Genomic DNA, 42,379 nt, shown 5'->3' with positions numbered 1-42,379 from the left:
CCGCCAACCGTGGTGGTTTCCAGCGCCGGGACGATTCCGCGGGCGCTCGAGGCGATGCTCGCCGTGGTGAGCAGGGCGAGCGTGGCGGGTACAAGCGTCGCGGCGATTTCGACGCGCGCGGTGACGCGGCGGGGCGCGGTGCGTCCGGCTTCCAGCGCCGTGAGGACGATCGTCATCGTGCCGGACCGGATCGCGATGAACGACGCGGCGACGCGGACCGCGAAGACCGGAGGCCGCACAGCGACGCGTCGCAGGACCGTCGCCGAGGCGGTGAAGGCGCCCGTGGCGCCGGTGGGCGTGGCCTCGATCGCCGCCCGCCGCGGCCGGAAGAACCCGATCTGCCGGACGAGGTGCAGGCCACCGATCTCGACTCGGCCGTGCGGCGGGATCTGCTCAGCCTGGACAAGGGCAATGCGGAGACGGTCGCCCGGCATCTGGTGATGGCGGTGCGGCTGCTCGACGACGATCCGGGGCTCGCTCTCGCCCATGCCAGGGCGGCGCGGCAGAGGGCCGGGCGCATCGCGGTCGTTCGTGAGACCGCGGGAGTGGTGGCCTACCACGCAGGCGAATGGGCGGAGGCTCTGTCGGAGCTGCGCACCGCGCGCCGGATGTCCGGTGGTTCCGGGCTCTTGGCGGTCATGGCCGATTGCGAACGCGGTCTGGGGCGTCCCGAACGCGCGATCGAACTCGGTCGCAGCGAGGAAGCGCGTGCTCTGCGCGGTGACGACGCCGCCGAACTGCGAATCGTGGTCGCCGGCGCACGGATGGACCTCGGTCAGTACGACCAAGCGGTCGTGACCTTGCAGACCTCGGATCTCGATCCGTCCCGCACCGGTTCCGCCGCGGCCCGCCTCTTCTACGCCTACGCCGACGCCCTCGTCGCCGCGGGCCGCACCGACGAGGGCCTCACCTGGTTCCTCAACGCCGCCTCGGCCGACCTGGACGGGGAGACCGACGCCGAAGAACGCGCCGCCGAACTCACGGGCGAGGTCTGAGACCTGGCTGTCGAGGTCGCGCCACCAGTCCTCCAGTTGCTGTGCAGAAGGTACGTCGTAAAGCGGAGGCAGCACCTAACGCTGCACGCAGGCGAGGCCTCGAGAGCTGCCGTCGAGACGCCTGGTACCCGTCCGTCTTACCGTGTCGGCGCTGAACAGCGCGGGCCACACATCCCGGGTTGGGTCCTCGCGCTGCGAAACCTGCCTGCCGCACTGGTGATCCGGTGTAGCCGGAGTGGTTGACGCCACGTCTTTACGGCATGCTCGCTGGCGTAGTGTCGAGTGTCTCGGACTCGCCGAGCGGATGTGCTGCTGGAGGGTCCGGCGGTGATGAGTCGGCACGGCGCCGATCGGTGACACGGAGTGAGAGTGGTGTGAAGCGACTACGAGATCGCTACCGAGCCCTGCTGCTGGATCTGGACGGCACGCTGTACCGCGGTCATGAGGTGATCGAGGGCGCGCCGGAGGCACTGGCCGTGGACGGGCAGGCCGATCAGCGGCTGGTGTACGTCACGAACAATGCCAGCCGGGGGCCGCAAGTGGTCGCCGCGCATCTGTCCGAACTCGGCTTCCCCGCGACCTCCGACGACGTGGTGACCAGCGCCCAGGCCGCGGCGCGGTTGCTGGCCGAGCGGCTCGAGCGCGGCGCGCCGGTTCTGGTCGTCGGCACCGACGATCTGGCCGCCGAGGTGGACGGTGTCGGACTGCGACCGATCCGGCGCTTCGACGGCGCCGCGCCCGCCGCGGTGGTGCAAGGGCACTCACCCCATACCGCGTGGCCGGACCTCGCCGAAGCCGCCTACGCCCTGCGTGCGGACGCGCTGTGGGTCGCGGCGAACACCGACCGGACGCTGCCGAACGAACGCGGCCTCGCGCCGGGCAACGGCGCGATGGTCGCCGCGCTGCGCGCCGCCTCCGATCGGCAGCCGATCGTGGCGGGCAAGCCGTACGCGCCGCTGCTGGAGGACGCGCTCGTCCGGGCCGGTTCCCGCTCCGCCTTGGTGGTGGGCGACCGTCTGGACACCGATATCGAGGGCGCCAACCGGGTCGGTCTCGACTCGTTGCTGGTGTTCACCGGTGTCAGTACGCTGGACGAACTGCGCACGGCCCCTGAATGTCAGGTACCGACCTACGTCGCCGACTCGCTCGAGGCCCTCAATCACGCGGTTGTCGCCGCCGAGCCGGATGCCGACCTGGGTGACCTGCTGCAGCGCAACCCCGGGCGAGCTGTGACGGTCCGCGCGTCCGATTCGGAAATCCGATAGCGTTGACGCCACGATGACTACACCCACGCCTCGTCCGAACGGTCCCGGCACGGCCGCCGGTGCGGCAGGTCCCCGCCCCGGGGCGCCGCTGCCCGGTCAGCACCTGCCGGGTGCGCAAGGCCGTCCGGAGCCTGCCGACCCGGATCGTATCCGCGGCGAGGTCGACAGCCTGCTCACCGAACTCGACCGCCCCGGCTGGAGCGGGCCCGCACCCGCGACCGACAGCGCCGAGGCCGGAGTCGACATCACCCGTCGCGCTCGCATCCTGGAGCAGGCACATGACGTGCTGGTACAGGCCTTGGCCACGGTGGACAAGATCTGAGGTGGCCAGACGCGCACGGGTGGACGCGGAACTGGTTCGCCGCGGATTGGCGAGATCGCGAGAACACGCGGTCGAGCTGATCGGCGCGGGCCGCGTCCTGATAGCTGGAACGGTCGCGGTGAAGGCGGCGACCGCTGTCGAGGCGGGCACGCCGCTGGTGGTCCGGGAGGAACCCGACGAGGTGTCGTGGGCCTCGCGCGGCGCGCACAAACTACTCGGCGCGCTGGAGCGGTTCGAGCCCGACGGGCTGTCCGTGGCGGGCAAACGCTGCCTGGACGCGGGCGCCTCGACCGGCGGGTTCACCGATGTGCTGCTGGCGCGGGAAGCTCGGGAGGTCGTCGCGGTCGACGTCGGGTACGGCCAGCTGGTCTGGCGCCTGCGCAACGACGAGCGGGTCCGGGTGTTCGACCGCACCAACGTGCGCAACCTGACGCCCGAAACCATCGGTGGCACGGTCGAAGTGGTGGTGGGCGACCTGTCCTTCATTTCGCTGAGCCTGGTCCTGCCCGCGCTGGCCGCCTGCGCGGCGCCGGGCGCCGACCTGTTGCCCATGGTGAAACCGCAGTTCGAGGTCGGTAAGGAGCGGGTCGGCTCCGGCGGTGTGGTGCGCGATCCCGCGCTGCGCGCCGACGCGGTGCGCGCGGTGGCGGCCGCGGCCGCGGAGCTGGGGATGCGCACCGTCGGTGTGGTGGCGAGTCCGCTGCCGGGTCCGTCGGGCAATGTCGAATACTTCTTGTGGCTGCGCAACGACGGGTCGTTCGCGGACGATGGTGAGCGGGTCGCTGCGCTGGTCGAGCGTGCGGTTGAGGAGGGTCCACAGTGAACGCGCTGGCCCAGCCCTGCGGCCGGGAGATTCTGCTGGTGTCACATCCCGGCCGGGCGGAGATCATCGAGACCGCCCACCGGGTGGCGAAAATCTTCGCGGACGCGGGTATCTGCCTGCGCGTGCTCGCGGACGAGGCGGACAGCACGCGGTTCGAGGCCGAGCCGGGCGGCTATCCGGTGCGCGTGGTCGAGCACAGTGCGGAGGCAGCGGTCGGCTGCGAGATGGTGCTCGTGCTCGGCGGTGACGGAACATTCCTGCGCGCTGCCGAACTGGCGCGCCCGGCCGGGGTGCCGGTGCTCGGGATCAACCTCGGCCGCATCGGTTTTCTCACCGAGGCCGAGGCGGAGCATCTGGACGAGGCGCTCGCCCAGGTGGTCCGGGGCGATTACACGATCGAGCATCGGATGACCATCGACGTCACGGTGCGGATCGAGGACGAGGTCGTGGAGAGCGGTTGGGCGCTGAACGAGGCGAGCATCGAAAACGCCTCGCGCATGGGGGTACTGGAAGTGGTGCTGGAGGTCGACGGGCGACCGGTGTCGTCGTTCGGCTGCGATGGCATCCTCATCTCCACGCCGACCGGTTCGACCGCCTACGCCTTCTCCGCGGGCGGTCCGGTGGTGTGGCCGGAACTCGAAGCGTTGCTGGTGATTCCGAGCAATGCCCATGCCCTGTTCGCGCGGCCGCTGGTGACCAGCCCCGAGTCGCGGATCGCGGTCGAGTCCGTGGCGACCGGACACGATGCGATAGTTTTCCTGGACGGCAGGCGCACGCTCGCACTGCCCAGCGGGGGCCGGGTGGAGGCGGTTCGCGGCGCTCGACCGGTGCGCTGGGTGCGGCTGGACTCCGCACCCTTCGCCGACCGGATGGTGCGCAAGTTCCAATTGCCCGTGACAGGCTGGCGTGGCCGACGGCGAACGGAGAGCACAAGTGCTGACAGAGATCAGGATTGACGGGCTTGGCGTCATTTCCAGGGCGACCGCGCAGTTCCACGCGGGGCTGACCTGCCTGACCGGCGAGACCGGCGCGGGCAAGACCATGGTGGTGACCAGCCTGCATCTGCTCAGCGGTGCCCGCGCGGACGCGGGCCGGGTCCGGCTCGGCGCGTCGCGTGCGGTCGTGGAGGGCCGGTTCACCATCGAGGACGTCAACGACGCCGCCCGCGCCGAGGTCGCGCAGGTGCTGGAGGCGGCCGCGGCCGAGCAGGACGACGACGGCAGCGTCATCGCGATCCGCACGGTCGGCAGCGATGGGCGCTCCCGCGCGCATCTCGGTGGCCGCGGGGTCCCCGCCTCGGTGCTGGGCGATTTCACCGCGCCTTTGCTGACCGTGCACGGGCAGAACGACCAGCTGCGGTTGCAGCGCCCCGATCAGCAGTTGTCGGCGCTGGACCGGTTCGCGGGCGACGCGGTGGCCGCTCTGCTGCGGAAGTACCAGGTGCTGCGCCGATCCTGGCTCGACGCCCGCACCGAACTGCTCGAACGGACCGCGCGCAGCAGGGAATTGGCCCTCGAGGCCGAGCGACTCGAACACTCGTTGAACGAGATCGACGCCATCGCTCCCGAACCCGGCGAGGACGTGCGCATCGTCGACGAGGTGCGCAGGCTGAGCGATCTGGATTCGCTGCGGGAGGCGGCGGCTACCGCGCACGACGCGCTGGCCGGGTCTGCGGACGCCCCGGGGGACGGTTCCGGCGCCATGGAAGCGCTGGGCGCGGCGCGCGCCCGCATCGAAGCCGCCGACGATCCGGCGCTGGTCGCCCTCGCGCCGCGCTTGGCCGACGCCATCGCCGTGGTGGTCGACGTCACCACCGAGTTGAGCGGGTATCTCTCGGATCTGCCGTCGGATCCGGGGGCGCTGGATTCGCTGCTCACCCGGCAGGCCGAATTGAAGACGCTGACCCGCAAGTACGCGGCTGACATCGATGGCGTGCTGGCCTGGGCGCAGGAGGCTCGCACCCGGCTCGGCTCGCTGGACGTCTCGGAGGAGGCGCTGGCGAAGCTGGCCGCCGAGGTCGACACCGCCGCCGAACGGTTGCGGGAGGCGGCGAAGAAGCTGAGCGCCGCGCGGCGCAAATCGGCGGGCAAGCTGGCAGCCGCGGTGAGCGCCGAGCTGGGTGGTCTCGCGATGGGCAAGGCGCGTCTGGAGGTCGAGGTGCGGCCGGTGCTCGCGGGCGCGCAGGACTCGGCGCCGCTCACCGTCGACGGTCAGGAGTTGCATGCAGGCGCCACGGGTATCGATGAGGCCGAGTTCCGGTTGGCGGCGCATTCCGGCGCACAGTCGTTGCCCTTGAGCAAGAGCGCGTCGGGCGGTGAGCTGTCACGCGTGATGCTGGCGCTGGAAGTGGTGCTGGCCGGCTCCGAGCACGGAGCGACCATGGTGTTCGACGAGGTCGACGCGGGTGTCGGCGGACGCGCCGCGGTGGAGATCGGCCGCAGACTGGCACGGCTGGCGCGTACCCATCAGGTGATCGTGGTGACCCACCTGCCGCAGGTCGCGGCGTTCGCCGACACCCATTTGGTGGTCGACAAATCCGACGACGGCAAGGGCACGGTCAACAGCGGTGTCCGTGCGCTCACCAACGACGAGCGCGTGGTCGAGCTGGCGCGCATGCTGGCCGGTCTCGACGACACCGAGACCGGCCGGGCACACGCGGAGGAACTGCTGGCGACGGCGCGCGCCGAGAAAGCGGGCGCCGAAGTGGCGGCGCGCTGAGCGCGCCGGTCAGCGCACCGCCTTCTGCGCACCCTTGATGAACTGGCCGATCAGGTTCTTCAGACCGAATTCCAGCACCTTGGCCGGTACCGGCAGCGACGGGTCCGATTCCATCGTGTAGGAGACCAGAGTGCCGTTGTCGGCGTCGGCGAAGGTCACGATGCCGACGTGCCGCTTCACCGGCGCGCCCTTCACGATCTTGTATTCCATCCGCTCGCCGGGCACGAGCTTGGTGATCTCCTCGGTGACCCCGACCGGGCCGAGGCCGATCAGGTGCTGCGCGCCGACGCCCTCGCGTTCGGTCAGGCCGGGCTTGATCAGCTTGACCTGGACCGGGATGTAGGGGCTGATGCTCTCGCGGTCGGCGAAGAGCCGGTAGACGACCTCGCGCGGAGCTGCGATGACGGCGTCGACGGTGGTGCTGGCCATGAAATCTCCTCTTCCAGTTACGTGTGACCGGCAGCATATAGCTACAGCGGGCGCCGCTCGATGATCGTGTCGTCCGCATCACAATCGACGGCGGGCCGTCCCCCGCGGGAGGTTTTCCGGGCTGGCACCATGGGCGCGATCGAGGCGAGAGGCGGTTGGCGGCGCTCCAATACCGACTCGATCTACTGACTAAATCCGTGCGAGGCCATGGAATGGCTGGAAGCTGGGTCTCGGCTCGGGGAAAGGCAGAGGCGTACGCGGCGGGTTTGATGCGCAAAGCGTGTTTCGATCAAGAGTTTTCGCTAACGACGACTGGGTCGTAGGCAACCGACGTCCGCAATGTCCGATTTCCATCTACTATTGAACTCAGTAGGTGAACGGCGGATGAATTCCGCTGGACAGCCGGAAGCGCCGAGGCAAAGGGGCCGACATGTGCAGCGTTCTTTCAGTGATGACCGAGGCGGGCGGGGCGCGCCGTCGCGGCCCGATCGGGCGACGCCGGAAAACGGCGAAAACGGCGACATTCGCGCTGATCGTGGCCGGTCTCGCCGCGGGGATGATCAGCGCGGCCGGTGGTGCTGCCGCGGAGTCGCTGTCGCGCTCCGACCACTCCGGTCGCGCTGGTTCGCATGGCGACTCGACGGGGTGGCATGAGATCGACCCGTTCGGCTACCAGCACTCCGACCCGAACCCCCTGCGGCAGAACGAACATCAGCATGCGCTGCGCGAGTATCACCGGAAGAACAAACCCCGACCCGCCGACAGCGCCCCCGGCGACGGCGCGGGTGAAGCGGCCTGGAGCCGCACGCCGCGTCCGGACGGTAGCGGTTGGACCGTGTGCCGCCCGCATGCGAAGCGGTGCTGACGGCGGGGCCGCTTCGTCTTCGGCCGTGCGTCGGCCCGCGCGGAGGTTTTGTCCACTTGGCCGTCGGGTTCGTGTCAACGCGATAGCGGCTGATTCGCCGGATGGCAGGAGGGGGTGGTGTGCACTGTCCGTTCGTGGGTTGGCGGGCGGTGCGGCGTATCGGCCCGGGCAACCGGCCGGGTCGCCGTCGCTTCGGCCCAGTGGATTGCGACGAGAGCGGAATCCGGCCGATAAGTGCTTTCTGAACAGCGAATATTGTTCACAACTCGGCCGTGGAATACCCCGAGGCGGCGCGCCCGCTGCCGCATGCGTGGCCGCATGGACGCGGTGTGTGGAACGGCGCGCCTCCACCAATGGTTGAGAGTTTGCCGCCATCATCGGCACATGAAGATGCCGGCGCTGTTGTCGAGAAACACCGAAACGCTTCCTGGTCTGATCGGGACTGCCCGGGTGGATCGCAACACCCGGCGGCTGCTCGGACGGATCGGCCCGGGCGACATCGTCGTCCTCGACGAGATGGATCTCGACCGGATGACCGCCGACCGGCTGGTCGAGGCGCGCGTCGGTGCGGTGATCAACACCTCGCCGTCCATTTCCGGCCGTTACCCGAACCTGGGCCCCGAAGCCCTGGTCGCGAACGGGATCCTGCTGCTGGACACGGTGAGCTCGGATGCGTTCAAGAAGATCAAGGACGGCGTCAAGGTTCGCATCGTCGACGGCGTGGTCTACGCCGACAAGCTGATCAAGAAGGAGCCGGAGGTCCTCGTCGAGGGCATCGAGCTCACCGAGTCCGCGATCACGGAGCGGATGATCGAGGCGCGCAACGGTCTGGCCGATCATCTGGAGGCGTTCGCGGGTAACACCATCGAATTCATCCGCACCGAGAGCGCGCTGCTCATCGACGGGTTCGGCGTCCCGGAACTGGATCTGGTGATGAAGCACCGGCATGTGGTGGTGGTCGCCGACGGTCCGGAGCACGCCGAGGACCTGCAGCGGCTCAAGCCGTTCATCAAGGAATACGCCCCGATCCTCATCGGCGTGGGCCGCGGTGCGGACACCCTACGCAGGCGCGGGTACCAGCCCGACGTCATCGTGGGCGACCCCGAGGAGATCACCACCGCCACCATGAAGTGCGGCGCCGAGGTGATCCTGCCCGCCGACACCGACGGCCACGCCAAAGGGCTCGAGCGCATCCAGGACCTCGGTATCGGCGCGACGACCTTCCCCTCGTCGGGCTCGGCCGCCGATCTGGCACTGCTGCTGGCCGACCATCACGGCGCCGCGCTGATCGTCACCGCGGGAGCGCCCGCCTCGCTCGACGATTTCTTCGACCGGGGCCGCCGCGACAGCAATCCGGCCACCTTCCTCACCCGGCTCAAGGTCGGCACGAAGCTGATGGACGCGAAGGCGGTGGCCACCCTGTACCGCAATCGCGTGTCCGGGGTCGCCGTCGCACTGGTCGTGCTCGCCGCGCTGGTCGCGGTGATCGTCGTGCTGCTGGCGTCCAACAGCGGCGGAGACGTCCTGGACTGGGGTGTGGACACGTGGAACCGCTTCGCGCGGTGGGCGCAGGGACAAGCCGGATCGTGGGAATTCTGAGAGGAGAACGATGATTTCGTTGCGCCAGCACGCCATCTCGATCGTCGCGATCTTTCTCGCGCTCGCGATCGGTGTGGTGCTCGGATCCCAGACGCTCGGAGCCGATCTGCTGTCCGGCTTGCGGGCGGACAAGACCGACCTGCGGCAGCAGGTCGACATCCTCACCGAGCAGAACCGGCTGCTCGGGGAGCAGGCCGTGGCCGCCGACCGGTTCATCGCCGGGTCCTCCGGGCGCATCCTCGGCGGCGCGCTCGCCGACCGCAGCGTCGTCGTGTTCACGACACCGGACGCCGATCCGGGCGACGTCGAAGCGGTGACGCGGGCGCTCGCGGGGTCGGGGGCGGCCGTCACGGGCCGGATCGCACTGACCGAAGCGTTCGTCGACGCCACCGAGGGTGACCGGATGCGCACGGCTCTCACGAACGTCATCCCGGCCGGGGCGCAGCTGCGGACCGGCGCGGTGGATCAGGGCAGCATGGCCGGTGATCTGCTGGGCCTGGTGCTGCTGCTCGACCCGGCCACCGGGCAAACCCGGAGCACTCCGGAGGAACTCGGGCTGGTCCTGGAGACCCTGCGCGGCGGCGGGTTCCTCGCCTACGGTGACACACCGGTGCGGCCCGCCCAGCTCGCCGTCGTGATCACCGGCAACGGCGTCGCCGCGGCGGAGAACAGTGCGGGCACGAATGCCGCGCGCTTCGCGGGCGCCCTGCGCGGCCGTGGGGCGGGAGTGGTTCTGGCCGGGCGCGCGGGCGCCGCCGACGGGCAGGGGCCGATCGCCGTGGTCCGCACCGACGCCGCGCTCGCGGGTCAGGTGAGCACCGTCGACAATCTCGACCGGGAACTCGGCCGGGTCACGACCGTGCTGGCGCTCGGTGAACAGCTCAACGGCGGCACCGGACGCTACGGCACCGGAGCCAAAGCCACGTCGCTCACCCTGGCCGCCGTCCCGGGCTGACGGGCCGGAAGATCCGCTGGAACGTGCACTCGGAGCGTTTTGCGCAGGTCACGGGCATGATCGACCGTTCTCGCCGACTTCTGGGCACCGGCGTCCGGTGAACACCGCGGACGGGAACGCGACCGACTTCACAATTCGGCCGCTGCGGCTCTGATCGCCGTCCCGGCGATCGGCGGGCAAACGCGCGTGGCATTCGAACGGACGGGCGGATTCGTGTTACCGTGAAGACCCGTGGGTCAAACACGGATTCAGGCGCGAACGGCCACGAAGCACATCTTCGTCAGCGGTGGTGTCGCCTCCTCATTGGGTAAAGGTCTTACCGCCTCCAGCCTCGGTCAGCTGCTGACGGCGCGTGGGCTGCGCGTCACGATGCAGAAACTCGACCCGTACTTGAACGTCGATCCCGGCACGATGAACCCCTTCCAGCACGGCGAGGTGTTCGTGACGGAGGACGGCGCGGAGACCGATCTGGACGTCGGCCACTACGAGCGCTTCCTCGATCGGGACCTGTCCCGGGACGCGAATGTGACCACGGGGCAAATCTATTCGTCGGTCATCGCCAAGGAGCGCCGCGGCGAGTACCTCGGCGACACGGTGCAGGTGATTCCGCACATCACCGACGAGATCAAGAACCGGATCCTGGCCATGCGCGGCCCGGATCTGCAGGGCCAGACCCCGGACGTGGTGATCACCGAGATCGGCGGCACCGTCGGCGACATCGAGTCGCAGCCGTTCCTGGAGGCCGCCCGCCAGATCCGCCACGACGTCGGGCGGGACAACGTCTTCTTCCTGCATGTGTCGCTGGTGCCCTACCTCGCGCCCTCGGGTGAGCTGAAGACCAAGCCGACCCAGCACTCGGTGGCGGCGCTGCGCAATATCGGCATCCAGCCCGACGCGCTGATCCTGCGCTGCGACCGCGAGGTCCCGCAGGCCCTGAAGAGCAAGATCGCGCTGATGTGCGACGTCGAGGTCGACGCCTGCATCTCCACGCCGGACGCGCCGTCGATCTACGACATCCCGCGTGTGCTGCACCGCGAGGGCCTGGACGCCTACGTGGTGCGCAGGCTGGGGCTGCCGTTCCGCGACGTGGACTGGACCGTGTGGGGCGATCTGCTCGACCGGGTGCACTCGCCGCGCGAGACGGTGGAGGTCGCGCTGGTCGGCAAATACGTCGACCTGCCCGACGCCTACCTCTCGGTCACCGAGGCGCTGCGCGCGGGCGGATTCGCCTCGCGCGCCAAGGTGAACATCCGCTGGGTGCCCTCCGACGAGTGCGAGACCCCGGCCGGCGCCCAGCACGCGCTGCGCGACGTGGACGCCGTGCTGATTCCCGGCGGGTTCGGCATCCGCGGCATCGAGGGCAAGGTCGGCGCGATCCACTACGCGCGCACCCGCGGCATCCCGCTGCTCGGCCTGTGCCTGGGACTGCAGTGCGTGGTGATCGAGGCGGCGCGCCGGGTGGGATTGGCGGAGGCCAACTCGGCCGAATTCGAACCGGACACACCGCATCCCGTCATCTCCACCATGGCCGATCAAGAGCAGGCCGTGGCAGGCGAGGCCGATCTCGGCGGCACCATGCGGCTGGGGGCATACCCGGCCACGCTGGAGAAGGGCTCGGTCGTCGCCCATGCCTACGGCAGCGAGCACGTCTCCGAGCGTCATCGCCACCGCTACGAGGTGAACAACGCCTATCGCGACAAGGTCGCCGAGAGCGGCTTGCGGTTCAGCGGCACCTCGCCGGACGGGCACCTGGTCGAGTTCGTCGAGCTGCCCGCCGACGTGCATCCGTTCTTCGTGGCCACGCAGGCGCACCCGGAGCTGAAGAGCAGGCCGACCCGCCCGCATCCGCTGTTCGCGGCGCTCATCTCGGCGGCGTTGAAATACAAAGCGGCCGAACGGCTTCCGGTGGACATTCCGGGTGAAGAACTGGCGGGTGCGACGGAACAGGCGTAGCGGGATGACCAACGGGGGCGCTGCCGAGCCCGGCAGCCACGATTTCGAGATCGAATCGAGCGAGACCGTCTACAGCGGCGCGATCCTCGCGTTGCGGCTCGACCAGGTGCGGATGCCGGGTGGCCGGGTCGTCGAGCGCGAGGTGATCGAGCATCACGGCGCCGTCGCCGTCGCGGCGATCGACGACGACGGCGATGTGGTGCTGATCAATCAGTACCGTCACCCGATCGGCAGGCGGCTGCTCGAGTTGCCCGCCGGGCTGCTCGACGTGCCCGGAGAGGATCCGCTGCTCGCGGCGCGCCGCGAGCTGGCCGAGGAGACCGGGTTGGCCGCCCGGGAATGGGCGGTCCTGGTGGACGTCGCGCTCTCGCCCGGGTTCACCGACGAAGCGCTGCGGATCTACCTGGCACGCGGGCTGTACGAGACCGATCGGCCCGATCCCGAATTCGAGGAGGCGGACCTGGAAGTGGTCCGCATGCCGGTCGACGCGGCGGTCCGCGCGGCGCTGAGCGGGGAGATCGTCAACGCGACCGCCGTCGCGGGCGTGCTCGCGCTGGCGGCCGCGCGAGCGGGCGGCATCGAACCGCGGCCGCCGGACGCGCCGTGGGACGGGCAGCCCACGACCTTCCTCCGCCGCAAGGCGGCCGAGAAGTCCGAAGACTGACCAGAAGTGCTCGGCCGCGAGCTCGACGCCTATCTCGACCACCTCGCCGTCGAGCGCGGCGTCGCGCCCAACACCCTGGGGGCCTACCGGCGGGACCTGGGCCGCTATCTGGACTTCCTGGCCGGGCGCGGCATCCGCTCGCTCGACCGGGTCGCCGAGTCCGACGTCGCCGAGTTCACCATGGCGCTGCGCTCGGGCGGTCACGGGCACCCGCCGCTGGCGGCAAGTTCGGTGGCCCGCGCGCTGATCGCGGTGCGGGGTTGGCATCGCTTCGCCGCCGCGGAGGGACTGACCGACACCGACGTGGCGCACGCGGTGAAGCCGCCCGCACCGGGACGCAGGCTGCCCAAGGCGCTGCCCTACGACCAGGTGCTGCGGCTGCTCGAGGCGGCGGGCGGCGGCCAGGCGGATGCCGCGGCAGGCGCCGACGGCGGACCGCGCGGCCTGCGCGACCGCGCGCTGCTGGAGTTGCTGTACTCCACCGGCGCCCGCATCTCGGAGACGGTCGGGTTGGACGTCGACGATCTCGATCTCGAGGAACGGTCGGTCGTGCTGCGCGGCAAGGGCGGGAAACAGCGCCTGGTGCCGATCGGGCGGCCGGCCCTGGCCGCTGTGGATGCCTACCTGGTCCGTGGGCGGCCCGTGCTCGCCGCGCGGGGAAAGGGTAATGCCGGAGCGCTTTTCCTGAATGCCCGCGGCGCGCGGCTGTCCCGGCAGAGCGCCTGGCAGGTGCTGCACACCGCCGCCGAACGGGCGGGCATCGGTGCGGCGGTGTCGCCGCACACGCTGCGCCACTCCTTCGCCACCCATTTGCTCGACGGTGGCGCCGACGTCAGGGTGGTGCAGGAATTGCTCGGCCACGCCTCGGTGACCACGACCCAGATCTACACCCTGGTCACCGTCAACACCTTGCGCGAAGTCTGGGCCACCGCGCATCCGCGCGCACGGTAATCCGTTCGGCGCTCCGCGCTTCGCTCGCGCCTGCGGTTTCCGCTGACGTGGCATATCGGCGGAACAAAGTGGACTTCGGTCCGGTTGTGTTCGTTCAGCGGGTGCGTGCGGTGTGTTCACCGGCGGCCCGGTTCCGATCACGACACGAGGTGAGTTGCATGGCAAAGTCTTTCATCGTCCACGAGGCAGACGTCGAAGCGGTTGCGCTGCCCGGCGGCGGCTCCTTCCGGCTGCTCGAGGACAGCGAGAACTCCGCAGGGTTGTTCGGCGCCAATCGGCTCACCCTGGCCGCGGGCGCGGACGGCACCCGGCCGCACCACCATACGAAGTCGACCGAGATCTTCTATGTGCTGGACGGCACGATGGAGTTCCTCGTCGACGGCGCCCGCAACGCCGTGGGCAAAGGCGGCCTGGTGGTGGTGCCGCCGGGTGTTGTGCACGCCTTCGGCGCAGGCGCGGACGGCCCCGCGGAGTTCCTGGCTGTGCTCACACCCGGTATCGTCCGCTTCGAATACTTCCGGCAACTCGGCCGGATAGCGCGCGGGGAGGCGGACTGGGACAGCATGAACGAATTGCACGACCGGTTCGATGTTCATTTCGACGGTGGACCGCAATGGCGTTGACCAGCGCCGGACGAACACGCCGCGCGCAGGCGCGGCACTCGAGTGCCGTCAAGCGGTAGCGTCTATCCAGAGCTGGACCGCACGAAAGCGAGGTCGGCCCTGATCGGCCTCGCTACGCTCGGCGAGGCAACGGGCAGGAACGTATAAGGAGCAGCGGATCGTGACGACAGCCGGAGCGGCAGAGCCGCCGATGGGTGCTGGGGCGGAGCCGCTTACGGGCTCGCGACCGGGTCCGTACTCGGACGCCGCGGCGGAAACGCTGTGGGGCCACGGAGTCGAGCCGGTCCCGGAGGACGCGACGCTCGGCCCGACCGGACGACCGTTGCGGCTGGTGCCGGACCCGCCGCCGGTCGGCGAGCACGGCGACGCGCTGATCGTCGCCATGTGCAACCAGAAGGGCGGGGTCGGCAAGACCACCTCCACCATCAATCTCGGTGCCGCCCTGGCCGAATACGGTCGGCGCGTGCTGCTCGTCGACCTGGATCCGCAGGGCGCGCTATCGGCCGGGCTCGGCGTCGCCCACCACGATCTCGACTCGACCGTGCACGACCTGCTCATCGGTTCCAAGGTGTCCATCGACGACGTGCTGATGCAGACGCGTGTCCCGAACATGGACCTGCTGCCGAGCAACATCGACCTCTCCGCCGCGGAGATCCAGCTCGTCAACGAGGTGGGCCGGGAGCAATCGCTCGGCCGCGCGCTGGAGCCGGTGCGCAACCGCTACGACTACATCCTCATCGACTGCCAGCCGTCGCTGGGCCTGCTGACGGTGAACGCCCTGGCCTGTTCGGACGGTGTGATCATCCCGATGGAGTGTGAGTATTTCTCGCTGCGCGGACTCGCGCTGCTCAACGACACCGTCGAGAAGGTGCGGGACCGGCTGAACCCGCGGCTGAGCCTGTACGGAATAGTGGTCACCATGTTCGACTCTCGACTGCTGCACTCCCGCCAGGTCATGGCGCGGGTCGTCGAGGTGTTCGGTGAGCTCGTCTACGACACCGCCATCGCGCGCACCGTCCGTTTCCCGGACGCCAGCGTCGCGGGCGAGCCGATCACCACATGGGCGCCGAAATCCAGTGGCGCCGAAGCGTATCGGTCGATGGCCAGGGAAGTCATCCACCGATCCGGCCGGTGAGCGGCCGCTCCGACCCCTCGTCTGCGTCCCACCACAACCCGTCCGGCCAGGGGTCTTCCGCGGCCGGACCGACAGCCACGCCGGACGACCGCGTGCCCGATCCGCCGGACCGCACCACTCCGGTGCAGGCTCCCGCACTCGGGAACGCGGCTGCCGCGTTCATCGCGGCGGGCCGGGACGCGGCGCCCCGGCGCCCGAACCCGGCCGCCCACGGAGGTGGCACGTCCGAGCCTGCGCGGGAAGTGGCGGCACCGGCGCCGGGGTCCAGCGCGGACGAACCGCCCGCGAAGCCGCCCGCTCAGCCCACCGAGGCGATCGAGCGGGAAGTCACCGAGTCCTCCGCCGATCGGACCGCTGACGCGCCGGATGAACGCGGGAGTTCGGCGGATGCGGCGGCCCGCCCGGCCGCGGCTGGCGCAGGTGGGCATCCGCCGGACGCAGCGCAGGCGTCCAACCCTTCGCCTGGGGCGTCGGCGGAGCGGGCGGACGAGCCGCAGGCGTCCGACCGTTCACCTGGGGCCTCGGCGGAGCGGGCGGACGAGCCGCAGGCGTCCGACCGTTCACCTGGGGCCTCGGCGGAGCGGGCGGACGAGCCGCAGGCGTCCAACCCTCCGCCCGGCGCGTCGCCGGAGTCGGGGGATCAGCCGCAGGCGTCCGGGTTCCGGCTGCGGCTGAGCAACTTCGAGGGTCCGTTCGATCTGCTGCTCACTCTGATCAGCTCGCGCAAACTGGACGTCACCGAGGTGGCGTTGCACAAGGTCACCGACGAGTTCATCGCCTACACGAAGGCGTTGACGGCGAACATGGCGCAGCAGAACACCTTGCGCTCGGACAAGATCCTCGACCAGACGACCGAGTTCCTGGTCGTCGCCGCCACACTGCTGGATCTGAAGGCGGCGCGCCTGCTGCCGTCCGGCGAGATGACCGACGCCGAAGACCTCGAGCTGCTCGAGGCGCGCGACCTGCTGTTCGCCCGGCTATTGCAATATCGCGCGTTCAAGCAGGTCGCCGAACTGCTCGGTGAACTGGAGGGGGCCGCGCTGCGCCGCTATCCGCGGGCGGTCGGCTTGGAGGAGCGTTACGCGGGCCTGCTGCCCGAGGTTACGCTGGGTGTCAGGGCGGCGGAGTTCGCCGCGATCGCCGCGGCGGCCTTCCGGCCCCGTCCGGTGCCCAAGGTCGGACTCGACCACTTGCACACACACGCCATCTCGGTGGCCGAGCAGGCGGCCCTGGTGCTGGAACGGCTCAAACAGCGCGGTGCGGGTGCGTGGACCTCCTTCGGCGAGCTGGTCGCCGACTGCGAGGTGCCGGTCCAGATCGTCGCCCGGTTCCTGGCGCTGCTCGAGCTGTATCGCGGCAAGACGATCGAGTTCGACCAGCCGGATCCGCTCGGTCCTCTGGCGGTGAGCTGGATCGGCGACGAGGCCGCGCAACAGGCGGACACCATGACGATCGAGGAGGACTACGGGTGAGCGAGCACAGTGCGCGATCGCGCCCGATGGGGCCGGGCTCCGGCGAGGCGCGGTCGTGAGTGAGGCAGTGGTGGAACTCACCCCCGAGCCGCTCGCGGACGACGAACTGCGTTCCGCGCTGGAGGCCATGCTGCTGGTCATCGACTCGCCCGCACCGGCTGACCAGCTCGCGACCGCGCTCGGCGACACCGCGGAGCGCGTCGAGCGCACCCTGCGCGCGATGTCCGCCGAACTGTCGGCCCGGTCCAGCGGGATAGATCTGCGTTTCGTCGGCGACGGCTGGCGCTTCTATACTCGCAGCGAGTACGCGCCGTATGTGGAACGGATGCTGCTCGACGGCTCCCGCTCGAAACTGACCCGGGCGGCGTTGGAAACGCTGGCGGTGGTGGCATACCGTCAGCCGGTGACCAGGACCAGGGTCAGCGCGGTGCGCGGCGTGAACGTCGACGGGGTGATGCGCACGCTGCTGGCCAGGGGCCTGATCGCCGAGGCAGGCGTCGACCCGGAGACCAACGGGACGCTGTACCGCACCACCGAGCTGTTCCTGGAACGGATCGGGCTCGCTTCGCTGAGCGACCTGCCGCCACTGGCGCCCCTGCTTCCGGGCGTCGACCTGATCGATGAGATCAACGAGAGCCTGGAGACCGACCCCCGGTACACCAGGCTGAGGAAACCCGCCGAGGCCGATTTGGACCTCGGCACCGAAGAGTGACAGGACATCATGAATACGCCCGCTCGCCGAGATGGCACACCGGATCGTAGGAAACGCGGCGCCCAGCCCGAACGGGGCGGCGCCGGCCGCGCCTCGAGTTCGCGCGAGGCCCGTTCGGCTCAACGGGGGGCCGCCGCGCGTGGCGCCCAGCAGGGCGGCGCTGGCCGCGGACTGGCGCAGCGCGGATCGGCGCAGCCCAACCCCCAGCGGCAGACGGCCGCGGCCGGTAAGAAGAAGCCGAAGCCGCAGCGCCAAGCCGTGCAGCCACCGCTGCTGAGCAACGCCAAGCCCGCGCGCCACCAGAACGTCGAGACCACCGAGTCCGGCGGTCACACCAAGCTCCCGTGGGGCGAGGGGGAGCGGTTGCAGAAGGTCCTCGCCAAGGCGGGCGTCGCGTCGCGCCGGGCCGCCGAGGAGATGATCGCGCAGGGCCGCGTAGAGGTCGACGGCATGATCGTGCGCGAGCAGGGCCTGCGGATCGACCCCCAGCACGCCGTGGTGCGCGTCGACGGCACCCGCGTGGTGGTGCGCGAGGAACTGGTGCACGTCGCGCTGAACAAGCCCAAGGGCTGGCAGTCCACCATGTCCGACGATCTGGGCCGCCCCTGCGTCGGCGACATCGTGGCCGAGCGGGTCGCGGCGGGTCAGCGCCTGTTCCATGTCGGAAGGCTCGACGCGGACACCGAGGGCCTGCTGCTGCTCACCAACGACGGCGATCTGGCGCACCGGCTCATGCATCCGTCCTTCGAGGTCTCGAAGACCTACCTGGCGACGGTGCACGGCGAGGTGAACAATCGCGCGGTCGGCAAGCGGTTGAAGGAAGGCGTCGAGCTGGAGGACGGTCCGGCCAAGGTCGACCGCTTCCAGGTGCTCGAACTGGGGGAGGGACGTTCTCTGGTGAAGGTGGTGTTGCACGAAGGGCGCAAGCACATCGTGCGGCGCCTGCTCGACGCGGTGGGCCATCCGGTCATCCGGCTGGTGCGTACCAATATCGGTCCGGTCGCGCTGGGCGACCAGCGGCCCGGCACGCTGCGGGTGCTCGGCCGCGATGAAATCGGCAAACTCTACGAGGCGGTGTCGTTGTGAACGGTGTGGAGATCCCGGTGCAGACGCCGGCGCGGATGGCCGGTACGAGCCCGCTGGTGGTCGCCATGGACGGGCCGTCGGGCACCGGGAAGTCGAGCGTGTCGCGGCGCCTGGCCACCCGGCTCGGTGCCCGGTACCTCGACACCGGCGCCATGTACCGCGTGGCGACGCTGCGGGTGCTGCGGGCGGGCATCGAGCTGACCGACACCGCCGCCATCGCCGCCGCGGTCAAGGAGCTGCCGCTGTCCATCGGCACCGACCCCAGCCGCGAGGTGATCGAACTCGACGGCGAGGACGTGCGGTCGGAGATTCGCGGCGACGCCGTCACCAAGGCCGTTTCGGCGGTCTCCGCGGTGCCGGAGGTGCGCGAGCTGCTGGTCGCCATGCAGCGTGACATCACGGCGGCCGCGGGGCGGATCGTGGTGGAGGGGCGCGACATCGGCACCGTCGTCCTGCCCGCCGCGGACGCGAAGATCTACCTGACCGCTTCCGCCGAGGCGCGGGCACATCGGCGCAATCAGCAGAACATCGCCGAGGGGCGGGGCGATGACTACGCGGGCGTGCTCGCCGACGTGCAGCGCCGCGACACCCTCGACTCGACCCGCAAGGTGTCCCCGCTGCGCCCGGCCGAGGACGCGGTGGACGTCGACACCAGCGAACTGTCCATGGACGAGGTCATCGACGAGCTGTATCGCGTTGTCGCGGAGCAGGTCTCGGCGTACGGGGCCGGAGGTGACCGATGAACGAGGACGTGCTGGCAGGCGACGGCGTCTGGAGCGACGAGGCCGACTGGGAGCTGGCCGAGCTCGAGGGCGAGTTCGAGGACGCGCACCACGTCGCGATGCCGACGCTGGCGGTGGTCGGCCGCCCGAACGTGGGTAAATCGACGTTGGTGAACCGGATCCTGGGCCGCCGTGAGGCGGTCGTCGAGGACATCCCCGGCGTGACCCGCGACCGCGTGTCCTACGAGGCGAACTGGGCCGGGCGGCGATTCCTGGTCCAGGACACCGGCGGCTGGGAGCCCGACGCCAAGGGGTTGCAGCAATCGGTGGCCCGCCAGGCCGAGCTGGCCATGCAGACCGCCGACGCGATTCTGCTCGTGGTCGACGCCGTGGTGGGCGCAACCGCCACCGACGAGGCGGCGGTGCGGAAACTGCGCCGTTCCGCGGTCCCGGTCATCCTGGTCGCGAACAAGGTCGACGATCAGCGGGTGGAAGCGGAAGCGGCGGCGCTGTGGTCGCTCGGGCTCGGCGAGCCGCGCATGGTCAGCGCCGCGCACGGCCGTGGCACCGGCGACCTGCTCGACGACGTGCTCCAGGCGCTCCCGGAAACGCCGCGCGAAGGGATCGCCGGCGCTGGCCCGCGCCGGGTAGCGCTGGTCGGCAAGCCGAACGTCGGCAAGTCGAGCCTGCTGAACAAGCTGGCAGGCGACGAGCGCTCGGTGGTGCACGATGTCGCGGGCACCACGGTGGACCCGGTCGACTCCCTCGTCGAATTGGGCGGCAAGATCTGGAAATTCATCGACACCGCCGGGCTGCGCCGCAAGGTCACCAACGCCAGCGGCACCGAGTTCTACGCCTCGCTGCGCACCAAGTCCGCGCTGGAGGCCTCGGAGGTGGCGATCATGCTGATCGACGCCTCGCAGCCGATCACCGAACAGGACCTGCGGGTGATCAGCATGGTCGCCGATTCCGGGCGGGCGCTGGTGCTGGCGTTCAACAAGTGGGACCTGGTCGACGAGGATCGCCGCCTGCAACTGGAGCGTGAGGTCGACCGCGAATTGGTGCGGGTGCCGTGGGCACAGCGGGTGAACATCTCCGCGCATACCGGCCGCGCGGTGCAGAAGCTGGTGCCCGCCATGGAGACCGCGCTCGAGTCCTGGGACAAGCGCATTCCGACGGGCAGGCTCAACACCTGGCTGAAGGAAGTGATCGCCGCGACCCCGCCGCCGATGCGCGGCGGCAGGCTGCCCCGCGTGCTGTTCGCCACCCAGGCGACCACTCGGCCGCCCACGTTCGTGCTGTTCACCACCGGGTTCCTGGAGGCGGGCTACCGGCGATTCCTGGAACGCAGGTTGCGCGAGGAGTTCGGGTTCGACGGTTCGCCCGTCCGCATTTCGGTGCGTGTGCGGGAGAAGCGGGATCGGTCGAAGAAGTAGACGACCGCCGCGAGGCCGGGCGCATGGGCTACGGCACGGGTGCGTGCGAAGGCGCGCGCATCCTGCCGGGGCGGCAGGCGGTGCCGCCCACTGGCCTGCGCACCCGCGCATGCTCCGCCTCGCGTAGTGATCGGCGCGAGTGCCTCGCGCGCGCGGCTGCACGGTCGATGCGGGCTCGTTGTTCGACCGGGTTCCGATCGGCGGCACGGACCGGTGCCACGGTGGATAGACGTGGTGGATAGGCGTCGGATACTCGCTCGGGGTACCCGCATACTCGCCGACCGGGGCGGCGTGCGGGAGTCCTGCGGCAACGGCAATGCGGCCACTACCAGGTAGTGGGCAAACTATTAGCGATTAGCTTTGGGCTCGGCGGATTCAAGGAAAATCACTAATCAAACCGGCCATCCTCTCGTATAGGTGACGATATGAGCGGTAGTTCTCCCTGGAGTGGCAAATAGCTGGCATTATCCGGTTATGGCCATTCCCAGTGTGCTGCCGGAACCGCCGGCCGTCCGTGCTCCCTTCGAGACGGGATGGCCCGTGCGTCTCGCCGACACCGACCGCGACCAGCGCCTGCGACTCGACGGGGTCGCGCGCTATCTGCAGGACGTCGGTTACGACCATCTCGGGGTTCTGGAGGACGGCGATATCCACCGGTTGTGGGTGATCCGCCGGACGGTGATCGACGCGCTCAAACCACTCGCTTTCGGTGACCGGGCGACGCTGCGGCGCTGGCCCTCGGCCACCTCCACCCGGTGGTGCGCGATGCGGGTGCAGATCTGCGGCAGTGCGGGCGGACTCGTGGAGACCGAGAGCTTTCTGATCCACTTCGGCACGGAATCCGGCGTCCCGACCCGGATGAGCGACAAGTTCCTCGCACCCATGCTGGCATGCACCACCGAGCATCGGCTCCGCTGGCAAGCCGAACTCACCGAGCCCATGCCGACGGCAGGTGAACCCGGCGTGCAGATCCGGCGCTTCCCGCTGCGGGTCACCGACATAGACCTGCTCGACCATATGAACAACGCCGTCTACCTCACCGCGCTCGAAGAGGTGCTCGCCGATCACGCCGAACTGAAGTCCGGGCCGCACCGCGTGGTCGTCGAATACGGGAAGCCGGTACGTTCCGGCGAGGACGTGGAGCTCGTCGCACGGCGCGGGGACTCGAGCCTGGACGTGTGGTTCGCGGTCGGCGCGGACTGCCGGGCGGTGGCCCGCGTCACCCCCCGTTAGCGGCGGGCCAGCTCCGTCACGGTGGCGTGCGCGCCCCTGGTGCGCAGGCTCTGCAGAGCCGCCGAGTACGCGGCCACGAACCTGGGTCGGTCGATCAGATCGCCGAACAGCGAGCGCTCGCCGAGGAAGGCGGTGGGATGCTCGCGTTGCCGCCGAGCGAGGGGAACCAGCCGGTCGCGCAGCCGGTCCACGACCTCGATCGGCTCGCCGTGCTCGTCGACGCCCTCGGCGTAGCGAGCCCAACTCGCGACGACCGCCGCCGCGCACTCGATATCGCCGCCGGAGGCGAGCTGGGCCCGGACCACCGGCAGCAGCCACTTCGGGATCCGGTCGGAGGATTCGGCGCACAACCGGGCGATGGTGTCGCCGATCGCCGGGTTGGCGAACCGGTCCAGCAGCGTCCGCTTGTAGTCGTCGAGGTCGACCCCGGGCACCGCGCGCAGCGTCGGCGTCGCCTCGGCGTCCATATAGCGCAGCAAGAAGCGACGGAAGACCGGGTCTTGCGCGGCTTCGTGGACCAGCCGGTAGCCGCTCAGATAGCCGAAGTAGCACAGCGCTTGATGGCTCGCGTTCAGCAACCGCAGTTTCATCAATTCGTACGGGGTGACGTCGTCGACGACCTGCACCCCGACTTCCTCGAAGGCCGGTCGGCCGAGCCCGAACGAATCCTCCAGCACCCACTGCACGAACGGCTCGGTCACCACCGGCCATCGATCGATGAGCCCGTAGCGCCGCTCGATCTCGCCGGTCGCTGCGGCGGGCGTCACCGGGGTGATCCGGTCCACCATCGAATTCGGGAACCGCACCTGCTCGGCCACCCAGGATCCGAGTTCGGGATCGCGCAGCGTGGCGAACGCGCCGAACATGCGGCGCGCGACGTTTCCGTTTCCCTCGATGTTGTCGCACGACACCACGGTGAACGGTGCGACGCCGCGGGATCGGCGCCGGGCCAGCGCCTCGGTGACGAGCCCGAAAACGGTGACGGGCGCCCCGTTGCCGGCGAGATCGGCGCGGATGCCGGGGTCGTCCGGGTCGAATTCCCCGGTGGCGGCGGCGATGTGGTAGCCGCCCTCGGTGATGGTGAGCGAGACGATCCGGGTGGCGGGTTCGGCGAGCTTGGCCACGACGGCCTCCGGATCCTCCGGCGCGTACCGGTACTCGACGAGGGATCCAATCGTGCGAGTGGTCCACGAGCCGTCCGGCGCGACCGTCGACAGTGTGTACAAGCCGTCCTGTGCCCGCAGCGCATCGCGCATCCGGCGATCACCGGGCAGGACGCCGACCCCGCAGATGCCCCAGTCCTGTCCCAGCCCGCGCTCGAGCAAGCGGTCGACGTACATCGCCTGGTGCGCTCGATGGAACCCGCCGACCCCGAAATGGACTATGCCCGTCGAGATCCGGGAGCGGTCGTAACTCGGTGTCGAGACGCGACCGGCGAATTCCGTCATCGTCGCCGCCCGCAAGGGCGTCGCCGTCCGCTCAGGCATCACGCACCTCCCCGTGTTGTGTGGGTCACACCATAGTGCAGCGCAGGTGCCGGGCCTGCCGCGTGGCGAAGTGCGGTGCGTCGAATCGGCCGCGCCGGTCGCCCGGTAGCGGACCCGCGCGGCCGCCCATCCCCGTCCCGGACGGCGTGCCGTCGCGCAGGGCGGGCGGCTGCGATCTCGGTCACTCCGTTGCGAGCGCCGGTACGTCGCGTCGCTCCGCTCGGCCCGCCTCCCGGCGCTCGCCGGAGCGTGTACCAGCCTGTTCATGCCCATACTCGCGCCCGAACAGGGCCGACGGCAGCGCCGTGCGACGAGCCGGGGCGACTACTCCGTTTCCCGGTCGGGGCACTCTACCGGAAGGTTTATCGCGGCATGACTGGGTAGACCGTCGATGACCCGGTCGTCGGCAGAAAGGTTCAGAACGATGTCCCAACCCATCACCAGTACCTTGGACCCGGAGCAGCAGCGGATCGCGGGCGAGACGCTGCAGGAAACGGTGGTCGACCTGATCGACCTGTCGCTGATCGCGAAGCAGGCGCACTGGAACGTCGTCGGCTCCAACTTCCGGTCGGTGCACCTCGCGCTGGACGAATTGGTGACCGTCGCACGGGAGTTCACCGACGCGGCCGCGGAACGCGCCACCGCCGTGGGCGTCAGCCCGGACGGGCGGGCCGCGACCGTCTCCAAGGATTCCGGCGCACTGGGCATCGGCGAGGGCTGGCAGCAGGACACCGACATCATCGACACGATCGTCGGCAACCTCGCCGCCGTGATCAAACGACTACGTGAGCGGATCGCGGCGACCGAGAAGGCCGATCCGGTGACCCAGGATCTGTTCCTGGCGATCGCCGCCCGGCTGGAACAGTTGCACTGGATGTGGCAAGCGCAGCTCGCCACGGTCTGATGCGGGTGATCACGTGCGCGTTCGGCGCGCCCGCCACCGAGACCACCACGGTCGCGGTGCGGATCCCCGCTGACGCGCAGCACCTGGCCTTGATCCGCGCGCTGAGCGACACCGTGTGCCTGGTCGCCGAGGTGCCGCTCGACGCGGCCGCGGACATCCGCTTGGTGATCAACGAGTCGGCCACGATGCTCGTCGCGGGCGCCGTCCCCGGCTCGACGCTCGGCTGCGCGTTCACCTACGGTCTGGGCCGGATGAGCGTGCGCGTCGACGCGGTCGCCGTCGCCGAGGTCGAAAGCGACCCGCTGAGCTGGGAATTGGTCCGCATGCTCACCAGTTCCCGATCGATTTCCCGTGACCCTTTTGATTCCGATGTCGGCGGGTATCCGACCGCTATCGAATTCAGTTGGGAACGAGGACCATTTGATGACACGTGAGTTCACGACCGACGGAAATGACACGGCGAGCCGGACCCGCGGGGGCGACAGTTACGACAACATCGAGCCGTGGTTCGAGAAGATGGCCGCGATGGAGGAGGGTGATCCGCACCGCGCCGCACTGCGCGAGGAAGTGACGCGGCGCTGTCTTCCGCTCGCCGAGCACATCGCCCGCAAATTCTCCGGTCGCGGTGAGTCCTACGAGGACCTGTTGCAGATCGCGCGGGTCGGTCTGGTGCTCGCGGTTGATCGGTTCGACGTCTCGCGCGGCAGCTCCTTCCTCGGGTTCGCGGTCCCCACGATCATGGGAGAGGTGCGCAGGCACTTCCGCGACCACACGTGGTCGTTGCGGGTGCCGCGCAGGCTCAAGGAGATTCAGCTGCGCGTGGGCCCCGCAACCGAAGCGCTGTCGCACCGCTTGGGCCGGATGCCGACGGCCAGGGAGATCGCCGAGGAGTTGGACGTCGAACTCGGCGAGGTCACGCAGGCGCTCATCGCGAGCAACGCCTACCAGACCAATTCGCTGGACAGCAGCGGCCGGGAGGACGGCGAGGGCGCGCCGCAGGCGCTGGCCGACACGCTCGGCGCCGAGGAACCGTGCTACAACCTGCTGGAGCAGGCGATGGCGGTGCGTCCCCTGATCGCCGAACTGCCGCCGCGCGATCGGCAGGTGCTGATCATGCGCTTCTACGAGTCCAGGACGCAGAGTCAGATCGCCGAGGAGCTGGGCGTCTCCCAGATGCAGGTGTCGCGCATCCTGGCCCGGATTCTGCGCGACTTGCGCGAGCGCGCGCTCGGCTCCGACGAACTCGCATCGAGCGCCGCCTGACCCGAGCTAGGCGCGCGGGCGGGCGGCCGACTCGGTCATCGGCGTGGCGGAGACCTCGCCCGTCCAGCCGCACGGCAGAGCGCAGGCGGCGATGACCTTGGTCTCCGTATCGCCGTTGTCGTAGCGCAGCGTGGTGGTGGCCGCGTAAGCGGGATAGCCGCACGCTCGGCATTTGCCGAAGAAGTCGAGGATCTCCTCGGCGCGGGAGTGCGCGATTCGTCGTGCGGGCTTGTCGTCCATAACCTCTCCAGCCAGCGTGCGGTCCTGCCGAGCAGGCGTCTGCGACGTTAGGATCGGCCGTCGGCGGGCGGCGGAGTTTTGCGTGATCGTTGGGCTGATTCACAGGCGCCCGGCGCGGGATTTGGGCCGGTTCCCAGGCTCAGGTGAATGCTGGGCAATCGCAGCGTATTCCCTGCGTATCGCTGGTAGTGGCGACGATCCGGAGGCTACTTGACCTTACCTGTGACTGACGTTACAAAGGAGCTACCCGCCGACCCGAAGTTCTTCGAACCGGCCGACGAGAAGTGCACAAGTTGGTTACCGATGTCATCGATGTGGTCGCCGAGTTCGCGATCGCCCGCAAGACCATCTGGGATCTGTTGCTCGAACCGCAGACGTATCCGCGCATGTTCACCGGAATCGGTGCGTGCGAGCAGATCCAGTCGGCCGACGGCACCGTGGTCTGGCAGATGCGCGTCGGCACCTACCGGTCCGGCATCCGCACCCACCAGATCCGGCTGAGCGTAGGCCGGTGGTACGAGAGTTTCGAGATGCAGTACGCGGCGCTGGGCAGTTTCGCGTCGGTGCGGCTGCACGGTGACGAGGAGCGCACCAAGGTCACGGTCACCTACTTCGCGCCGAGCCGGGTGCACCCGAGCGTGGCCGAGTTGTCCAACGCGGCGATCGCGGAGTGGACCAAGAGCGGGCTGAAGCGGGTGGCCGACGTCGCCAAGGGCGCGCGGACGTCCTTGGTCGTCAACGGCGAGGATTCGCCGATCCGCCGCAACGCGGGCGTCGCGCGGCAGATGGTGGCCACCGGGGTCGTGCTGCCGGTGCGTCTCGATCGCAGCTTCAAACAGCTGCGATCGCTGGCGAAGTGGGGATTCAACCTGGCGGGCGGGTACGCGGCGGGGGCGGCCTCCACGCCGGAGCGCATCGCGATCATCGACGATCGCGGCACCCGTTCCTTCGCCGACATGCACGAGCGGACCAACGCGCTGGCCGGTGCGATGGCCGCGCACGATCTCGGGCCGGGTGACGCCATCGGCCTGCTGTCGCGCAATCACGCGGCCATGGTCGAATGCATGGTCGCCGCGGGCAAATTGGGCGTGGACGTGGCGCTGCTCAATTCCGGGCTCGCCGGCCGCACCATCGAGGAGATCGTGCAGCGCGACCGGCTGTCGGCACTGTTCATCGACGGTGACCTGGAGGAGTTGGTGTGCTATCTGCACGCCGACATCCCGCGCTACAACACCGACGAACGCCCCCCGGTACCGGACCGGACGACCGTGAACCACCTCGTGGCAGAGGGGCACACGACCTTTCGCGCGCCTGCCCAGCCGGGCCGGCTCATCGTGCTCACCTCGGGCACCAGCGGGACGCCGAAGGGGGCGCGCAGGCCGCATCCGAAAGGCTTCGGGTCGATCGCGGCCTTGCTGTCGCGCATCCCGATGCAGATGGACGAAACCATGCTGATCCCGGCGCCGCTCTTCCACACCTGGGGGCTGGCCGGGTTGCAGCTGAGCACGGCGCTGCGCGCGACCGTGGTGCTCGCGGAACGGTTCGACGCGGAGGACTGCCTGCGCCGTATCGCCGAGCACAAGGTCAACACCGTGATCGTGGTGCCGACCATGGTGCAGCGCATTCTGGATCTGCCCGCGCCCGTGCGCGGCCGGTACGACACCTCCAGCCTGCGGCACATGATCAGCTGCGGCGCGCCGCTGGCGGGCGCGACCGTCGAGCGCTTCATGGACGCCTACGGCGACGTCCTCTACAACGTCTACGGTTCCACCGAGGTCTCGTGGGCGACGATCGCGACCCCGGAGGACCTGCACGCCTCCCCGACCACGGCGGGACGCCCGCCGCTCGGCACCAAGGTCGCCGTGCTCGGACCGGACCACCGCAGGCTGCCGATCGGGGCCACCGGCCACATCTTCGTCGGCAACCACATGCTGTTCGACGGTTACGTCAACTCGGCGCCGCCGGACGAGGCGCACGGCATGCTCGACACCGGCGATCTCGGCTATCTCGACGCCGCGGGCAGGCTGTTCATCGCCGGGCGGGACGACGAGATGATCATCTCCGGCGGCGAGAACGTCTTCCCGCGCCCGGTCGAAGAAGCGCTGGCGCACTTGCCGCAGGTCAGCGACGTCGCGGTGGTCGGTGTGCCGGACCACGAATTCGGTCAGCGGCTCGTGGCGTTCGTGGTGAAACGCGAAGGCGCCGGACTCGATTCGGACATGGTCCGCACCTACATCCGCAACCGGTTGAGCCGCTTCTCGGTCCCACGGGACGTCACCTTCCTCTCGGCGTTGCCGCGCGGCGACACCGGCAAGATCCTCAAGCGCCTGCTCGCCGGCCCCGGCGCGACCAAGCCGGAGTTGCCACCGTCGATCAACGGGCTGGGGACGGCGAGTTCGTCCTGACCGGCGCCGCTGCTCGGCGGGGCCGCTCAGTAGACGGTGTCCTCCAAGTCGGTCAGCGCGGATTCCAAATGGTCGAGCAGCCTGGCCACGTCCGGCACGCTGCGGCGGCAGGCGACGATGCCGATGTCCAGGCTGTCGGCATTGCTGGTGAGCGTGATGTTCACCGCCTGGCCGTCCAGGGGGATCGACAGCGGATAGCTGGCGGCGACGCGGGCGCCGTTCCAGTACTGGGGTTCGCGCGGACCCGGGATGTTGGAGATGACGATGTTGAACGGCGGGCTGGTCAGCGCGACCGTGGCCGGGAGCAGCAGCGACAGCGCGAGCGGACTCAGCGTCAGCGCCGAGAGCGAGACCGCCTGCACGGGTGAGAGCGCGCGGTAGATCTCCTTGCTGCGGTGCATCGAGGAGCTGATCGCCGCGAGCCGGGCGGCCGGGTCGGGCAGGTCGGTAGCGAGATTGCACAGCAGCGCCGCGACGGCGTTGCCGCCGGCCGCACCGTCGTCGGATTCCGGACGCAGCGAGACCGGCACCATGGCGATCAGCGGCTTGTCCGGCAACGCGACATGTTCGAGCAAGTAGGCGCGCAGCGCGCCCGCCGACATGGCCAGCACCACGTCGTTGAGCGTGGTGCCGGTCATCTTCTTGACCTGGCGGATCCGATCCAGCGGCCAGGAGCGGGCAGCGCACCGGCGGGCCCCGCCGATCGGGACGTTGAACATGGTGCGCGGCGCGGCGAAGGGCAGCGTCAACTGTTGCTCGAGCAGCGCGGTACGGGCCAGGCGCAGTGCCGACGGCGCCGAGCCCGCCGCGGCGAGCAGCGCACGCGCCCGGGCGCCGATCGTGCGCTTGCGGGGCGCGTGGTCGCGGTCTCCGGTGGACGGCGGAAGATGCCAAGGCACCAGCGCCTCGCCGGATTCGAGGTCGGTGGTCAGCGTCCGCTGTAACAGCCGTTGCGCGCCGACGCCGTCGATCAGCGCGTGATGCATCTTCGCGTACAAGCCGACCCGGTCGCCGGCGACGCCTTCGATCAGATGCGCTTCCCACAGCGGCCGATGCCGGTCGAGCAGGGTGCTGTGGAGTCCGGCGGCGACCTCGGTCAGGGCGTCCAGACCGCCCGACTCCGGCAGCGCCCACCGCTGGACGTGGTAGTCGAGCTCGACGGCCGTGTCCACCGTCCAGGCCAGCTGCGGAGTGCCGAACAACCGGGCCGGGCGCTTGCGGAACATGGGGTGGAAGTTCTGGTCGGCCGCCAGCGTCGCGTACGCGCGCCGGGCGAACTCGGGCCCGGTGCCGTCGGCGGGGTCGAAGACCGACAGCGAACCGACGTGCATCGGATGCTCGCGTGATTCCGCGACGAGGAACAGGGCGTCCACCGGCGAGATGAATTCCATGGGCAGTTCCCTCCTGGCGACGCCGCGACTTCGCCACGGTCTGGTTCAGGACGTGGCGGAAGGTCGGCGACGGGGCGTGCCGGTCTGCTCATGGCGCGGATCCGCGCCGGTCGAACGACGATCCACCAACCGATGATTCGATGCCGAATCCGGACCGGCTGGGCGGTTCGCCGCGAATTGTGCGTCCGGGCCTCAGGACAGGCGGCTGACCGGCCAATCCTGCGGCAGCTCGAGGCGCTCGCTGATCATGCTGATCGCGTTGTGCAGGGCCTGGATCTCGTCGACGCCGCTGGCCACCGACGCGCCCTGCTCGCTGATGTGGAACCGGCACAGATGCTTGCGCCGGTCGGCTGCCAGGTACGGCCTGCCGATGATGATCGACAACGAGCTGTCGGCATCGCGCAGCGTGCGCGCCGCGATGAGGGCCTGCGGCTCGTGCGCGGCCGTCGTCGCGGCACGCGACGGGCGGGTGGGGGCGGCCGGGAACCCGGGGTCGGAGGGCTCGGTGACCGTGAAGTGCGCGCCGTGGCTGTTGGCCTGCCGTAACTCCTGAGCGATCTCCTGGAAAGCGCGGTACAGCGCGGCGATGGAATCGGCGCCGTGCGCCCAGCGCTCGCCGATGCCCTGGATGCGGAAGCCGCACACCACACCGGTGTCGCCCGGCGCCATCTGCGGTTTTCCGACCTCGATCGACACTTCTCGCGTGGCATCGGCGACGGTGCGGGTGGCGATCACCTCCCTGATCCGCCGCCATCTCGTGCTCGCGATCGCACCGCCGTGGTCGGACTCGCGCACTGCGGGCGTGGTCGTGTCACCAGTGACCCGCGCCGGTATCGCTCTCATGATGGCTGGAGTACCCAAGTTGGACCCGGGTTTATCCTGCGGTTCGAGGTGACCTGGGCCGCAGACCGAAGACACGCCGGACGGGCGAAAGGGGCTACCGGACGGTTAACGCGCCTCGGGTTTGGCAGGCTGTCGCCCAGGTGTGATGGTGGGGCCGCGACGATGAGGAGGGGCGGACGAAGTGGTGACGATTGCGCAGTTGCGAGCGGTTCTGTCGATTCTGCGTGTCGACCCGGACGAGGTCGGCGGGCGGTTGGACGACACGGGTCTGCGTGGTCCGGACGCCGAGCGCGTCCTACTGATCGGTTTGCTACACCGGATCGCCAGCAGCGAGCTGCGCCACGTCGTGACCACGACGATGGACGACGAGGAGGCCGCCAGAGCCGCCGCGGTGAGCACTCTGCCGGTGAACGGCGACAACCCTACGGAGCAGGCGCGTTTCGACGCGCACTGGTTGCACGACCGGATCGGCGCGCTGGCGGCGGGCACCACCGTGGACCCGGTGCCGGTGCTGTTGGACGCCGCCGCGCGGTCGGCGGACGCCGCCGAGGTCCTGCTGCTGCTCAGCCGCAATCCGCGCGGCCACGACGCGGACACCCGGTGGGAGCGCGCGCTCGACGACCTGGGGCGCGCCTATCACCTGATCAACGACGAGCGCGTGGGGCGCTCGAACACGACAACCGCGCCGCTGTAGCGCGGCGCGGTCGTCGGAGGTCTCGTCCCGGCGGCGTGGCACGCCGCCGGGACGAGATCACTTGGGTTGCGCGGGGGTGGCTTGGACGGGTTTGTCGGCGAAGCGGGTGGTGCCCTCGGCCGCCTGCAGCGTCGTGAGCAGGTCGACGCCCGCCACGACGAGGGTGGGTCCGCCGACCGCGATGGTGCCGAGGATGCCGCCGAGGCTCGCGCCGGTCAGGAGGCCGGCTACGCAACCGACGGCGATGGTGACCAGGCAGCCGATCGCGGCGCCGATGGCGGTGCCGACGAAACCGCCGATGGCGGTGGCGAGCCCGAACTGGCTGGCGAATTCGTCACGGGCGCGCTGATTCTCGGTTGTCGACGCGACCGGCTCGGCGACCAGCGGTTCGGTGATCGCGACACCTTCCGGTCTGGTCGGACGCAGCTCCAGTACCGTGCTGTCCTTCTTCACCTCAGGATGCACCGGAATGGTGGCGCCCGCGATCCGGAAGTCGAGCGGCAACGTCATGGCGACGTGGCCGTCGCGGTCGCGGATGTCGACCACGTCGATCACCTGCGCGATGTCGGCCGGGGCGCCCTGGTGGTCGACGAGCACTCCGTTGCGCTCGGTTAGTCGGGCGCGCTCGTCGCCCGCGGGCTGATCACGCAGTGCTTTGGACAATTCGAAGGTTCCGCCCCGGAGTGCGGCGACCACGGTCTGCTCGACGATCTTGGCCGAGTAAGTGATATCGGGGGCCTGCTCGGCGTGAGCGACACCGGCGCCGATGGTCAGCGAGCCGATGGCGAGTATCGCTGCCGCAGTGATGCCGCGCAGTTGCATGATTCGTCCATTCCTTCATCGGGTTCACACCTGCGTCCAGCACGGCCGGACCCGCGCACTCCGGCGGCGCAAGAGCAGTCGTCTAGGGTCGCTGAGCAGCCTAGCAGCGCCCACAGCAACCTATGAGCGTTCCGGCTCGACCGGTCGGAGATATCGAAAAATTCTCCGACCGGCCGATTTTCGGATCGGGCGATCAGCGCGCCGCGGCGAGTTCGCTTGCCGGCTCGGCGCGCAAGATCATCGCGCTGGTGCCGGGCGGCCATTCGAGTCCCGCGTCGAGCCGGTCGAGCACCTCCTCGCTCGGCTGCGGATTACGCGACCGCTCGATCTCGCTGACCAGTTTGGCCGGCGGGCCGCCGTTGCCCGCCACGTCCGCCTGGGTCCACTTCCGCTCCCGCCGCCGCGCGCGCACCCGCGCGGCGAGCGCGTCGAGGTCGAGCGTGACCTCCGTCTCGACCTCGTTCGCAGGCTCCGGCGCCGGTCCCGCCGGTGCGCCGGGCTCGTCCGCTCGGTGCTTCTCGCGCAGCATTCCGCTGGTGATCAGCCTGGACCGTTTCCGCCTACCCATTTTCGCCACACGCTCTCCCATCCTCTGTCGAGTCGATCGATTGCGTCGCACTGCTCCGGCGGCGGGCAGTGCCCACCGCGCCGGGAACGCTGAACATCATGGGGGAGTGCGGGTGCGGACCCCGCTCGACGCGCCGGGCGCGGGCTCAGTGCGCCTCGTGGTCCGGCCGCAGAATGAGCACCGGTATCTCGCGCTCCGTCCACGATTGGTAGGTATCGAAGTCCGCGTAGAGCGCTACGAGCATGGGCCACAGGCGTTTTCTCTCCTCCGGCGTCGCCACTTGGGCGCGGACGCGGCGCTGCTCGGCGCCGATCTGCACCCTTGTCGCGGGATGTGCCACGAGGTTGAAGTACCACTGCGGGTGATTCGGCAAGCCGCCCTGCGAGGCGACGACTACCACGTCGTCGCCGTCGAGGAGGTATAGCAGCGGAGCGGTGAACAGCTTGCCCGATGAGCGGCCCCGGTGCTCGAGCAGCAGGGTCGGCACCGGCTTGCGGAAGCCCGCGCCGATCCGCCATCGCGCGCCGACGCGTCCTCCGGTCCGGCGGAAGACCCACACCTGGGCTCTGGACATGTACTTGATGAGCGCCGCGACCAGTGGTGAATCGAGGTTGCGCGGCCGGTTCGGCGTCATAGGACGCCCCGAGCGCGGCGGGATGCGGCGGCGCGATGGAGCGCGCTGGTGCGTGATTGATACATACCCTTGTCCGTAGTATTGTCCAGACAGATGTCCGGTTACTATTCCATACCGAAGCGGGCGGCGCGCGTCGCGGAGGTGTCGGGAACCGGCGACGAGCACGGTGGAGGAAACATGGATCGGGTCAGCGGCAAAGTCGTTCTGGTAACCGGTGCGGGACGGGGGCAGGGCCGCAGTCACGCCGTCGCCTTGGCCGAAGAGGGCGCCGACATCATCGCCTTCGACATCTGTGCCGACATCGCCAGTAACGACTACGCGCTGGCCGGCGAAGCGGACCTCGCCGAGACCGAGAGGTTGGTCGCGCAGACCGGCCGCCGCGTCGTGGCGCGCAAGGTCGACGTGCGTGATCGTCCTGCGCTGCACGAGGCGATCACGGCGGCCGTCGCCGAGCTCGGGCGCCTCGACGTGGTGGTGGCCAACGCCGGGATCTGTCCGCTCGGCCATCATGTGCCGCTGCAGGGCTTCGTCGACGTCTTTGATGTCAACTTCGTCGGCGTGGTGAACACCGTCCACGCCGCGCTGCCGCATCTGGGCGCGGGTGCCTCGATCGTCGTGACCGGTTCGGTGGCGGGTTTGGTGCCGCAGACCGGGTTCAACGGCCAGCAGGCGCTGCAAGGCCCCGGTGGCGACGGGTACGGCCTGTCGAAGAAGATGATCCGTTCCTATACGCAGACGTTGGCCTTGACGCTGGGGCCGAGTTCGATCCGCATCAACGCGGTGCACCCGACCAATGTCGACACCGACATGCTGCACAACCCGGGCATGTATCAGATCTTCCGGCCCGACCTGCAGAACCCGACGCGTGCCGACGCCGAGGTCACCTTTCCGTTCATGCAGGCCATGCCGATTCCCTTCGTAGAATCCTCGGACATCTCGCACGCGATCACGTTCCTGGCTTCCGACGAGTCGCGCTACGTGACCGGCTTGCAGATGTTCGTCGACGGCGGGGCGTCGCTGAAACTGGGTCTGGCCGGGCAGTGACGCCGCCGCCGAACGCACCACGTCACTGCAGGATGAGCAACGCGGACCGCTCGATGCGGTCCGCGATGTCCGAATACGATTCATAGCCCATCCCGGCGTGGACCAACGCGCCCGCGTAGAGCAATTCGAGCGATTTCAGAATGTCCGCGTCGGGACTTCCGGACAGCGCGTGCGCGAGCCGGTCGCGAATTTCCAGACCGATGCGCGCCCGCAGATGTTCGACATCCGGGTCGCGGCCGAGCAGTGCGCTGGTGACCGCGCCGGACAATTCCGGTTCGTCGGCGACGAGCAGCGCGATGCTGCGCAGTTCGGCGATCACGCGCACGGTGGCGTCCGGATCGTCGCTGACGGGTGAAGGCGTGGCACGCAGCCGGCGCCAGAAGATCTCCGCGACCAAGTGTTCCTTGGAGGAGAAATAGGTGTATGCGGTGGCGGTGCCGACTTTGGCGTTGGCGGCGACCATTCGGATGGTCATGCCCGCGAACCCCTCCCGGGAAAGCACTTCCAGCGCCGATCTGGTGAGCTTCTCGACGGTGTCGGCTTGTTTTCCGGACAAGCGCCGCCGCGTGGCTTCGACGGTTCTGGAATTGCTTTCGGACATGTGTCTAGATTAGTGTTCTGGTTCTGTTCGAGCAACTTCCACGCTGCGCAAATCGCTGTGTGTGTCCGGCCGCCGCGCGCCGCACCGGCTCGGGTCACGCCCAGCTCGGCCCCGGGCGCACGTATTCGCCGTCGTGAACGGTCCTTGTTCTGGCTTCACGGCGAGTGTGCTCAAGAACGCGTTCTTATTTCCTGACTCGGCGAGGCCGGCTGCGAGTAGTGGATGCCGAATCCGAAGAGATCTCTCGTCCGGGATTGTCCTGTAAATGCGTCAGTGGTACCGTCCAGACACATGTCCAGCTATGTGTCTCTCGGATGGGCGGCCCAGCTGCTCGCGGTGGAGAACGTGTTCTCGGTTTCGGAGTGTGGGCGATGACCGCTGCGGTGGAGCCGCTGGTGTTCGATCCGTATGACTACGGGTTTCACGAGGATCCCTATCCGACGTATCGGCGGCTGCGGGAGGAGGCGCCGCTGTACCACAACCCGGACCTTGGGTTCTGGGCGTTGTCGCGGCATGTGGATGTCGTCGGGGCGTTCCGTGACAGCGTGCGGTTGTCGAGTGCGAACGGGGTGTCGCTGGATCCTGCGGCGTGGGGTCCGCACGCGCATCGGGTGATGTCGTTTCTGGCGATGGACGATCCCCGGCATATGCGGATGCGGCGATTGGTGTTCAAGGGATTCACCCCGAAGCGGGTGGCGGAGATGGAGGACCGGATCCGCGAGCTGACGCTGTCGTATCTGGAGCCCGCGGTGGCCGGTGGTCGTTTCGACTGGATCGATGAGGTCGCGGGCAAATTGCCGATGGACGTGATCTCGGAGCTGATGGGGGTGCCCGCAGCGGATCGGGCGGAGATCCGCCGGTTGGCCGATCTGGTGGTGCACCGGGAGGACGGCGTGCTGGATGTGCCGGTGGCCGCGGCGGAGGCGTCGATGAAGCTGCTGGTCTACTACGCCGAGATGGTGGCCGAGCGTCGGCGCGCGCGGCGCGAGGATCTGACTTCGGCTCTGCTGGACGCGGAGATCGAGGGCGACCGCTTGTCGGATGAGGAGATCATCGGGTTCTTGTTCCTGATGGTGGTGGCGGGGAACGAGACCACCACGAAATTGCTCGGTAACGCCTTGTATTGGGGGGCGCGCAATCCGGGGGAGTACGCGAAGGTCGCCGCGGATCCGGATCTGGTCTCCGACTGGGTGGAAGAGACATTGCGTTACGACACCTCCAGCCAGATGGTCGCGCGCACCGCGGCGGAGGACCTGGACTATCACGGCGGCACGATCCCGGCGGGGTCGAAGGTGCTGTTGCTGATCGGTTCGGCCAACCGTGATCCGGATGTGTTCGACGACGGTGACAGTTTCCGGATCGATCGCGCCGACAAGTCGGGTTCGGCGAGTTTCGGCGCGGGCGTGCATTTCTGCCTCGGCGCGCACCTGGCTCGACTGGAAGCGACCATCGCGTTGCAGGAATTCGTTTCTCGCGTAGCGACTTTCGACATCGTGCCCGACGGTTTCCAACGCGTGCATTCGTCCAACGTGCGCGGTTTCGCCCACCTGCCCATCATCGTGGAGACCCGATGAGCCGCCGATCCGGACGAATCCGCATGGCCGGGCCGCCGCGCGGGACCGCGCGGAGCCGGTCATGAGAATCCGGGCCGACTTGGAGCTGTGCCAGGGCCACGCGGTCTGTCAGGCCGAGGCGCCGGAGGTGTTCCGGGTGCCCGAACGCGGCCTGGTCGAGATCCTCGACGCCGGGCCGGACGCAGGCGCGAGGCCCGCCGTGGCGGACGCGATCCGTTACTGCCCCACCCAAGCCCTGTCGATCGCCGACGAAGGCGCGACCGACTCCTCCCCGAAAGGTACCGACTGATGCCAGGTTTCGATCGCGCCGAGCTCGACGAGATGATCCAGCGCTGGATCGTGGAAAACCAGCGCTGCGAGGAAAAGGGCGACTGGAAGCCGCTCGCGCAGATGTACACCGAGGACGCCACCTACGGCTGGAACTACGGCCCCACCCAGGAGTTCATGGCCGTCGGGCGCGACGAGATCCGCGAGCTGGCCCTCGGCCAGGAGATGGCCGGACTGGAGGGCTGGACCTACCCCTACCAGGAGTTCGTGGTCGACGACCGCACCGGCAACGTCATCGGACTCTGGAAGCAGGTCAGCGAGGCCACCCGTCCGGACGGGCGCAACTACTCGCCAGAGGGCATCGGCGGCAGCTGGTTTCGCTACGCCGGCAACTTCCAATGGTCTTGGCAGCGCGACTTCTTCGACTTCGGCAACGTCTCGGCGCTGTTCCTGGAGATGATCACGAACCAGGCGCTGACGCCGGGCATGCAGAAGCGCATCGAGCGCTCGGTCTCCGGTCAGCCGCTGCCCGGCTGGTATCGCATCGGCGAATCCCCCGTCCCGCTGTGGTGACCGACATGGCCGCATCACCCAGCCGATTCACCGACCTGGACCGGGACACCCTGGCGGCGCTGGTCCCCGAACTGCTCCTGTGCGGGCACCTCATCGACCGCTCCGGCATGGCCCACTCGATCGCCGCGTTCGGCCGCGAGGGCATGACCGCTATCGCCATCGAGGAGTGGCAGGTGGCCAGCCCGGTCTACACCCGGCGCATGCAGCGGGCGCTCGGTTTCACCGGCGACGGCGTGGAGACCATCTTCAAAGGCCTGCAACTCGACATCGGCGCCCCACCGCAGTTCATGGACTTCCGATTCCGGGTCGAGGACCACCACCGCGGCGAGTTCTGGCTCGACCACTGCGGTGCGCTGGCCGACGTGGAACCGATGGGCGAGGACTTCGTCGTGTCGATGTGCCACGACATCGAAGACCCCACCTTCGACGCGACCGCGCTGGCCACCAACCCGCACGCACAGGTCCGGCCGATCCACCGCCCACCGCGCCGTCCGGCCGACCGCAAGCCGGTGTGCGCGTGGACGGTCGTCATCGATCCCGCTCACGTGCCGCCGCCGGTGCCGCGCAACGCCGGCCTGGTCGCCGGGTCGGCGGCGGCCGGACTGGAGCTGGCCTCGATCGACCGCGACGACGAAGGGCGGCCGGACTACTCCGGCCCCCTGCTCAGCGATGTGCGCTTCGCGGACTTCTCCCGCTCCGCGCTGGTCCGGCTCGCCGACGAGGTGTGCCTGCAACATCATCTGCTCACCCTCGGTTTCATGATCGCGGTGCGCGCTCGGGCGGACGCCGCGGCGGCGCTGGAGATCGGGCGCAAACAGTTCGCCGGCATCGCCGGGCTGACCAGCGAACGCCTGCGCAATTGCCTCGGCCTCGGCGACGACACCGCCGCGCTCGCGACGGTGCTGCGGCTGCATCCGGCGCTGAATCCGCTGCCCTACACCGGCATCGACATCGAGGACACCGGCCACACGGTCACGGTGACGTTCCCGGCCGCGAGCGGCGCGCACACCGACGGAACGTGGCCGTCGATGCTCGACCCCGAACACCTGCAGCCGCTGAACGCCCTGGCCCGCGGCGTGAACCCGCGTTTCTCCGCGGAGGTCGTCGCGGCGGGCCAGGACGGGTGGTGCGCCGCCGTCACGCTCGGCGACAAACCGTTCCGGGAGGCGACGGAGGTCGCGCTGACCCGGTTCAGCACCGGCGCCGCCTTCACCTTCACCGACCGGGGGATACCCCTTCCGCTCACCGTCGTGTGACCGCCCCACCCAGAGATGGAACGACATGGCCAACAACTTCGCCGACCTCTTCGAGCACTCCGTGGACGCCATGCCCGAGCGGGTGGCGCTGATCCAGGCCGGCCGCCGGGTGACCTTCGGTGAACTCGACGCCCGCGCCAATCGGCTCGCGCACCACCTGGCGAGCGTCGGTGCGGGAGCGGGAACGCACGTGGGTTTCCAGATGCACAACAGCATCGAGACGATGGAGACGCTCATCGCGTGCTTCAAACTCGCCGCCGTCCCGATCAACATCAACTACCGGTACGGCGTGACGGAGCTGACCTACGTGTACGCCAACGCGGATCTCGAGGTGCTCGTGCACCACTCCTGTTACGCCGACGCCGTACGGGAAGCCCGGGCGCGGACCCCCGCGTTGCGGCACGCGATCTGCGTCGCCGACGAATGGGGCACCGGCACGGACGACGCGGGGGCGACGTCGTACGAAGCCGCCCTCGCCGCCGCGCCCACCGGCCGTCCGGCGGTCCGACGCAGCGCCGACGACCTGTTCATGATGTACACCGGTGGGACGACCGGCATGCCGAAAGGCGTCATGTGGCGGCAAGAGGACATGTGGCGGGTCCTCGGCGGCGGCATCGATTTCTACACCGGCGAACCGGTCGCCGACGAGTTCCAGCAGTCCCGCACCGGCGCCCGGACCGATCCGAGCCGGTGGCTGGTGCTGCCACCGCTGATCCACGCCGCCGCCATGATGCCCACCTTCACCGCGCTGTGGTCGGGCAACACCGTGATCTTCGAGTCCCGCTTCGACCCCGGGCGCGTCTGGCGGACCGTCGCCGAACAGCGCCCCCAGGTCATGGTGATCACCGGCGACGCCATGGCCAGACCGCTGATCGAGGCCTACCAGCGCGAACCGGTGGACGCCTCGTCCTTGCTGGCGATCGCCTCCGGGGCCGCGCTGCTGTCACAACCGGTGAAGAACGCGCTGCTGGAGCAGTTCTCCTGGGCGGTCGTCTCGGATTCGATCGGATCGTCCGAGACCGGTTTCGGCGGTATCGGTTTCGCCGGGAAAGACGACGATCCCACCCGCGGCCCCCGCGTGCAGACCGGTCGCGGCGCGGTCGTCGTGGACGACGACGGCCACCCTGTGGCCCCCGGATCGGAGGGCTGGCTGGCCAAGACCGGCAACGTGCCGATCGGCTACTACAAGGATCCCGGAAAGACGGAGAAGCTGTTCAAGACCGTCGACGGCGTGCGCATGGTCGTCACCGACGACCGGGCCCGCGCCGAGACCGACGGATCGATCACGCTGATCGGCCGCGGCAACATGGTGATCAACACCGGCGGCGAGAAGGTGTTCGTCGAAGAGGTCGAAAGCGTGGTGAAGTCGCACGGCGCGATCTACGACGCCGTCGTGGTCGGCGTGCCGCACGAACGCTGGGGTCATCAGGTCGCGGCCGTGGTGTCGCTGTCGGGTCCCGGGCCGCTCGAGTTCGCAGGCTTGCACGCGCACGTGCGCACGTTCCTGGCCGGATACAAGGTGCCCAAACAGATCTGGGTCGCGGACACCATCGTGCGCGCGCCCAGCGGCAAACCCGACTACCGGTGGGCCGCACAGTACGTAGCCGGTCGCGGGCCCGACCACAAGGCGGACTGACGTGATCCGGGTGATCCAATGGGCGACCGGCGGGGTCGGGCGGGCCGCCATCGAGGGCATTCTCGACCATCCGGAGCTGGAATTGGCCGGAGCGTGGGTGCACAGCCCGGACAAAGACGGCATCGACTTGGGTGAGCTGGTCGGACGCCCGCCGATCGGGGTGTTCGCGACCGCCGACGCCGATCGTCTGCTCGCCACACCGGCCGACTGTGTGCTGTACAGCCCTTTCGTGGCCCACACCGAGACGGTGCGCGCGATCTTGCGGTCCGGCAAGAACGTCGTCACGCCGCTGGGCTGGTTCCATCCGCGCCGCGCGGAGCGGCAGCGATACGACGAGCTGTGCCGTGCCGCCGGAGTCACCCTGCACGGCACCGGAATACACCCCGGCGGCATCACCGAGAAGATCCCGCTGGTGGTGTCGGCGCTGTCGGGGCAGATCACCGCGGTCCGCGCCGAAGAGTTCTCCGACATCCGCACCTACGGCGCGCCCGAGGTGGTCCGCGACTGGATGCTGTTCGGCGCGACGCCGGAGCAGGCCGCGAGCAGCGTGATGGCGGATGTGCTCGCGGGCGGCTACAGCCAGTCGGTGTGGATGATCGCCGATGCGCTTGGCATCGCGCTCGACGAGCGATTGCGGGTGACGCACGAAACGGCGGTGGCCACCGCGCCGATCGAGTCGCCCATCGGCCCGATCGCGCCGGGACGCGTCGCCGCCCAGCGCTTCCGCTGGCAGGGGACCGTTCGTGGCGCGCCGGTGATCACGGCCGCGGTGAACTGGTTCATGGGTACCGAGAACCTTTATCCGGCCTGGACGTTCGGACCGGCGGGCGAGCGATACGAGGTCGAGATCGTCGGTGATCCCGGCGCGACGGTGACGTTCACCGGCATGCACGCGCACAGCGCGGCCGCGGGCCTGGCTCGCAACCCCGGCATCGTCGCCACGGCCATGCACTGCGTGAACTCGATTCCCTACGTGGTCGCCGCCCCGCCGGGCGTGCGGACCTATCTCGAGCTGCCGCTCGTGGCGGGGCGCGCCGCCGCCGCGCTGACCGGCTTGCCCGTTTCATCTAGGAGGTAGCAATGGCAGCACCGGCATTACCGGTCGGATGGGACTTCACCGACCCGGCGCTGTGGGAGGACCGGAGTCCGGTCGAAGAATTCGCGCAGCTGCGCCGGACCGCTCCGGTGTGGTGGAACGCGCAGTCCGACGAGTCCTCCGGTGGTTTCCGGGACGGCGGCTACTGGGTGGTCAGCAAGCTCGCCGACATCAAGGAGATCTCGAAGCACCCGGAGCTGTTCTCCTCGGAGCGCAAAGGGGCCATCATCCGCCTGCCCGGCGACATCACACCGGAGCAGATGTCGCTCACCGGCGCTCTGCTGGTGAACATGGACCCGCCCAAGCACTCCAAGATCCGGCGGATCATCTCCAAGGGTTTCACCCCGCGGGCCGTGGAGAGCCTGCGCGCGGCGCTCACCGAACGCGCCGAGCGGATCGTGCACGAGGCGAAGGAGCGCGGCGGCGGCGACTTCGTCGAGCAGGTGGCCTGCGAGCTGCCATTGCAGGCGATCGCCGAGCTGATCGGCGTGCCGCAGTCGGATCGGCGCAAGCTGTTCGACTGGTCCAACCAGATGCTCAACTACGACGACCCCGAGTACGGCGATCCCGCCATGGCCTCCACGGAAATCCTCGGCTACGCCTGGAACATGGCCGAGCAGCGCCGCGCCTGCCCGGTGGGCGACATCGTGAGCGAGTTGGTGCACGCCGACGTCGACGGCGAGGCGCTCGGCTCCGACGAATTCGGCTTCTTCGTCATCCTGCTCGCCGTGGCGGGCAACGAGACCACGCGCAACGCCATCACACATGGGATGAAGGCGTTCGTCGACCATCCCGAGCAGTGGGAGATCTACCGGCAGCGGCGTCCGCGCACCGCGCCCGACGAGATCGTCCGGTGGGCCACGCCGGTGACCGCCTTCCAGCGCACCGCGACGCAAGACCTGGAGCTGGGCGGTCAGCACATTCGGCAGGGTCAGCGGCTCGGATTGTTCTACAGCTCGGCGAATTTCGACGAGGAGGGCTTCGCGGACCCGTTCACGTTCGATGTGCTGCGCGATCCGAACCCGCACGTGGGTTTCGGGGGCACCGGTGCGCACTACTGCGTGGGCGCGAACCTGGCGCGACTGGAGATCGATCTCATGTTCAACGCCATCGCCGACGCGAT

At 69.3% G+C, this 42,379-nt stretch carries 42 protein-coding genes (1 of these 42 cut by a window edge); 33 read left to right on the top strand and 9 right to left on the bottom strand.

Annotation, left to right across the window (positions count from 1 at the left end):
- The 6 genes from NNI01S_RS33915 to recN form a co-directional block, all read left to right on the top strand.
- The coding region (locus tag NNI01S_RS33915) for a tetratricopeptide repeat protein (RefSeq protein ID WP_084489368.1) at window positions 1-995 on the top strand (995 nt) is incomplete at its 5' end.
- 374 nt (window positions 996-1,369) lie between these two features.
- Window positions 1,370-2,260: an HAD-IIA family hydrolase gene (locus NNI01S_RS28100; RefSeq protein ID WP_063023609.1), complete on the top strand. Its 891-nt coding sequence runs from the start codon at window positions 1,370-1,372 to the stop codon at window positions 2,258-2,260.
- 13 nt (window positions 2,261-2,273) lie between these two features.
- A complete protein-coding gene (locus tag NNI01S_RS28095) occupies window positions 2,274-2,582 on the top strand; it encodes a hypothetical protein (protein WP_245676400.1) in 309 nt (102 codons plus the stop codon).
- Between the two features lies 1 nt (window position 2,583).
- Window positions 2,584-3,405 (top strand): TlyA family RNA methyltransferase, encoded by an 822-nt coding sequence (locus NNI01S_RS28090; protein ID WP_063023607.1) that lies wholly within the window; start codon window positions 2,584-2,586, stop codon window positions 3,403-3,405.
- Window positions 3,402-4,361, top strand: a complete 960-nt coding sequence (locus NNI01S_RS28085; protein ID WP_063023605.1) for an NAD kinase — start codon at window positions 3,402-3,404, stop codon at window positions 4,359-4,361. The genes NNI01S_RS28090 and NNI01S_RS28085 overlap by 4 nt, the downstream gene beginning before the upstream one ends.
- Window positions 4,339-6,123 (top strand): DNA repair protein RecN, encoded by a 1,785-nt coding sequence (recN, locus tag NNI01S_RS28080; protein ID WP_063023603.1) that lies wholly within the window; start codon window positions 4,339-4,341, stop codon window positions 6,121-6,123. Before NNI01S_RS28085 ends, recN begins: the two co-directional genes overlap by 23 nt.
- A gap of 9 nt (window positions 6,124-6,132) precedes the next feature.
- On the opposite strand, the gene NNI01S_RS28075 is transcribed toward recN, so the two are convergent.
- A complete protein-coding gene (locus NNI01S_RS28075) occupies window positions 6,133-6,552 on the bottom strand; it encodes an SRPBCC family protein (RefSeq protein WP_063023600.1) in 420 nt (139 codons plus the stop codon).
- Between the two features lie 448 nt (window positions 6,553-7,000).
- On the opposite strand from NNI01S_RS28075, the gene NNI01S_RS28070 reads away from it, so the two are divergent.
- The 14 genes from NNI01S_RS28070 (at window position 7,001) to NNI01S_RS28005 (ending at window position 21,958) form a co-directional block, all read left to right on the top strand.
- Complete coding sequence (locus tag NNI01S_RS28070; RefSeq protein ID WP_157115015.1) at window positions 7,001-7,417, top strand: hypothetical protein; 417 nt, start codon at window positions 7,001-7,003, stop codon at window positions 7,415-7,417.
- Window positions 7,418-7,801: 384 nt separating this feature from the next.
- The gene (gene steA / locus NNI01S_RS28065; protein WP_063023596.1) at window positions 7,802-9,016 is read left to right on the top strand and encodes a putative cytokinetic ring protein SteA; all 1,215 of its coding nucleotides are present in this window, start codon (window positions 7,802-7,804) and stop codon (window positions 9,014-9,016) included.
- A 10-nt stretch (window positions 9,017-9,026) separates the two neighbouring features.
- Entirely contained in the window at window positions 9,027-9,971 is a 945-nt protein-coding gene (locus NNI01S_RS28060) for a copper transporter (RefSeq protein ID WP_063023594.1), read from the top strand.
- A 231-nt stretch (window positions 9,972-10,202) separates the two neighbouring features.
- Window positions 10,203-11,924, top strand: a complete 1,722-nt coding sequence (pyrG, locus tag NNI01S_RS28055; protein WP_063023592.1) for a CTP synthase — start codon at window positions 10,203-10,205, stop codon at window positions 11,922-11,924.
- Between the two features lie 4 nt (window positions 11,925-11,928).
- Window positions 11,929-12,588: an NUDIX domain-containing protein gene (locus NNI01S_RS28050; RefSeq protein WP_063023590.1), complete on the top strand. Its 660-nt coding sequence runs from the start codon at window positions 11,929-11,931 to the stop codon at window positions 12,586-12,588.
- Between the two features lie 6 nt (window positions 12,589-12,594).
- Window positions 12,595-13,539, top strand: coding sequence for a site-specific tyrosine recombinase XerD (gene xerD, locus NNI01S_RS28045; protein WP_063023588.1), 945 nt, complete (start codon window positions 12,595-12,597; stop codon window positions 13,537-13,539).
- A 158-nt stretch (window positions 13,540-13,697) separates the two neighbouring features.
- Window positions 13,698-14,162 carry a cupin domain-containing protein gene (locus NNI01S_RS28040; protein WP_063023586.1) on the top strand — a complete coding sequence of 155 codons (465 nt, stop codon included), beginning with the start codon at window positions 13,698-13,700 and terminating at the stop codon, window positions 14,160-14,162.
- A gap of 190 nt (window positions 14,163-14,352) precedes the next feature.
- Window positions 14,353-15,297: a ParA family protein gene (locus NNI01S_RS28035; protein WP_040866172.1), complete on the top strand. Its 945-nt coding sequence runs from the start codon at window positions 14,353-14,355 to the stop codon at window positions 15,295-15,297.
- A gap of 665 nt (window positions 15,298-15,962) precedes the next feature.
- Window positions 15,963-16,769 carry a segregation and condensation protein A gene (locus NNI01S_RS28030; protein ID WP_063023635.1) on the top strand — a complete coding sequence of 269 codons (807 nt, stop codon included), beginning with the start codon at window positions 15,963-15,965 and terminating at the stop codon, window positions 16,767-16,769.
- Between the two features lie 55 nt (window positions 16,770-16,824).
- A complete protein-coding gene (gene scpB / locus NNI01S_RS28025) occupies window positions 16,825-17,481 on the top strand; it encodes an SMC-Scp complex subunit ScpB (RefSeq protein ID WP_084489363.1) in 657 nt (218 codons plus the stop codon).
- A gap of 9 nt (window positions 17,482-17,490) precedes the next feature.
- A complete protein-coding gene (locus NNI01S_RS28020; RefSeq protein WP_084489362.1) occupies window positions 17,491-18,567 on the top strand; it encodes a pseudouridine synthase in 1,077 nt (358 codons plus the stop codon).
- 35 nt (window positions 18,568-18,602) lie between these two features.
- Window positions 18,603-19,310: a (d)CMP kinase gene (gene cmk / locus NNI01S_RS28015; protein ID WP_063023631.1), complete on the top strand. Its 708-nt coding sequence runs from the start codon at window positions 18,603-18,605 to the stop codon at window positions 19,308-19,310.
- Complete coding sequence (gene der, locus NNI01S_RS28010) at window positions 19,307-20,725, top strand: ribosome biogenesis GTPase Der (protein ID WP_063023582.1); 1,419 nt, start codon at window positions 19,307-19,309, stop codon at window positions 20,723-20,725. Before cmk ends, der begins: the two co-directional genes overlap by 4 nt.
- A gap of 474 nt (window positions 20,726-21,199) precedes the next feature.
- The gene (locus NNI01S_RS28005) at window positions 21,200-21,958 is read left to right on the top strand and encodes an acyl-[acyl-carrier-protein] thioesterase (RefSeq protein ID WP_063023580.1); all 759 of its coding nucleotides are present in this window, start codon (window positions 21,200-21,202) and stop codon (window positions 21,956-21,958) included.
- Here NNI01S_RS28005 and NNI01S_RS28000 read toward each other — a convergent pair.
- On the bottom strand, window positions 21,955-23,445 hold the full coding sequence (locus tag NNI01S_RS28000) for a mannitol dehydrogenase family protein (protein ID WP_084489361.1): 1,491 nt from the start codon (window positions 23,443-23,445) through the stop codon (window positions 21,955-21,957). The genes NNI01S_RS28005 and NNI01S_RS28000 overlap by 4 nt on opposite strands.
- Before the next feature lie 424 nt (window positions 23,446-23,869).
- On the opposite strand from NNI01S_RS28000, the gene NNI01S_RS27995 reads away from it, so the two are divergent.
- Genes NNI01S_RS27995 through NNI01S_RS27985 form a run of 3 tightly spaced genes read left to right on the top strand, consistent with a single transcriptional unit; the run spans window position 23,870 to window position 25,612 of the window.
- Window positions 23,870-24,349 (top strand): Dps family protein, encoded by a 480-nt coding sequence (locus NNI01S_RS27995; protein WP_063023577.1) that lies wholly within the window; start codon window positions 23,870-23,872, stop codon window positions 24,347-24,349.
- Complete coding sequence (locus NNI01S_RS27990; RefSeq protein WP_063023575.1) at window positions 24,349-24,783, top strand: hypothetical protein; 435 nt, start codon at window positions 24,349-24,351, stop codon at window positions 24,781-24,783. Before NNI01S_RS27995 ends, NNI01S_RS27990 begins: the two co-directional genes overlap by 1 nt.
- Complete coding sequence (locus tag NNI01S_RS27985) at window positions 24,773-25,612, top strand: RNA polymerase sigma factor SigF (RefSeq protein ID WP_063023572.1); 840 nt, start codon at window positions 24,773-24,775, stop codon at window positions 25,610-25,612. Before NNI01S_RS27990 ends, NNI01S_RS27985 begins: the two co-directional genes overlap by 11 nt.
- A 6-nt stretch (window positions 25,613-25,618) precedes the next feature.
- Here the strand turns inward: NNI01S_RS27985 and NNI01S_RS27980 are convergent, their stop codons facing one another.
- Window positions 25,619-25,852, bottom strand: coding sequence for a hypothetical protein (locus tag NNI01S_RS27980; RefSeq protein WP_063023570.1), 234 nt, complete (start codon window positions 25,850-25,852; stop codon window positions 25,619-25,621).
- A 293-nt stretch (window positions 25,853-26,145) separates the two neighbouring features.
- Here NNI01S_RS27980 and NNI01S_RS27975 point away from each other — a divergent pair, with 293 nt between their 5' ends.
- Window positions 26,146-28,257, top strand: coding sequence for an AMP-binding protein (locus NNI01S_RS27975; RefSeq protein WP_063023629.1), 2,112 nt, complete (start codon window positions 26,146-26,148; stop codon window positions 28,255-28,257).
- Window positions 28,258-28,283: 26 nt separating this feature from the next.
- On the opposite strand, the gene NNI01S_RS27970 is transcribed toward NNI01S_RS27975, so the two are convergent.
- Both NNI01S_RS27970 and NNI01S_RS27965 read right to left on the bottom strand, forming a co-directional pair.
- A complete protein-coding gene (locus NNI01S_RS27970) occupies window positions 28,284-29,648 on the bottom strand; it encodes a WS/DGAT/MGAT family O-acyltransferase (protein ID WP_063023568.1) in 1,365 nt (454 codons plus the stop codon).
- Window positions 29,649-29,840: 192 nt separating this feature from the next.
- Window positions 29,841-30,491: a DUF6968 family protein gene (locus NNI01S_RS27965; RefSeq protein WP_157115013.1), complete on the bottom strand. Its 651-nt coding sequence runs from the start codon at window positions 30,489-30,491 to the stop codon at window positions 29,841-29,843.
- A 181-nt stretch (window positions 30,492-30,672) separates the two neighbouring features.
- Here NNI01S_RS27965 and NNI01S_RS27960 point away from each other — a divergent pair, with 181 nt between their 5' ends.
- Entirely contained in the window at window positions 30,673-31,185 is a 513-nt protein-coding gene (locus tag NNI01S_RS27960; protein ID WP_063023564.1) for a hypothetical protein, read from the top strand.
- 57 nt (window positions 31,186-31,242) lie between these two features.
- On the opposite strand, the gene NNI01S_RS27955 is transcribed toward NNI01S_RS27960, so the two are convergent.
- The 3 genes from NNI01S_RS27955 to NNI01S_RS27945 form a co-directional block, all read right to left on the bottom strand.
- A complete protein-coding gene (locus NNI01S_RS27955; protein ID WP_063917695.1) occupies window positions 31,243-32,007 on the bottom strand; it encodes a DUF8020 domain-containing protein in 765 nt (254 codons plus the stop codon).
- A 193-nt stretch (window positions 32,008-32,200) separates the two neighbouring features.
- Complete coding sequence (locus tag NNI01S_RS27950; protein WP_169813028.1) at window positions 32,201-32,575, bottom strand: helix-turn-helix domain-containing protein; 375 nt, start codon at window positions 32,573-32,575, stop codon at window positions 32,201-32,203.
- A gap of 145 nt (window positions 32,576-32,720) precedes the next feature.
- Window positions 32,721-33,209 carry a nitroreductase family deazaflavin-dependent oxidoreductase gene (locus NNI01S_RS27945; protein ID WP_063023560.1) on the bottom strand — a complete coding sequence of 163 codons (489 nt, stop codon included), beginning with the start codon at window positions 33,207-33,209 and terminating at the stop codon, window positions 32,721-32,723.
- A 177-nt stretch (window positions 33,210-33,386) separates the two neighbouring features.
- On the opposite strand from NNI01S_RS27945, the gene NNI01S_RS27940 reads away from it, so the two are divergent.
- Window positions 33,387-34,253 (top strand): mycofactocin-coupled SDR family oxidoreductase, encoded by an 867-nt coding sequence (locus tag NNI01S_RS27940; RefSeq protein WP_063023625.1) that lies wholly within the window; start codon window positions 33,387-33,389, stop codon window positions 34,251-34,253.
- Between the two features lie 22 nt (window positions 34,254-34,275).
- Here NNI01S_RS27940 and NNI01S_RS27935 read toward each other — a convergent pair whose 3' ends face one another.
- The gene (locus tag NNI01S_RS27935; protein ID WP_063023556.1) at window positions 34,276-34,854 is read right to left on the bottom strand and encodes a TetR/AcrR family transcriptional regulator; all 579 of its coding nucleotides are present in this window, start codon (window positions 34,852-34,854) and stop codon (window positions 34,276-34,278) included.
- Window positions 34,855-35,225: 371 nt separating this feature from the next.
- On the opposite strand from NNI01S_RS27935, the gene NNI01S_RS27930 reads away from it, so the two are divergent.
- The 7 genes from NNI01S_RS27930 to NNI01S_RS27900 form a co-directional block, all read left to right on the top strand.
- Window positions 35,226-36,428, top strand: coding sequence for a cytochrome P450 (locus tag NNI01S_RS27930; protein ID WP_063023554.1), 1,203 nt, complete (start codon window positions 35,226-35,228; stop codon window positions 36,426-36,428).
- A 61-nt stretch (window positions 36,429-36,489) separates the two neighbouring features.
- A complete protein-coding gene (locus tag NNI01S_RS27925) occupies window positions 36,490-36,717 on the top strand; it encodes a ferredoxin (protein ID WP_063023552.1) in 228 nt (75 codons plus the stop codon).
- Complete coding sequence (locus NNI01S_RS27920; RefSeq protein WP_063023550.1) at window positions 36,717-37,268, top strand: nuclear transport factor 2-like protein; 552 nt, start codon at window positions 36,717-36,719, stop codon at window positions 37,266-37,268. Before NNI01S_RS27925 ends, NNI01S_RS27920 begins: the two co-directional genes overlap by 1 nt.
- A 5-nt stretch (window positions 37,269-37,273) precedes the next feature.
- Window positions 37,274-38,524: a hypothetical protein gene (locus NNI01S_RS27915; protein ID WP_063023623.1), complete on the top strand. Its 1,251-nt coding sequence runs from the start codon at window positions 37,274-37,276 to the stop codon at window positions 38,522-38,524.
- Between the two features lie 25 nt (window positions 38,525-38,549).
- Window positions 38,550-40,160: an acyl-CoA synthetase gene (locus tag NNI01S_RS27910; protein WP_063023548.1), complete on the top strand. Its 1,611-nt coding sequence runs from the start codon at window positions 38,550-38,552 to the stop codon at window positions 40,158-40,160.
- 1 nt (window position 40,161) lies between these two features.
- Window positions 40,162-41,238, top strand: a complete 1,077-nt coding sequence (locus tag NNI01S_RS27905) for an NAD(P)H-dependent amine dehydrogenase family protein (protein WP_063023546.1) — start codon at window positions 40,162-40,164, stop codon at window positions 41,236-41,238.
- Between the two features lie 2 nt (window positions 41,239-41,240).
- Window positions 41,241-42,379 carry the 5' portion of a cytochrome P450 gene (locus NNI01S_RS27900; RefSeq protein WP_063023544.1) on the top strand. It continues 88 nt past the right edge of the window, so the window shows 1,139 of its 1,227 coding nt (coding positions 1-1,139); it begins with the start codon at window positions 41,241-41,243; the stop codon falls past the right edge of the window.

Source organism: Nocardia niwae NBRC 108934 = DSM 45340, from assembly GCF_001613465.1.
Taxonomy (GTDB): Bacteria; Actinomycetota; Actinomycetes; order Mycobacteriales; family Mycobacteriaceae; genus Nocardia; species Nocardia niwae.
Note: the sequence above shows the minus strand (reverse complement) of the source record. Positions and strands in the feature narration are given on the sequence as shown.

What these genes read in the sequence shown, in the direction of transcription:
- steA (WP_063023596.1), top strand. Translation starts at nt 7,802, where the DNA reads ATGAAGATGCCGGCGCTGTTGTCGAGAAACACCGAAACGCTTCCTGGT.
- NNI01S_RS28020 (WP_084489362.1), top strand. Translation starts at nt 17,491, where the DNA reads ATGAATACGCCCGCTCGCCGAGATGGCACACCGGATCGTAGGAAACGC.
- NNI01S_RS27935 (WP_063023556.1), bottom strand. Translation starts at nt 34,854, where the DNA reads ATGTCCGAAAGCAATTCCAGAACCGTCGAAGCCACGCGGCGGCGCTTG.
- NNI01S_RS27950 (WP_169813028.1), bottom strand. Translation starts at nt 32,575, where the DNA reads ATGGGTAGGCGGAAACGGTCCAGGCTGATCACCAGCGGAATGCTGCGC.
- der (WP_063023582.1), top strand. Translation starts at nt 19,307, where the DNA reads ATGAACGAGGACGTGCTGGCAGGCGACGGCGTCTGGAGCGACGAGGCC.
- NNI01S_RS27920 (WP_063023550.1), top strand. Translation starts at nt 36,717, where the DNA reads ATGCCAGGTTTCGATCGCGCCGAGCTCGACGAGATGATCCAGCGCTGG.
- NNI01S_RS27945 (WP_063023560.1), bottom strand. Translation starts at nt 33,209, where the DNA reads ATGACGCCGAACCGGCCGCGCAACCTCGATTCACCACTGGTCGCGGCG.
- NNI01S_RS28095 (WP_245676400.1), top strand. Translation starts at nt 2,274, where the DNA reads ATGACTACACCCACGCCTCGTCCGAACGGTCCCGGCACGGCCGCCGGT.
- cmk (WP_063023631.1), top strand. Translation starts at nt 18,603, where the DNA reads ATGGCCGGTACGAGCCCGCTGGTGGTCGCCATGGACGGGCCGTCGGGC.
- NNI01S_RS27980 (WP_063023570.1), bottom strand. Translation starts at nt 25,852, where the DNA reads ATGGACGACAAGCCCGCACGACGAATCGCGCACTCCCGCGCCGAGGAG.
- NNI01S_RS28005 (WP_063023580.1), top strand. Translation starts at nt 21,200, where the DNA reads ATGGCCATTCCCAGTGTGCTGCCGGAACCGCCGGCCGTCCGTGCTCCC.
- NNI01S_RS27930 (WP_063023554.1), top strand. Translation starts at nt 35,226, where the DNA reads ATGACCGCTGCGGTGGAGCCGCTGGTGTTCGATCCGTATGACTACGGG.
- NNI01S_RS28060 (WP_063023594.1), top strand. Translation starts at nt 9,027, where the DNA reads ATGATTTCGTTGCGCCAGCACGCCATCTCGATCGTCGCGATCTTTCTC.
- NNI01S_RS27995 (WP_063023577.1), top strand. Translation starts at nt 23,870, where the DNA reads ATGTCCCAACCCATCACCAGTACCTTGGACCCGGAGCAGCAGCGGATC.
- NNI01S_RS27985 (WP_063023572.1), top strand. Translation starts at nt 24,773, where the DNA reads ATGACACGTGAGTTCACGACCGACGGAAATGACACGGCGAGCCGGACC.
- NNI01S_RS27970 (WP_063023568.1), bottom strand. Translation starts at nt 29,648, where the DNA reads ATGGAATTCATCTCGCCGGTGGACGCCCTGTTCCTCGTCGCGGAATCA.
- NNI01S_RS28040 (WP_063023586.1), top strand. Translation starts at nt 13,698, where the DNA reads ATGGCAAAGTCTTTCATCGTCCACGAGGCAGACGTCGAAGCGGTTGCG.
- NNI01S_RS28050 (WP_063023590.1), top strand. Translation starts at nt 11,929, where the DNA reads ATGACCAACGGGGGCGCTGCCGAGCCCGGCAGCCACGATTTCGAGATC.
- NNI01S_RS27915 (WP_063023623.1), top strand. Translation starts at nt 37,274, where the DNA reads ATGGCCGCATCACCCAGCCGATTCACCGACCTGGACCGGGACACCCTG.
- NNI01S_RS27925 (WP_063023552.1), top strand. Translation starts at nt 36,490, where the DNA reads ATGAGAATCCGGGCCGACTTGGAGCTGTGCCAGGGCCACGCGGTCTGT.
- NNI01S_RS27955 (WP_063917695.1), bottom strand. Translation starts at nt 32,007, where the DNA reads ATGCAACTGCGCGGCATCACTGCGGCAGCGATACTCGCCATCGGCTCG.
- NNI01S_RS28035 (WP_040866172.1), top strand. Translation starts at nt 14,353, where the DNA reads ATGGGTGCTGGGGCGGAGCCGCTTACGGGCTCGCGACCGGGTCCGTAC.
- NNI01S_RS28075 (WP_063023600.1), bottom strand. Translation starts at nt 6,552, where the DNA reads ATGGCCAGCACCACCGTCGACGCCGTCATCGCAGCTCCGCGCGAGGTC.
- NNI01S_RS27965 (WP_157115013.1), bottom strand. Translation starts at nt 30,491, where the DNA reads ATGAGAGCGATACCGGCGCGGGTCACTGGTGACACGACCACGCCCGCA.
- NNI01S_RS27910 (WP_063023548.1), top strand. Translation starts at nt 38,550, where the DNA reads ATGGCCAACAACTTCGCCGACCTCTTCGAGCACTCCGTGGACGCCATG.
- NNI01S_RS27990 (WP_063023575.1), top strand. Translation starts at nt 24,349, where the DNA reads ATGCGGGTGATCACGTGCGCGTTCGGCGCGCCCGCCACCGAGACCACC.
- NNI01S_RS28000 (WP_084489361.1), bottom strand. Translation starts at nt 23,445, where the DNA reads ATGCCTGAGCGGACGGCGACGCCCTTGCGGGCGGCGACGATGACGGAA.
- NNI01S_RS27940 (WP_063023625.1), top strand. Translation starts at nt 33,387, where the DNA reads ATGGATCGGGTCAGCGGCAAAGTCGTTCTGGTAACCGGTGCGGGACGG.